The 56,287-nt window shown below is 66.8% G+C and carries 50 protein-coding genes and 1 riboswitch (1 of these 51 cut by a window edge); of the genes, 37 read left to right on the plus strand and 13 right to left on the minus strand.

Features of this window, described 5'->3' with window-relative positions:
* Positions 1-177: 177 nt before the first annotated feature.
* From M6689_RS05760 to M6689_RS05770, 3 genes are all read right to left on the minus strand, one after another.
* A complete protein-coding gene (locus M6689_RS05760) occupies positions 178-372 on the minus strand; it encodes a hypothetical protein (RefSeq protein ID WP_366949731.1) in 195 nt (64 codons plus the stop codon).
* Positions 373-376: 4 nt separating this feature from the next.
* The gene (locus tag M6689_RS16250) at positions 377-610 is read right to left on the minus strand and encodes a hypothetical protein (RefSeq protein ID WP_366949729.1); all 234 of its coding nucleotides are present in this window, start codon (positions 608-610) and stop codon (positions 377-379) included.
* Positions 611-681: 71 nt separating this feature from the next.
* Entirely contained in the window at positions 682-2,220 is a 1,539-nt protein-coding gene (locus tag M6689_RS05770; RefSeq protein WP_298268944.1) for a R3H domain-containing nucleic acid-binding protein, read from the minus strand.
* A 272-nt stretch (positions 2,221-2,492) separates the two neighbouring features.
* Between M6689_RS05770 and rpsA the strand changes: the two genes are divergently transcribed.
* The 7 genes from rpsA (at position 2,493) to M6689_RS05805 (ending at position 9,522) form a co-directional block, all read left to right on the plus strand.
* Complete coding sequence (gene rpsA / locus M6689_RS05775; protein ID WP_298268946.1) at positions 2,493-3,701, plus strand: 30S ribosomal protein S1; 1,209 nt, start codon at positions 2,493-2,495, stop codon at positions 3,699-3,701.
* Positions 3,702-4,187: a transcription elongation factor GreB gene (gene greB / locus M6689_RS05780; RefSeq protein WP_298268948.1), complete on the plus strand. Its 486-nt coding sequence runs from the start codon at positions 3,702-3,704 to the stop codon at positions 4,185-4,187.
* A gap of 204 nt (positions 4,188-4,391) precedes the next feature.
* Positions 4,392-5,465, plus strand: coding sequence for a mannose-1-phosphate guanylyltransferase (locus M6689_RS05785; RefSeq protein WP_298268950.1), 1,074 nt, complete (start codon positions 4,392-4,394; stop codon positions 5,463-5,465).
* Between the two features lie 9 nt (positions 5,466-5,474).
* On the plus strand, positions 5,475-7,490 hold the full coding sequence (locus tag M6689_RS05790) for a cation:proton antiporter (protein ID WP_298268953.1): 2,016 nt from the start codon (positions 5,475-5,477) through the stop codon (positions 7,488-7,490).
* Entirely contained in the window at positions 7,487-7,957 is a 471-nt protein-coding gene (locus M6689_RS05795) for a flavodoxin domain-containing protein (protein WP_298268955.1), read from the plus strand. The genes M6689_RS05790 and M6689_RS05795 overlap by 4 nt, the downstream gene beginning before the upstream one ends.
* 3 nt (positions 7,958-7,960) lie before the next feature.
* Entirely contained in the window at positions 7,961-8,533 is a 573-nt protein-coding gene (locus M6689_RS05800; RefSeq protein ID WP_298268957.1) for an HD domain-containing protein, read from the plus strand.
* 20 nt (positions 8,534-8,553) lie between these two features.
* Entirely contained in the window at positions 8,554-9,522 is a 969-nt protein-coding gene (locus tag M6689_RS05805) for a hypothetical protein (RefSeq protein WP_298268960.1), read from the plus strand.
* A gap of 12 nt (positions 9,523-9,534) precedes the next feature.
* Here the strand turns inward: M6689_RS05805 and M6689_RS05810 are convergent, their stop codons facing one another.
* Both M6689_RS05810 and M6689_RS05815 read right to left on the minus strand, forming a co-directional pair.
* A complete protein-coding gene (locus M6689_RS05810; protein ID WP_298268962.1) occupies positions 9,535-10,653 on the minus strand; it encodes an AAA family ATPase in 1,119 nt (372 codons plus the stop codon).
* Positions 10,654-10,682: 29 nt separating this feature from the next.
* A complete protein-coding gene (locus M6689_RS05815) occupies positions 10,683-11,780 on the minus strand; it encodes a homoserine O-acetyltransferase (protein ID WP_298268965.1) in 1,098 nt (365 codons plus the stop codon).
* Between the two features lie 87 nt (positions 11,781-11,867).
* Positions 11,868-12,086, minus strand: a riboswitch (SAM riboswitch).
* Between the two features lie 206 nt (positions 12,087-12,292).
* Here M6689_RS05815 and M6689_RS05820 point away from each other — a divergent pair.
* The 5 genes from M6689_RS05820 to M6689_RS05840 all read left to right on the plus strand — a co-directional run bounded on the left by M6689_RS05820 (position 12,293) and on the right by M6689_RS05840 (position 16,195).
* Positions 12,293-12,682, plus strand: coding sequence for a DUF948 domain-containing protein (locus M6689_RS05820; RefSeq protein ID WP_298268968.1), 390 nt, complete (start codon positions 12,293-12,295; stop codon positions 12,680-12,682).
* A gap of 4 nt (positions 12,683-12,686) precedes the next feature.
* A complete protein-coding gene (locus M6689_RS05825; protein WP_298268971.1) occupies positions 12,687-13,001 on the plus strand; it encodes a YtxH domain-containing protein in 315 nt (104 codons plus the stop codon).
* Positions 13,002-13,047: 46 nt separating this feature from the next.
* Positions 13,048-14,421 (plus strand): YhjD/YihY/BrkB family envelope integrity protein, encoded by a 1,374-nt coding sequence (locus M6689_RS05830; RefSeq protein WP_298268973.1) that lies wholly within the window; start codon positions 13,048-13,050, stop codon positions 14,419-14,421.
* A 143-nt stretch (positions 14,422-14,564) separates the two neighbouring features.
* On the plus strand, positions 14,565-15,905 hold the full coding sequence (locus M6689_RS05835) for a penicillin-binding transpeptidase domain-containing protein (RefSeq protein ID WP_298268976.1): 1,341 nt from the start codon (positions 14,565-14,567) through the stop codon (positions 15,903-15,905).
* 20 nt (positions 15,906-15,925) lie between these two features.
* The gene (locus M6689_RS05840) at positions 15,926-16,195 is read left to right on the plus strand and encodes a YkgJ family cysteine cluster protein (protein ID WP_298268978.1); all 270 of its coding nucleotides are present in this window, start codon (positions 15,926-15,928) and stop codon (positions 16,193-16,195) included.
* Here M6689_RS05840 and M6689_RS05845 read toward each other — a convergent pair.
* Positions 16,167-16,892, minus strand: a complete 726-nt coding sequence (locus M6689_RS05845; RefSeq protein WP_298268981.1) for a UDP-2,3-diacylglucosamine diphosphatase — start codon at positions 16,890-16,892, stop codon at positions 16,167-16,169. The two genes, M6689_RS05840 and M6689_RS05845, sit on opposite strands and share 29 nt — an antisense overlap.
* 66 nt (positions 16,893-16,958) lie before the next feature.
* Here M6689_RS05845 and M6689_RS05850 point away from each other — a divergent pair, with 66 nt between their 5' ends.
* From M6689_RS05850 to M6689_RS05935, 18 genes are all read left to right on the plus strand, one after another.
* A complete protein-coding gene (locus M6689_RS05850; protein ID WP_298268984.1) occupies positions 16,959-17,402 on the plus strand; it encodes a UPF0158 family protein in 444 nt (147 codons plus the stop codon).
* A gap of 280 nt (positions 17,403-17,682) precedes the next feature.
* Complete coding sequence (locus tag M6689_RS05855; protein ID WP_298268987.1) at positions 17,683-18,726, plus strand: AI-2E family transporter; 1,044 nt, start codon at positions 17,683-17,685, stop codon at positions 18,724-18,726.
* 4 nt (positions 18,727-18,730) lie between these two features.
* Positions 18,731-19,786, plus strand: coding sequence for an AI-2E family transporter (locus M6689_RS05860; RefSeq protein ID WP_298268990.1), 1,056 nt, complete (start codon positions 18,731-18,733; stop codon positions 19,784-19,786).
* Complete coding sequence (locus tag M6689_RS05865) at positions 19,779-22,175, plus strand: heavy metal translocating P-type ATPase (RefSeq protein WP_298268993.1); 2,397 nt, start codon at positions 19,779-19,781, stop codon at positions 22,173-22,175. Before M6689_RS05860 ends, M6689_RS05865 begins: the two co-directional genes overlap by 8 nt.
* A gap of 5 nt (positions 22,176-22,180) precedes the next feature.
* Positions 22,181-23,239: a hypothetical protein gene (locus tag M6689_RS05870; RefSeq protein ID WP_298268995.1), complete on the plus strand. Its 1,059-nt coding sequence runs from the start codon at positions 22,181-22,183 to the stop codon at positions 23,237-23,239.
* A 333-nt stretch (positions 23,240-23,572) separates the two neighbouring features.
* Positions 23,573-23,971, plus strand: a complete 399-nt coding sequence (gene msrB / locus M6689_RS05875; RefSeq protein ID WP_298268997.1) for a peptide-methionine (R)-S-oxide reductase MsrB — start codon at positions 23,573-23,575, stop codon at positions 23,969-23,971.
* Positions 23,972-24,016: 45 nt separating this feature from the next.
* A complete protein-coding gene (locus M6689_RS05880; RefSeq protein ID WP_298268999.1) occupies positions 24,017-26,701 on the plus strand; it encodes a 2-oxoglutarate dehydrogenase E1 component in 2,685 nt (894 codons plus the stop codon).
* Between the two features lie 97 nt (positions 26,702-26,798).
* A complete protein-coding gene (gene odhB / locus M6689_RS05885) occupies positions 26,799-27,965 on the plus strand; it encodes a 2-oxoglutarate dehydrogenase complex dihydrolipoyllysine-residue succinyltransferase (protein WP_298269002.1) in 1,167 nt (388 codons plus the stop codon).
* A gap of 15 nt (positions 27,966-27,980) precedes the next feature.
* On the plus strand, positions 27,981-28,718 hold the full coding sequence (locus tag M6689_RS05890; protein ID WP_298269238.1) for a tetratricopeptide repeat protein: 738 nt from the start codon (positions 27,981-27,983) through the stop codon (positions 28,716-28,718).
* Positions 28,719-28,867: 149 nt separating this feature from the next.
* The gene (lpdA, locus tag M6689_RS05895; RefSeq protein ID WP_298269004.1) at positions 28,868-30,277 is read left to right on the plus strand and encodes a dihydrolipoyl dehydrogenase; all 1,410 of its coding nucleotides are present in this window, start codon (positions 28,868-28,870) and stop codon (positions 30,275-30,277) included.
* A 14-nt stretch (positions 30,278-30,291) separates the two neighbouring features.
* Positions 30,292-32,229: an aconitate hydratase gene (locus tag M6689_RS05900; protein ID WP_298269008.1), complete on the plus strand. Its 1,938-nt coding sequence runs from the start codon at positions 30,292-30,294 to the stop codon at positions 32,227-32,229.
* A gap of 93 nt (positions 32,230-32,322) precedes the next feature.
* Positions 32,323-33,300 (plus strand): pyruvate dehydrogenase (acetyl-transferring) E1 component subunit alpha, encoded by a 978-nt coding sequence (gene pdhA / locus M6689_RS05905; RefSeq protein ID WP_298269010.1) that lies wholly within the window; start codon positions 32,323-32,325, stop codon positions 33,298-33,300.
* A gap of 166 nt (positions 33,301-33,466) precedes the next feature.
* Positions 33,467-34,453, plus strand: coding sequence for an alpha-ketoacid dehydrogenase subunit beta (locus tag M6689_RS05910; RefSeq protein WP_298269012.1), 987 nt, complete (start codon positions 33,467-33,469; stop codon positions 34,451-34,453).
* Positions 34,454-34,468: 15 nt separating this feature from the next.
* Positions 34,469-35,716 carry a dihydrolipoamide acetyltransferase family protein gene (locus tag M6689_RS05915; RefSeq protein ID WP_298269015.1) on the plus strand — a complete coding sequence of 416 codons (1,248 nt, stop codon included), beginning with the start codon at positions 34,469-34,471 and terminating at the stop codon, positions 35,714-35,716.
* A complete protein-coding gene (lipB, locus tag M6689_RS05920) occupies positions 35,713-36,348 on the plus strand; it encodes a lipoyl(octanoyl) transferase LipB (RefSeq protein ID WP_298269016.1) in 636 nt (211 codons plus the stop codon). Before M6689_RS05915 ends, lipB begins: the two co-directional genes overlap by 4 nt.
* On the plus strand, positions 36,338-38,797 hold the full coding sequence (locus tag M6689_RS05925) for a Lon protease family protein (RefSeq protein WP_298269018.1): 2,460 nt from the start codon (positions 36,338-36,340) through the stop codon (positions 38,795-38,797). The genes lipB and M6689_RS05925 overlap by 11 nt, the downstream gene beginning before the upstream one ends.
* Positions 38,794-39,111 carry a c-type cytochrome gene (locus M6689_RS05930; RefSeq protein WP_298269021.1) on the plus strand — a complete coding sequence of 106 codons (318 nt, stop codon included), beginning with the start codon at positions 38,794-38,796 and terminating at the stop codon, positions 39,109-39,111. Before M6689_RS05925 ends, M6689_RS05930 begins: the two co-directional genes overlap by 4 nt.
* A gap of 56 nt (positions 39,112-39,167) precedes the next feature.
* Entirely contained in the window at positions 39,168-39,764 is a 597-nt protein-coding gene (locus M6689_RS05935; RefSeq protein ID WP_298269024.1) for a transglutaminase family protein, read from the plus strand.
* 16 nt (positions 39,765-39,780) lie between these two features.
* On the opposite strand, the gene M6689_RS05940 is transcribed toward M6689_RS05935, so the two are convergent.
* Positions 39,781-40,341, minus strand: a complete 561-nt coding sequence (locus M6689_RS05940; RefSeq protein ID WP_298269026.1) for a hypothetical protein — start codon at positions 40,339-40,341, stop codon at positions 39,781-39,783.
* Between the two features lie 273 nt (positions 40,342-40,614).
* On the opposite strand from M6689_RS05940, the gene M6689_RS05945 reads away from it, so the two are divergent.
* From M6689_RS05945 to M6689_RS05955, 3 genes are all read left to right on the plus strand, one after another.
* On the plus strand, positions 40,615-41,766 hold the full coding sequence (locus M6689_RS05945; protein WP_298269028.1) for an acyl-CoA dehydrogenase family protein: 1,152 nt from the start codon (positions 40,615-40,617) through the stop codon (positions 41,764-41,766).
* A 40-nt stretch (positions 41,767-41,806) separates the two neighbouring features.
* Positions 41,807-43,099, plus strand: a complete 1,293-nt coding sequence (locus M6689_RS05950; RefSeq protein WP_298269030.1) for a thiolase domain-containing protein — start codon at positions 41,807-41,809, stop codon at positions 43,097-43,099.
* Between the two features lie 66 nt (positions 43,100-43,165).
* A complete protein-coding gene (locus M6689_RS05955) occupies positions 43,166-43,690 on the plus strand; it encodes a Zn-ribbon domain-containing OB-fold protein (protein WP_298269033.1) in 525 nt (174 codons plus the stop codon).
* Positions 43,691-43,749: 59 nt separating this feature from the next.
* On the opposite strand, the gene M6689_RS05960 is transcribed toward M6689_RS05955, so the two are convergent.
* Positions 43,750-44,094 (minus strand): hypothetical protein, encoded by a 345-nt coding sequence (locus M6689_RS05960; protein WP_298269036.1) that lies wholly within the window; start codon positions 44,092-44,094, stop codon positions 43,750-43,752.
* A gap of 184 nt (positions 44,095-44,278) precedes the next feature.
* On the opposite strand from M6689_RS05960, the gene M6689_RS05965 reads away from it, so the two are divergent.
* Together M6689_RS05965 and M6689_RS05970 are read left to right on the plus strand one after the other, a co-directional pair.
* Complete coding sequence (locus M6689_RS05965; protein ID WP_298269038.1) at positions 44,279-46,354, plus strand: radical SAM protein; 2,076 nt, start codon at positions 44,279-44,281, stop codon at positions 46,352-46,354.
* 324 nt (positions 46,355-46,678) lie between these two features.
* Positions 46,679-47,641, plus strand: coding sequence for a membrane dipeptidase (locus tag M6689_RS05970; RefSeq protein WP_298269040.1), 963 nt, complete (start codon positions 46,679-46,681; stop codon positions 47,639-47,641).
* Here the strand turns inward: M6689_RS05970 and M6689_RS05975 are convergent.
* Positions 47,631-49,583: an acetoacetate--CoA ligase gene (locus M6689_RS05975; RefSeq protein ID WP_298269042.1), complete on the minus strand. Its 1,953-nt coding sequence runs from the start codon at positions 49,581-49,583 to the stop codon at positions 47,631-47,633. The genes M6689_RS05970 and M6689_RS05975 overlap by 11 nt on opposite strands.
* A 123-nt stretch (positions 49,584-49,706) precedes the next feature.
* Here M6689_RS05975 and M6689_RS05980 point away from each other — a divergent pair, with 123 nt between their 5' ends.
* Positions 49,707-50,720, plus strand: coding sequence for an ADP-ribosylglycohydrolase family protein (locus tag M6689_RS05980; protein ID WP_298269045.1), 1,014 nt, complete (start codon positions 49,707-49,709; stop codon positions 50,718-50,720).
* A 242-nt stretch (positions 50,721-50,962) separates the two neighbouring features.
* Here the strand turns inward: M6689_RS05980 and M6689_RS05985 are convergent, their stop codons facing one another.
* On the minus strand, positions 50,963-51,427 hold the full coding sequence (locus M6689_RS05985; RefSeq protein WP_298269048.1) for a hypothetical protein: 465 nt from the start codon (positions 51,425-51,427) through the stop codon (positions 50,963-50,965).
* A 193-nt stretch (positions 51,428-51,620) separates the two neighbouring features.
* Between M6689_RS05985 and M6689_RS05990 the strand changes: the two genes are divergently transcribed.
* Complete coding sequence (locus M6689_RS05990) at positions 51,621-51,983, plus strand: hypothetical protein (RefSeq protein ID WP_298269051.1); 363 nt, start codon at positions 51,621-51,623, stop codon at positions 51,981-51,983.
* A 38-nt stretch (positions 51,984-52,021) separates the two neighbouring features.
* Here M6689_RS05990 and M6689_RS05995 read toward each other — a convergent pair whose 3' ends face one another.
* The 3 genes from M6689_RS05995 to M6689_RS06005 all read right to left on the minus strand — a co-directional run.
* The gene (locus M6689_RS05995) at positions 52,022-53,116 is read right to left on the minus strand and encodes a TIGR04283 family arsenosugar biosynthesis glycosyltransferase (RefSeq protein WP_298269053.1); all 1,095 of its coding nucleotides are present in this window, start codon (positions 53,114-53,116) and stop codon (positions 52,022-52,024) included.
* Between the two features lie 115 nt (positions 53,117-53,231).
* Positions 53,232-54,170, minus strand: a complete 939-nt coding sequence (locus M6689_RS06000; RefSeq protein WP_298269055.1) for a chemotaxis protein — start codon at positions 54,168-54,170, stop codon at positions 53,232-53,234.
* Between the two features lie 163 nt (positions 54,171-54,333).
* On the minus strand, positions 54,334-56,287 hold the 3' portion of the coding sequence (locus M6689_RS06005) for a molybdopterin oxidoreductase family protein (RefSeq protein WP_298269056.1). 68 nt of this gene lie beyond the right edge of the window; only the last 1,954 of its 2,022 coding nucleotides appear in the window; its start codon lies off the right edge, out of view — the gene reads right to left on this strand; it ends in the stop codon at positions 54,334-54,336.

Consider the following 56,287-nt stretch of genomic DNA (forward strand, 5'->3'; position numbering starts at 1 on the left):
CGACGACGAGCTGACGGCCCTCATGAACGACCTCCTCGTCTCCGGCGCTCCCCCCCTCGGGCGTACGAGGTTCAGCGACTGGCTCGCCCGTAACGCCGACCGGGTGGGCCGGGAGTACCACTCGGAGATTGGGAGGCATTACCGTCAGCAGGGATAGACGCTTTTGCGGGAGGCGATTTATCCATATTTCCCCCGCAGGGGAACGTAGAGGACCTGGCAGATCACCTCTCTCCTGATCCCCTCACCGCTCTTCTCGAAGAGGACGAGGTTCTGCACTCCCTCTTCCCGGACCGGCGCGATGAGTCGCCCCCCGTCCGCGAGCTGCTCCAGAAGCGGGGGCGGGACCTTCGGGCAGGCGGCGGTGATGCAGATGCGGTCAAAGGGGGCAAGCTCCGGATTGAAGGGGGAGGGGGACCTCCAGGTAGGCGTAGTCCCGGTAAAAGAGCGGGATGAATTCCTCCCGCGGCACCTTCAGCATCGCCTCCCTGATCCGCGGGGAGCGGAGGAGGCCGCGCCGTGCGAGCCAGCGCACCTTCTCCCTGCGCTCCCGCGCGAACTCCTCCCGGCTCTTTTCCGGCTCCTTCGGCGGCGGGACGATCCATCCCTCCATGGCCGTTTCCCCCTGTTTATTCTAAGCTGCCTTCAAGCCGACACCCCTCACCCCTGCCCCTCTCCCGTCCTCTATTCACCCTCCGGCGCCCGGATCACCAGATGCCGCTCCGGTTCCCGCCCGCTGCTCTCGGCCACCAGGCCATGGCCGGCGATGAGCCGGTGCTGCATCTTGCGCAGGGCCGGCCGCCGCGGGGCGAGGGGGACATCTACCCCCTCGTCCAGGGCCTGGCGGATCCCCGCCTCGGTCTCCCGGACCATCTGCGCCACCTCGTCCTCCTCCATCCCCTCCGCCAAGTGGAAGATCCGCTCCAGGAGACGTCTCATCTCGTTGGCAGTGTTGCGCTTGATCAAGTGGAGCGAGGCGCCGCCCCCCTCCACGATCCTTTTCAGCCGAAGGTCGTCGGAGCGGGAGCGGAGCGCGATGATCACATCGGCCTGCTCGGGGCCGCCAACGGTGCGGGCGTCGAGCCGCAGAGAGCGGATTACCCGCTCCAGGAGGTCGCGGGAGAGGGCGTAGGGGTAAACCCGGGCCGGTCCCCGGCGCTCGGCAAGCTCCGCGGCCGCCGGCGGGGGGGTGGCGGCGAGGAGTGGCTCTTCGTCCCGGACGTGAATCTGGCCGTCGGCCCCTTGCTCCCGCCGCTCGCCGCGGGGGGCGAAGCCGCGCAGGATGGCGTCCACCGCGTCGGCGGTATCCCGGTGGACGATCACCTCGTCCCGGTCCACCATCTCCACCACGATCTCGAAGGTGGGTGGCGCGCGGCGCTCGCTCACCGTCTTGGTGGTGCGCCGTCGGCGGGCCTCTTCGTCGGAGAGGGTCACCACCTGCACCCCGCCGACGAGATCGGAGAGGGTCGGGTTCTTGATCAGGTTCTCCAGGGTGGTGCCGTGGGCCGTGCCGATCAGCTGCACCCCCCGCTCGGCGATGGTGCGGGCCGCGGCGGCCTCGGCCTCGGTGCCGATCTCGTCGACGATGATCACCTCGGGCATGTGGTTTTCCACCGCCTCGATCATCACCGCGTGTTGGCGGTCGACCCGCGGCACCTGCATCCGGCGGGCGCCCCCGATCCCCCGGTGGGGGATGTCGCCGTCGCCGGCGATCTCGTTGGAGGTGTCGATGACGATCACCCGCTTGAGAAAATCGTCGGCCAGGACCCGGGCCATCTCCCGCAGTTTGGTTGTCTTCCCGACTCCCGGCCGGCCGAGGATGAGGATGCTCTGGCCGCTCTCCACCAGGTCGCGCAGGATCTCGATCCCGCCGAAGACCGCCCGCCCCACCCGCAGCGTCAGCCCCACGATCTGCCCCTTGCGGTTCCGGATGGCCGAGATCCGGTGGAGCGTCCGCTCGATCCCGGCCCGGTTGTCGTCGCCGAACTCCCCCGTGAGGGCCGTCACGTGAGTCAGCTCCTCGTGGGTGACCGGGCGTTCGGCGAGGCGCACGACCCGCTCCGGCAAGCGGGCCTCCGGTGGCCGGCCGAGATCCATCACCACCTCCAGCAGCTCTTCGAGGGGTAGCCGGTGCAGCGCCGCCTGGAGCTCGGCCGGGAGGATGGCGACGAGGAGAAGGGTGTCGTTCGTTTCTTCGGAGATTTTTTTTCGGCTGTTCTTCATTGCGACTCCTTCCGCTTGCCGATACAGTATAACGTAAACCACGGAGGCTCTTGCAAAACTATTGCGGGGCCGGTCTGCTGCATCCCGCCCTCCTCATGACGTTTTGCAAAAGCCCCCACGGTTTCATCATCTTCGCGTCGCGTGCCTGCGGTGTTGGGAGGCGGAGCGGGATGGCGGAATGGCTTCACGCACTTGACTAAACGAAGGATTTCGACTAACTTGAAAATTTGCGACTTTGACGAAGTCGGAATCAACCGCGGGAGACAAATTTGATGACCATCGACGACAAGGATTTCAACGAAACAACCGAAGAGGAGAGCTTTGCCGAGCTCTTCGAAAAGAGCAGCAGTGCTTCCGCCCGCCTCAAACCGGGGAGCAAGGTGGAGGCAACTATCCTCAAGATTGGCGCCGACTGGGTCTTTCTCGATATTGGCAAGAAGGGTGAAGGGGTCCTGGAGCGCAAGGAGCTCCTCGATGGCGAGGGGAACCTGACCGCCGCCGAGGGAGACACCATTACCGCCTGGTTCACGGGGACCGTGCGCAACGAGCTTCGCTTCACCACCAAGCTCGGCGCCGGGGCGGCGGCCCAGTCCCAGCTCGAGGATGCCTGGCGCGCCGGCATCCCGGTGGAAGGGTACGTGGCCAAGGAGATCAAGGGGGGCTTCGAGGTGAAGGTCGGCGGCAACCTCCGGGCCTTCTGCCCCTTCTCGCAGATCTCGCTCCGCCGGGCCGAGAACCCGGCCGAGTTCGTCGGCAAACACCTCCTATTCAAGATCACCGAGTACGGCGAGCGGGGGCGCAACATCATCGTCTCCCACCGCCAGGTGCTGGAGGAGGAGCAGAAGGTAAAGCGCGAGGCCCTCAAGGAGACCCTCCAGGAAGGGATGACCGTTACCGGCACCGTGACCCGCCTGGCCGACTTCGGTGCCTTCGTCGACCTCGGCGGCATCGACGGGCTGATTCCGGTCTCCGAGGTGGCGTGGACCCGCGTGAAGCACGTCCGCGACGTCCTTTCCGTCGGCGATCAGGTGAGCGTCGTTATCAAGCGGATCGACTGGGAGTCGGGGAAGATCTCCCTGAGCCTCAAGGACACCCAGCCCGATCCCTGGGAGGCGGTGGCCGAGCAGTTCCCCGAGGGGTCCTACCACACCGGCACCGTGGCCCGTCTGGCGGCCTTCGGCGCCTTCGTCTCCCTCGCCCCGGGGATCGACGGCCTGATCCACATCTCCAAACTCGGCAAGGGGAAGCGGATCACCCATCCGCGCGAGGCGCTGACCGAGGGGGAGACCATCGAGGTGAAGGTCGACGGCGTCGACCGCGAAAACCGCAAGCTCTCCCTCTCCCTGGCGGAGGTGAGCCGGGCCGCCGAGGAGGAGCAGAAGAGCGTCGCCTCCTTCCGTCAGCAGGCAGCCACGCCGTCCAAGGAGTCCATGGGGTCCCTGGGCGACCTTCTCAAGGCGAAGCTAGACGAGAAGCAGTAAGTGGCAAAGCAGTCGAACTACATCACCCCCGACGGCGCCCGAAAGCTCAGGGACGAGCTGACCTGGCTCTGGAAGGAAGAGCGTCCCCGCGTCACCCAGGGGGTGTCGGACGCCGCCGCCGAGGGTGACCGTTCGGAGAACGCCGAGTATATTTACGGGAAGAAGCGGCTGCGGGAGATCGATCGCCGCATCCGCTTCCTTACCCAGCGGCTCGATATCCTTACCGTGGTCGATGCGCCGCCCCCCGCCACCGACAAGGTCTTTTTCGGCGCCTGGGTCAGGCTCGGGAGCGAGGAGGCGGACGAGGTGGTCTACCGCGTCGTCGGCCCCGACGAGACCGATGCCGCCAGGGGACACATCAGCCTCGACTCCCCCATGGGTAAGGCGCTTCTCGGCCGTCGCGAAGGGGACGAGGTCCATGTCCGCCGTCCGGCGGGGGAGGCGCTCTTCACGGTGCTCGAAGTCGTCTACCAACCGCTTGTGTGATTCCATTTACTTCACCACGGAGGCACGGAGACACGGAGACAAACGGGAGAGTTCATTTTGTCCCGTGATAACTTCCTGATTTATTTTCGTACGTACCAGATGCCCCGATAATCAACGAAGTAGTCTCCATACTCAGAGCAGCTTTCTCTCCTCGCCTCCGTGTCTCCGTGGTGGATTGTTTCCGCAGACTCAGGAGGTTCCCCCATGTACGTCGTCATCCTCGCCGGCGGCTCCGGCACCCGCTTCTGGCCCCTCTCCCGCAAGGCACATCCGAAACAGCTCATGTCGGTCTTCGGCGGCAGGTCGATGCTCCAGCGGACCGTCGAGCGTGTCGTACCCCTCAATCCCAAGCGTATCCTCGTCGTCACCAACCGGCTCCAGGCCGATGAAACCCGGCGCCAGCTCGAATACCTGCGCGGGGTGAGGATCGAGGTGATCGAGGAGCCCATGGGGCGAAACACCGCCCCCGCCATCTGTCTCGCCGCCACCCTCATCGCACGCCATGACCCCGAGGCCGTGATGGCGGTCCTTCCCGCCGACCACTTCATCCGCGACGAGGATGAATTCTGTGCCACGATCCTCCGGGCGCGGGATGCGGCGAAAAACGGCTACCTCGTCACCCTCGGCATCACCCCCGACCGTCCCGAGACCGGCTACGGCTACATCGAGGCCGATACTGCGCTGCGGGGAGAGGGGCCGTACCCGGTGAAGCGCTTCGTGGAGAAGCCCGACCGGGAGCGGGCGCTGGAATTCCTCGCCGCCGGCGGCTTTTACTGGAACAGTGGCATGTTCCTCTGGCGCACCGACGTGATCATCGACCGGATCGCCCAGCACATGCCTTCCCTCACCCAGGCCTTTGCCGGCATCACCTTCTCTCCCGACATCTGGGAACCGGCCGACCTGGCCCCCCAGATCGAGGCGGTCTACGCCATGGTGGAGGGGGAGTCGATCGATTACGGCGTCATGGAGAAGGCGGAGAACGTGGTGGTGATTCCCGCCTCCTTCGGCTGGAGTGACGTCGGGAGCTGGAGCGCGCTTCCCGAGGTGCTCGACGCCGACCCCGCCAGCAACGTGGTGATCGACGCGGCCACCGTCGCCCTCGATGCCGAGGGGTGCGTCGTACGCGCGGGGGGGAAGATCGTGGCCCTCATCGGTGTGCGCGACCTGGTGGTGGTCGACACCCCGGACGCGCTCCTCGTCTGCACCAAAGACCGGGCCCAGGAGGTGAAGAAGGTGACCGAGGAGCTGGAGCGCCGGGGGCAGAAGCGCTACCTGTAAGGGGGCGCCGTGGAACACTCCTTCCTCATAGACCTGGAGATCCTTCTCGGGCTGGCGGTGGTGACCGTCGTCATCCTCCGCCGGCTCCGGTTTCCATCCATCATCGGGTTTCTCGCCACCGGGATCATGGCCGGACCCTACGGCCTCGGCCTCATCGGCAACGCCCGCCAGGTGGAGCAGATGGCCGAGATCGGCGTGGTGCTCCTCCTCTTCACCATCGGCATCGAGTTCTCCCTCAAGGAGCTGATGCGGATCCGGCACTTGGTCTTCTGGGGAGGGGGGCTCCAGGTCGCCCTGACCATCGGGATCGTGACGCTGCTTGGCGTGGCCGTTGGTTTCCCCTCCCCACAGGCTGTCTTCTTCGGCTTTCTAGTCGCACTCTCCAGTACCGCCATCCTGATGAAGCTCCTGATGGATGCCGGCGAGCTCGACGCCCCCCACGGCAAGGCGGCCCTCGGGATTCTCATCTTCCAGGACCTCTGCGTCGTTCCGCTGATGCTCTTCACCCCCTTTCTCGCCGGAGCGGGAGACGGGGTGCGCGGGATTGTCGCCGTGGCGCTGAAGGCGGCGGCGGTGGTCCTCATGGCCCACTTCGGCGCCCGTTTCGCCGTACCGTGGCTCTTCACCCAGGTGGTCAAAAGCCGCAGCCGCGAACTCTTCATCCTCGCCATCATCTTCGTCGGCTTCGGCACCGCGTGGGTCACGGCCCAGGTGGGGCTGTCGCTGGCGCTCGGCGCCTTCATCGCCGGACTTGCCATCTCCGGGTCGGAGTACAGCCACCAGGCGCTGGGGGATATCATCCCCTTCCGCGACGCCTTCATGAGCCTCTTTTTCATCTCCGTCGGGATGCTGCTCGACCCGGCGACGCTCATCGAACGGCCGCTCCTGGTAGGCTCCCTCGTCCTGGTGATCCTTCTCGTGAAGGGAGTTGTCACGGCCGGCACCGGCCTTGCCGTCGGCCTGCCGGCCCGCATTGCCGTCGTCGCCTCCCTGGCCCTGGCCCAGATCGGCGAGTTTTCCTTCGTCCTCTGCCAGACTGGCCTGCAGCACGGCCTCCTGACCCCGGCGTTCTACCAGGTCTTTCTCGCCGCCTCGGTGGTTACCATGGCGCTCACCCCCGCCTGCCTCGCGGTGGCGCCGTCCGTTGCCGGGACACTTGCCGCGCTGGTTCCCGCTCCCCTTGCCCGGGGGCGCGGCGCACTCCTCGGGGAGGAGGAGCGGGTGGCGCTTGCGGGGCATGTCGTCATCGTCGGCTTCGGGGTGAACGGCCGGAACCTGTCACGGGTGCTGGCGCACCAGGCGATCCCCCACGTGGTGATCGAGACCAACGCCCTCACCGTCAACGCCGAGCGGAAGAAGGGGGTGCCGATCATGTTCGGCGACGCCTCCCGCCCCGAGGTTCTTGCCCATGCCGGTATCGAGCGGGCGCGGATCGCCGTCGTCGCCATCTCCGATGCCGCCGCCACCCGCCGGATCGTGGCCCAGGCGCGGCAGATGGGGCCGACCCTCCAGATCATCGTCCGGACCCGCTACGTGGCCGAGATGGAGCCCCTCTACAAGCTGGGGGCCAACGAGGTGATCCCGGAGGAGTTCGAGACCTCCATCGAGATCTTCACCCGGGTACTCCGCACCTATCTCGTCCCCTACGACCGGATCGAGCAGTGCACGGCCGAGATTCGGCGCGGCTCCTACGAGATCTTCCGCGCCATGAGCCGCCGTCACAGCCACGCCGTCGGGATCGCCGGTTTCCTTTCCGGGGCCGAGATCGGCACCTTCCGGGTAAAGCGCGGTGCCCCCATCGAAGGGGAGAGCCTCAGCCGGGGGACCCTGCGGAGCCGCTCCGGCGCCACCCTCCTCGTCATCAAGCGGGGAGAGGAAGTGGTCCCCAATCCCGACCCCGTCTGGGAGCTGCGGGAGGGAGACGTCGTACTCCTCCTCGGCACCCCCGACCAGCTTGCCGCCGCCGCGTCGCTCTTCGAGGCGCGCAGGCGCAATCCACACCATCCCGAAGGAGCTCACCCATGAAGAAAGTGCTGGTTACCTACTATTCCCGTAGCGGCAACACCGAGAAGATGGCGCGGATGATCGCCGACGCCCTCGTGACGAAGGATGTCGCCGTCGACCTGAAGAAGGTGGAGGAGGTCGACATCGACACGCTCCCCTCCTACGACGGTTTCATCGTCGGCTCCCCCAACTACTTCGGCACCATGGCCTGGCCGGTGAAGAAGTTCATCGACGAGAGCGTCAAGTACTTCAAGAAGCTCGACGGCAAGGCGGCCGCCGCCTTCACCTCCGAGGGGATGATCGGAGGCGGGGGGGATACCGTGGTCCTCGATATCCTCAAGGCGTTCCTGATCCACGGCTGCGTCGTCCAGGGACTCACCTCCGCCGGCCATTACGGCCCGGTGGCGGTCGGCGCCCCCGACGGGCGGATTGCCAAAGAAGTCGGCGTGCTGGTGGAGAAATTCGCCGCCCTCGTGGAGCGTACGTAACGGATGCCGGCCGCCGCCACCACCGCCCGCCGCTGCCGGGAGCTGATCGAGGAGTGGCTTGCCGACGGGAGCTTCGGGGAGAGGCTCCCCGAGGTGGCCCGCCTGCGCGGCGTCCCCCAGCCCGAGCAGTACCACGCCGAGGGTGACGCCTGGACCCATACCCTCCTCGCCGTCGACGCGGTCCCCGGCGACGCCGACCCGCGGGTCTTCTGGGGGGTGCTCCTCCACGACATCGGCAAGGCGGATACCACCGCCTTCGTCAGGGGGAGGTGGCGCTCCTGGGGGCACGCCGAGGCGGGGGCGGAGCTCGTCCCGGCAGCGATGGAGCGTCTCGGCTTGGGGAAGATCGCCGCCGACATCGCCTGGCTCGTGAAGCACCACACCTTTCACTTCTCGTGGAACCTGACCCCCGGTGTGCCGCTTTCGCGGCACCAGAGGCGGTTCATGGAGCTCCCGCTCTTCCCGCTGCTGCTTCAGGTCTGCGCCGCCGACGCCGCCGGTTCCCGCGGCGGGAGCGACAAGGGGATGAAGATAGCCCTTCTCGCCGACATGCTCCTGGACGAGGCGGAACGGTAAGATAGACTGCAGGGGGTCGTATGCCGTGGATTGTGTGTGTCGTGCTCGTGCTTGCGGCTTCCCCTGCCCTGGCGCAGGAATTCTTCGGCCTCGGAGGTCTTGTACAGGGGAGTTCTCTCCACGACTCTTCCTACGCATGGCAGCTGGAATACCTGGAGGAGATGGGAGAGTATGGCGCCGTCAGCCTCTCCTATCTGAACGAGGGGCACCTCCCGGACCACCACCGCGACGGCACCGCCCTTACCCTCTGGGGACGCACCACCCTGCTGGAGAAGCGGCTCTCCCTTGCCGCCGGCGGCGGGGCGTACCTGTACTACGACACCACCGCCCCGCCGGGCGGCGGGGGATCGTACGTCGACCATGGCGCGGGGGGGATGCTGAGCCTTGCGGCGACCTGGCATACGGAGAGCCGCTGGCTGTTTCGGCTCCGCACCAACTGGGTCAAGACCGGCACCAGCATCGACACCTTTACCACCCTCCTCGGGATCGGGTACCAGCTCGATCTTCCTTCATCATCCGGAGCGCGCCCTCCGGCTCTTTCTCGGCGCGAAAAACAGACGAACAATGAAATAACGCTTTTCTTCGGCGAGTCGATCCTGAACAGGTTCGATTCCGAGCACGGGAGCGCCCTGGGGATCGAATACCGCCGGGGGCTCTGGCGCTACCTGGAGTGGAGCGCCGCGTGGCTCTACGAAGGGGAGCGCAGTCTGTACCGGCGCAACAGCCTCGCCACCCAGCTCTGGGGGGCGAGGACCTTCTTCGACGACCGCCTGGACCTGGGCTTTGGCGCCGGGCCCTTCGTCACCGTAGATCACCACCGTCTCCCGCCGCAGGAAAGCGACGGGAGGCCCCTGTCGGCGATCGTCACCATGACGGGGAGCTGGCGGTTCGATCCCCACTGGTGTCTGCGCGCCTCCTGGAGCCGTATCGTCACGAGCTACAACCAGGATGCCGACCTCATCTTCGGAGGGGTCGGCTACCGGTTTTGACGCCCGAAAATATCAGATAACCACTGTGTCGCGGGGCTCGAAAAGGGAGTCGAGAAGGTCGAAGTCGAGGCGCTTTTCGGCCAGCGTCCGGATGAGGGAGAGCTTTTCGGTGTCTTCGGGGGTGATCTTGGAGACGTCCTCGGTGATGATGCGGTACAGTTCGGCGGTGGTGTGGGTGCGGTTTCGCAGGTAGGGGATGTTGCTCCGTTCGAGGATCTGCTGGGTGATGGTACTGATCGGGATGATCCCGGGGATGACCAGTCCGACGATCTTGGAGCGGTAGTCGGGCATATGGTAGAGGTTGGAGAGGGTGACGAGGAGCTCGTCGCGGCTGCTGGTGACGATGAGCAGCGTCGACTCCCGCAGCAGCTCCGCCACCCGCTGGGTCGATGCCGCGGCGATCTGCACGTTGTGGATGATCCGTCCCATCTCCCGCCGGCTGCCGTGAAGCGGCAGGTCCAGGAGCCTGGAGACCCGGCGCAGGGTCGGGTTGGCGAGGATCGGCTGAAAGTCGAACCCCCCGATCACGGAGAACGGCTCGCCGGCGAAGGCGCGCCGCAGGTAGTCCAGGATCCGCTCACGCTTGTCGGGGATCAGCTTGTTGGCGAGGATCGCCCGGACGTCGACCCGCTCCTTCTCGAAGAGCGCCAGGTTCATGTAGACCGAGTCGACGACGTTGCCGACGCCGCCGCCGGTCACCATCAGCACCGGGGCGTCCAGCAGCCGGGCGATGCGGGCGTTGGAGAGCTTCAGGACGGAGCCGACCCCGGGGTGCCCCGAGCCTTCGATGATGATGAAGTCGCACGTCTTTTCGAGCTCCTCGTAGGCCCTGAGGATCTGCTCTTCGAGCCGACGGGGGCAGATCTCGCCGTCGATCGCCCGGCGGGTGGTGTCGGGATAGACCACCACCGGCGACATGGCGCGGAGATCTTTTCGCAGGCCGAAGACCTGGGCCATGAGGGCGGCGTCCTTGTCCATGGGGATGCCGCGCAGGGTGGTCGGCTTGGGGCCGAGGGGCTTGATGAAGCCGACGTTTTGGTATTTCTTCCGGGCGAGATGGAGCAGCGAGATGCTGGTGGTGGTCTTGCCGCAGTTCTGGCCGGTGGCGGCGATGAAGATCTTTCGTGCCATCTGCTCCTCCCGGGATGGTGGCGGGACTTCTAGACTTTGTCGAGGAACTCCCGCACCAGCGGCGCGAAGGTCTCGTGCTCCAGAAGGAACGCATCGTGGCCGTAGGCGGACTCGATGAGGTGGTATTCCACCGGTTTGCCGAGCTTTTTCAGGGTGTTCGCCATCTCCTCGGTCTGGTAGGGGGGGTAGAGCCAGTCGGAGGTGAAGGCGAAAAACTGCAGCGGCGCCCGGACCCGGGCAAAGGCGTCCTCCAGCGACTCGTACCCCCAGCCGACGTCGTAGAGGTCGAGGGCCTTGGCGAGGTAGAGAAACGAGTTGGCGTCGAAGCGGTCGACGAAGTTGTAGCCGTTGTAGTTGAGGTACCGCTCGACCTCGAACTGGCCGAAGAAGTCGAAGAGTCCGTCGCGGGCGGAATAGCGGCGGTCGAACTTCTGCCACATCGATTCGTCGGAGAGGAAGGTGATGTGACCGATGCCGCGGGCAAGCGCCAGCCCGTCCTTCGGGTTCTTCTTGTACTCCCCCTTTTTCCAGGTCGGGTCGTTGAAGATGGCCCAGCGGGCCACGGCGTTGAGGGAGATCGCCTGGGGGGAGGGGCGGCTGGTGGTGGCCAGGGCGATGGCGGAGCGGATCCGGTCGGGAAACTGGGTCGCCCACTCCAGCGCCTGCATCCCTCCCATGCTCCCGCCGAGGACGGTGAGGAGACGGTCGATGCCGAGGTAGTCGACGAGCAGCGCCTGGGCCCGCACCATGTCGCGGATGGTGATGACCGGGAACGACAGGTTGTAGCGCCTGCCGGTGCGGGGGTTGACGGAGGCGGGACCGGTGGAGCCGTAGCAGGAGCCGATGACGTTGGAGCAGATGACGAAGTAGCGGTCGGTGTTCAAGAGGCGCCCCGGACCGACTATGGCGTCCCACCATCCCAACTTGGTGTCCTCTTCCCGGTATTTTCCCGCCAGGTGGGCGTTCCCGGTCCAGGCGTGGGCCACCAGGATGGCGTTGGAGCGGTCGGCGTTGAGGGTGCCGTAGGTCTCGTAGGCGAGGGTGAGGGGGCCGAGGATCCGGCCGCTCTCCAGGCGGAGCTCCGTGTCGAAGGTTACGGATTGTTCTTCAACGATGCCGACGGACATTTGCGTTCCACTTTCTCCATGAACGAAACAGCCCCTTCCCGCGGTGGCGAGAAGGGGCTTTGTGACGTCGGACTATCGTCGAGCATCTTCTCATCTTTGCCTATCCGGCAGGATTTAGCACCTGGCGCCTTCCGCTTCTCCTTCGGGCTGATACCTGCGTTGCCATCGTCGTTGGCTCCTCAGCGTACTCTCTGTACGCCTCCGGGGCCGCCTCCTCGGCGCCTTGGTCTAAGCTCGAACGCGAACCGGAAAAGACCGGTTGCTGTGGTTTCGCAGGGCCTTTCCCTCCACCACTCTTGATAAGAAAGCGTTTCTATTCGGTTTTCATGAGAGGATACGGAACCGCCGGGGGTTTGTCAATCGAAAATTTCCCGCCGGGGTGAGGCGGAGAACCGCGTCAATACTGAGCATTTCGTTTGCAAATGCGCGAAGGGATGGGGTATAGTCGCCTTGCAATATCGTGCTCCTGATTTATACTTTCAATAATTCCGCGCCCGGGAGGATTCGACTGCATGACTGTTACTGCTGTTGCCGTTGTGGTATTGGCGCTGGCGCTGGTGGTGCTGGTGGCGTTCATGATCCCGACGTTGATAGAGATTCGCAGGGCCGCCACCGACCTCCGGAGCTTCGTGAACCGGGCCGGCGGCGAACTGAAGCCGGTGCTGCAGGAACTGGAGAAAACCCTGACCGAGCTGCGGACCGTGACCGAAGGGATCGCCGCGAAACGCGAGGAGGTCCAGACCTTCATGGAGGCGGTGGGGGATACGGGACGCAACATCCGGACGATCAACGCGGTGATCGGCACCGTTGCCCACGCGGCCGCCACCTCGTCGGTCTGGGCCACTGGCGCCCGGGCGGCGGGGAAGCTTCTCATTGAGCGATTCATCAAAAAAAGGAGGTAATGCCATGGCTGACGATGAAAAGGGGATAAGCGCGGGAACGGTATTTCTGTCGTTTCTGGCCGGTGCCGCGGTCGGGGCGGGGCTCGGGCTGCTGCTGGCGCCCAAGACCGGCCGGGAGATGCGCGAGAACATCGTGGACCTGACCGAAGAGGCGATCGACAAGATCAAGGGGTTAACCAAGGAGGCCCAATCCAAGATCAAGGACACCTTCGAAGAGACGAAGGACGTCTTTTCCGAGAAGAAGGCGATCATCACCTCCGCCATCGAGGCGGGCAAGGAAGCCATGGAGCGGGAAAAGGAGAAATACCGGGAGATGTAGGGGGATCCCGCGCCGCACGAAAGCCCACCGCCGTGTGGGCTTTTTCATGCGCGGACGCCGGACGGGGCATGGTGAGGCGATGGCGAACAACGGCGGCAACCTTGAGAGGATAGGCCACTTCCTGACCCATACCCTCGGGGAGATGGAGCCGGAGACCTTTGGCCCGCTCAAGAGGCGCCTCTTCAAGTACCTCCAGATCGCCGTGATCGTCTGCCGGGGCTTTTTCGACGACCAGTGCCTGCTCCGGGCCTCGGCCCTCACGTTCTCCACCCTCCTTTCCATCGTTCCGCTTTTCGCTCTGGCGTTTGCGGTGCTTAAAGGGCTCGGGGTGCAGAACACCCTCGAACCGTTCATCCTGAGCCAGGTGGCGGCCGGCTCCCACGAGATCGTCGACCGGATTGTCACCTACATCAACAACACCAAGGTCGGTTCCCTCGGCGCCGTCGGCCTCGTGGCGCTCCTGGTCACCGTCGTGACGCTCCTCGGCAATATCGAGGAGGCGTTCAACGCCATCTGGGGGGTCCGGGAGACCCGCTCCCTCTACCGCAAGTTCAGCGATTATCTGAGCGTCCTGATCAGCGGCCCGCTCCTTCTCTTCGCCGCCCTGAGCATCACCACCACCCTCCAGAGCCAGTGGTTCGTCCAGTGGCTGATCCATTCGAGCTATCTCGGCGAGCTCCTCGTCCCGCTTTTCCACATTGTCCGCTATCTGAGCATCTGGCTTGCGTTGATCTTTCTCTACATGTTCATCCCCAACACCAAGGTCCGCTTCCGTTCGGCACTCGTTGGAGGGGTGATCGCCGGGACCCTCTGGCAAGTGGTCCAGTGGGGATACATTCATTTCCAGGTGGGGGTGGCGAAGTACAACGCCATCTACGGCACCCTGGCGGTGCTGCCGGTCTTCATGGTCTGGCTCTACACGAGCTGGCTCATCGTCCTGTTCGGTGTCGAGGTGGTCTATGCCCACCAGCACCTGCGGACCCTGCGGCGCGAGGTCCGGGTGCCGTCGGTGAGCATCGCCATGCGGGAGCGGCTCGCCCTGGCGCTGATGCTGGAGATCGCCCGCGCCTTCTTCCGCGGCCTCCCTCCCTGGAGCCTGGAACGGCTCGCCGGGCGCCTCGAAGTCCCCGAAAGGATCGTGCGGGAGATTCTCGACGGGCTTGTCGAAGGGGGATGGGTGGCGGCCGACGGGGCCGAGCCCCCCCGCTATCTCCCGGCCCGGGAGCTGGAGCATATCCGGTTGGTGGAGTTTCTCGCCTCGCTCCGGGGGCAGGGGGGGGATGCGGAGCTGGGTCTGGGCGCGGTGGAGGACCGGGTGCTGGATGAACTCTGGCAGCGGATCGAGGGAGGGGTTGCGGATGCCGTTGCCGGGGTGACCATCCGCGACCTGGTGACAACGGATGGCCCGGGGAATCCGTGACCGCATGAGCCATCTTTAACCAGAGCCGGCGTTGACAAAGAAGGGAGTTTGCCTATATAGTGGCCGCAGTCTAACCACACTAAATTTCAGCATCCGCGCCCTGTCCGGTCTCCTTTGGCGAGGATGCCTGACGAAGCGATAGCATGCAAGATCTCAAGCATCTCACCAGAAAGAAGCGTTTCTCTCTCTCGGATTCCGTTTCCCGACGGAAAAACTCACCTCTCAACACCTACAAACGGCTCATCGAACCCAAGGCCGAAAAGAAGCGGCTCCGGTTCATCCTCCCCGCCATCGCCCTCATGATCGCGGCATATCCGGTCCTTTCCTTCATCTCCGGCAAGCCGGCGGCATCGAGCGTTCGCAAGGAGCAGAAACCGGAGGTGAGGCAGGATCGCCCCCTCGACGTTTTCAGCTCGTTCCGGCTGGCTGCCGACGCCTATCCGTCCGCCCGCTTCGATGGTGGAAGGCTTTTCGCGCAGCTTCCCGGAGGCGGAAAGGTGGTCTACGCCATCAACGAGGAGGTGCAGCGACGGGTCATGGAGGTGATGGAGAAGTTCCAGGTGCCCTTCGGGGTCTTCGTCGCCATCGAACCGAAAACCGGGCGGGTCCTCGCCATGGCCTCCCATTCGGAAATCGCCCCCGACTGGGCCGAGCATGCCTGCTACGGTATCTATCCCATGGCCTCGCTCTTCAAGATCGTCACCGCCACGGCCGCCCTGGAGCAGAAGAAGGTGACCCCCGATACGGTGATACCGTTCCGCGGCGGACTTTATTCCGAAAGCGCTCGCAACTGGAGCAACCTCCCGAAGCGGGGAGCCCAGCAGATGGACCTGACCACCGCCATGGGGAAATCGGTGAACCCGGTCTTCGGCCGGCTCGCCTGCGACGTGGCCGGGAGGGAACCGGTGCTGCGCTGTGCCGAGCGGTACGGTTTCAACGGTCTGCTGCTGCCGGGGACACCGGTCCATCCGAGCAAGGCGGAGCATCCGAAGACCGACGACGAGCTGCGCCTCATGGGTGCCGGGCTGGGGCGCGAAGTGAAGATTTCGCCGCTCCATGCGGCGGTGCTGATGGCCTCCATCGCCAACGGCGGCACCATGTACGCTCCGTCGTTGGCGGACGAGATCACAAATGCCAGGGGGGAGGTGGCTTACGCCCACCGTCCGACGCCGCTGAGGACCGTCGTGGCCCCGGAGGTGGCGGCCCAGCTCACCAGGATGCTCTCCGCCACGGTGAACAAAGGCACTTCGCGGCGCGCGTTCCACGACCGCAGGGGGAGGCCGAAGTTCGCCGACATCCATATCGCCGCCAAGACCGGATCCATCAACGGCACCGATCCCGAAGGGCACTATAACTGGTTTGCCGCCTATGCCCCGGTGGAGGATCCGCAAATCGCCCTGGCTGCCCTCGTCATCAACCGGGACAAGTGGAAGATCAAGGCGTCCTACTTGGGGGAGCAGGCACTGGAGGCGTTTTTCAAGTAGGTGCCGGGAGTGGCGTAGGGATGGACTGCCTGAAATGCTCCACGTGCTGCACAGCCCCCGACATTGCCACCCTCGGCAAGGGGCTCGGGGAACGATGCCGGCACCTGGACGACAGTGGCCTCTGCGGCATCTACGGGGAGCGGCCGGCGGTCTGCCGGGGATACCGCCCCGATGAACTGTGCCGCCTCGTGGCCGCACCGACCCTGGAGGAGCGGGTGAGGAACTATCTGCGCCTCTTCGGGGTGGAGGACGAGATTGGGGCTATGCCCCGGAGCCCCGGTAGGTCTTGAGGGAGAAGACGCCCTCCTCCCATTCCCCGTACGTGAAGTGAGTGAGCCAGTCCCCCAGGGAGACGAGGGTCTTGCCGCCGCCGGTTTCGATAAACGGCAGATGAAAGTGGCCGGAGACCACCACGTCGGACCCCTCCCGGAACCGCTCGGCGGCAAAATCGCGGAGCAGGGCGGCGTAGTCCCACCGCTGCCGCCGTTCGCCGTGCTGTTTTCTGCTCTCCCTCGCCATCCGGTCGGCGATCCATGAGGCGACGGCCGGCGGCACGAGCGGTACCACTGCTTTGGTGAGGCGATTGTGGAGGATGAAGCGCAGGAGGCGGTAGGGGTAATCGTGCCGGTTCACCTCGTCGCCGTGGCAGAGGTAGACCCGCTTCCCGCCGATCTCCACTTCGGCCGGACCCGGATGGACCGTTGCCCCGAGGGTTTCGGTGAAAAACGGTCCCAGGTGGAAATCGTGGTTTCCTTCCAGGTAGACGATCCTGACCCCGCTTGCCGCAAGCTCTTGCAGCAGCCCCAGAAGCGGCAGGTAGTGGGTGAAGGGTATCCGGTCGTAGCCGATCCAGAATTCGAAGAGATCGCCGAGGATGTAGAGGGTGTCCGCCGTCCCCCGCAACCCTGCCAGGAATTCCATGAGGAGCCGGTAGTTCCGGTCGTTCTCGTGCCGCAGGTGGGCGTCGGCGATGAAGATCGTGCGCATGGCGGCACTATAAAACAAAAGGCGGGCAAAGGTAAAGGCAATGAAGCGGGGGGGCCGGGGACTTACATGGGTACCATGCGGGATGTGGAGATAGTCTGGGAGGATCTCCTGGAGGCGTTCGACAATCCGGACAGCGACGTCGTCTATTTTCTCGACCGGGAGACGGGGGAGATCTTCTCGGTTCCCTCCGACTATGAGGACGAGGATTTCTGGGCGGAGATCGACGCCAACGACGAGCGCTACCTCCGGATTCCGGGGTTCGACTACGAGGACGAACGGCTGCTGCTCTACGAGTTTATCCGCGGGCTCGACGACGAGGGGCTCAAGGGGATCCTGGAGCGGGCCTTCGAGGGGAAGAAACCGTACGGCCGGATCGACGAGATCCTCTCCTTTTACCCGGACGAGTTCGAGCAGTTCATGGTGATCAAGGAAGGACTCATCGCCGACCGGGCGCGGCGCTGGCTCGAGGAGCACGACCTGTTCGGGGCCGTGGCGGAAGACGATTTCTAGAGCCTGTCGGACTTAGGAACGAATCTACTGCGAGAACGGCAAATCGGTTCGTATTTCCGGGAATTCTTGACGAATAGAACCACTATTCGCCTTCAAATTCCCGAAAATCTGTCCTCGATCTGCCATTCTCTCGCTACGATCCCCTAAGTCCGACAGGCTCCTGAGCCAAGTAACACTTATATTTTCTGCTCAACGATCCCCCCTCCCGACCTCCCCCCGCTTGGGGGAGGAGGGATGGGGAGGGGGAAGATGTACGTGGTACTATAGCCAAGGAGACGAGATGGGAGATCGGGTGCCGGTGGTCAACAGGGTGGTCGGCGTGCTGCTCGTGGCGGTGGCCATCATCGCAACGGGGTATGCCCTGCGCCACACTGTCTCCTGCTTTCTCCTCTCGTTCGTCATCGCCTACCTCCTCGACCCCTTCGTGGTGATGATGGAGCGCCGGGGGGTGCGCCGTACCTGGGGGATCATCCTCCTCTACGTCGGGCTGGGGCTCTTCTCGGTCTTCTTCGTCACGTTTCTGATGCCGTTTCTGAGCATACGCTGGGAGGGGTTCATCACGGGGCTCCCCGCCTATCTCCAGAAGGCGAAGACCCTCGCCCTCGCCTGGAAGATGCGGATCCTCCCCCCCTATGCCGCCGACGAATGGAGGTGGCTCTTCGACTCGGCCGCGGGGCAGCTCGACAAGCTGCTGGCAAAGCTGGGCAGCGGCGTCTACGAGACCGCCGCGGGCCTGGCCTTCAACCTCTTCACCCTGGTCCTCGCCCCGATCCTCGTGTTTTTCATGCTCTGGTACAAGAACGAGGCAAAGGCGGGAGTCGTTGCCTGGCTTCCCCCGGTGCGCCGCGAGGTGCTCATCACCCTCGGCCGGGAAGTCAACCGGAGCATCGGCGGGTATCTGTGGGGGCAGTTCATCGTCTCCGCCATCGTGGCGCTCTTCTCCACCGTCGCCCTGTTCGTCCTCGGCATCGATTACCCGATCTTCAACGGCATCTTCGCCGGCCTCGCCTCCATCCTCCCCTTCATCGGGGTGATCCTGGCGACCCTGCCGCCGCTCTTCTTCGCCTACGTCCAGTACCAGAGCGGCGTGATGATCCTCAAGGTGATCGGAGTCTTCGCTATCATCTACTTCCTGGAAGGGTACCTGGTCAAACCGATCGTCTTCAAGGAGTCGATGAACCTCAATCCGCTCGTCACGATCATCGTGGTGATGGCGTTCGGCGAGCTGATGGGGTTCTGGGGGATCATCCTCGCCATCCCGATCGCCGCCGCCGCCCGGATCGTCATCGACCATGTCCGGCGGGGCGACTTTTCCCGGGGGTAGGGCGGTGCGCCCCCGCGAAGCGGCCCATGTGGCCTGGTTCCTCGCCGGGATCTTCGGGGTGATCCTCCTGGCGGGGCACTTTGCCCGCCACAGCCTCTCGGCCCTCCTGACCGCCCTGGTCATCGCCTACCTCCTCAATCCGGCCATGAAGTTCCTGGAGCGCAAGGGGCTCGGCCGGCTCCCGGCCATCGCCGTTCTCTACCTCTGCCTGGGGGTGCTCCTCCTCTTTTCGCTCTTCGCCCTGATCCCCTATCTCGGTCACCAGCTCGAAGCCTTCCCCCGGGCGGTCCCCCGGTATCTGCAGAACCTGCAGGGGGTCCTGGACGCCTGGAAGGGGCGGCTCGCCCCGTATTACGGCAGCGAGGAGGGGAGCTGGCTCATTGCCCGCGCCGGGGAATCGCTCAGGAAGCTCGCCCAGGACGTCTCCGGTCAGGGATACCAGCAGCTCAAACGGGCGCTGTTCGGCCTCTTCAACCTGATCCTGGCGCCGATCCTCGTCTTCTTCATGCTCTGCTACAAGGAATTCGTGAAGGACCTGATCCTCCGCTTCATCCCCCACCGGGAGCGCCCCTCCTTCCGCCAGGTCGGGGGGCGGGTGAAGGGGGCCCTGGAGCGGTTCGTGGTGGCTCAGTTCATCGACTGCCTCCTGGTCGGCGCCCTCTCCGCCGCGGCACTCTCCGTTCTCGGGGTGGAGTTCGCGCTCCTGAACGGTCTCGTGGCCGGTTTCGCCTCGGTGGTCCCCTTCGTGGGGGTCATCGTGGCGGTCATCCCCCCCACCCTCATCGGCTACGCCGAAACCGGCGACCTCCTCATCATCCCCAAGGTCTGTGCCGCCTACTTCGTCATCTATGTCATCATCGAGGGAAACCTGATCAAGCCGCTCCTGATGCGGGGGACCCTGCGGCTCAACCCCCTGGCGGTGATCTTCGCCCTCATGGCGATGGGGGAGCTGCTCGGCTTCTGGGGGGTGGTGCTGGCGGTGCCGGTGGCGGCGGTGGTGAAGATCTGCGCCGGCGAGTTGCGGGGATATCTGGACGAAAGGAACGCAAACGATGCGTAAGGCAATGTTCGGGATAACCGGGATGCACTGTGCCGGCTGCGCGGCCCGGATCGAGAAGGAGATCGGCCGGATGGCCGGGGTGGCGACGGCGGTGGTGAACTTCGCCACCGAGGAACTGGCGGTGGAGTACGACGAGGCGACGCTTGCCGAAGAGGCCATCGTGGCGCGGGTGAAGGAGCTCGGCTACGGGGCGCGGCGAGCCGCGGGCGCCGGCGAACTCCGCTTCGGCGTCCGGGGGCTCCACTGCGCCTCCTGCGTGGCGAACCTGGAAAAGAAGCTCCTTGCCGACCCCGCCGTCAGCGCCGCCGTGGTGAACCTGGCCCAGGAGGAGGCGCTGGTCCGCTTCGACCCGGCGCACCTCACCCGGGCCGACATCTTCGCCCTCGTCGCCGCGGCGGGGTACACGCCGGTGGATATGGAGCAGGGGGGGGCGGAGGCCGCGTCGGAGCTGAAGGGCCAGCGGAACTGGTTCGTCATGAGCGCCCTCCTCTCCCTCCCCATCATGCTCACCATGACCATGCACGAGAACCGGGCCGTGGGGTGGATGGATCTCGCGCTTTCCACTATCGTCCAGTTCTCGGCCGGGCTCACGTTCTACAAGGGGAGCTGGTTCGCCCTCAAAAACAGGAGCGCCAACATGGATGTCCTGGTGGCGCTGGGGACCTCGGCCGCCTACTTCTACTCCCTCTTCGCCTTCTTCGGGGCCTTCGGCGAGCACGGCGGCCACGTCTTCTTCGAGACCTCGGCCATGCTCATCGCCTTCATCCGCCTCGGCAAGTACCTGGAGGCCCGGGCCCGGGGGAAGGCGGGGGAGGCGCTGAAGAAGCTCCTGCGGCTCCAGGCCGACAAGGCGCGGCTCATGACCCCGGAGGGGGAGCGGGAGGTGCCGGCCTCTGCCGTCCGGGTGGGGGACCTGGTGCGGGTCTTCTCCGGCGAGGCGCTTCCCGTCGACGGCGAGGTGGTGGAGGGGAGCTCCACCGTGGACGAGTCGATGGTCACCGGTGAGTCGCTCCCGGTGGCGAAGAAGCCTGGGGACCCGGTCACCGGTGCCACGGTGAACCGCGGCGGGGTCCTCACGGTCCGGGCAACCCGCATCGGCGAGGAGACGCTCCTGGCCCAGATCGTCCGGATGGTGCGGGAAGCCCAGGCCGACAAGGCGCCGATCCAGCGCTTCGCCGACCGGGTCTCCGGCGTCTTCGTCCCGGTGGTGATCGCCCTGGCGCTTCTCACCTTCCTCCTCTGGTTCCAGGTGCTCCACCAGGAGTTCCTCTTCGCCTTCAAGCTTGCCATCGCCGTGGTGGTCATCGCCTGCCCCTGCGCCATGGGGCTCGCCACCCCCACCGCCATCATGGTGGGGAGCGGGGTGGGACTCGGCCGGGGAATCCTCGTGAAGCGCGGGTCGGTGCTGGAGAACATCTCCCGGGTCCGGGCGATCCTCCTCGACAAGACCGGCACCCTCACCCGGGGGGAGCCGGTTCTGACCGACCTCGTCCCGGCGCCGGGGGAAACGGAGGTGCGGCTTCTGACGCTTCTTGCCGCCGCCGAGTCCCGCTCCACCCACCCCCTGGCCCAGGCCGCCGTGGTCGGCGCCGCGGAGCGCGGGGTGGCCCCCGCGGAGGTGGCGGAGTGCCGGGAGACCGAGGGGGGAGGCATCGCCTGTACTCTGGACGGAGAGCCGGTCATCGTGGGGAGCGCCCGCTTCCTGGAGGAGGCGGGAGTGGCGACGGCGCCCCTGGCCGACGCGGCGGCGCGGCTGGCGGCGACGGGGAAATCCCTCGTCTTCGTGGCGGGGAGAGGGCGTCTCGTCGGGGTCGCGGCCCTGGCCGACAGGCTGAAGGATGGTTCGGCCGCGGCCGTGGCGGCCATGAAGGGGATGGGGATCGCCACTTTCATGATCACCGGCGATCACCGCGCCGTGGCCGCCGCCGTGGCCCGAGAGGCGGGGGTGGACGGCTTCGAGGCCGAGGTCCTCCCGGGCCGCAAGCAGGAGGTGGTGAAGGAGTACCAGGCGAAGGGGTACTTCACCGCCATGGTGGGGGACGGGATCAACGACGCCCCGGCCCTGGCCCGGGCCGACGTCGGCATCGCCATCGGCGGCGGCACCGACGTGGCCAAGGAGACCGGCGACGTGATCCTCGTCCGTGACGACCTGATGGACGTCGTGCGGGCCATTCGCCTCGGGCGCGCCACCCTCGCCAAGGTGAAGCAGAACCTCTTCTGGGCCCTCTTCTACAATATCTTGGGGATCCCGGTGGCCGCCGGCGCCCTCTACCTTCCCCTCGGCATTACCCTGAAGCCCGAGTACGCCGGGCTCGCCATGGCCTTTTCGTCGGTGTCGGTGGTGACCAACTCGATCCTGCTGCGGCGGGTCGGGAGAAAGCTCGGGTGAGGCGGATGATTCGAAACCTTGTGCGCGTGGCGGTTCTGGTCTCGATGGTCACGGCGATGCCGGCGCCGGTCCCGGCGGCCGTTCCTGCAAACGCCGCGGCACCCCGGGGAAGCGACGACGCGCCGTGGCGAAGGGAGCGGGAAGAGCGGACGGTGCAGCGGCTGCGGGAAGACCTGCGGACCCTGATCGCAGCGGCCGACCAGGAAATCGCCGACCTGGACCGCCGGATCGATGCCGTCCTTCCCCTGGAGTCCCCCCGGCGCGAGCGTGGGCTCCGAGACCTGCGGGAGCGGTACCGTGACTACCGCGAGCGGCTTGCCCTCATCGACACCGAGGTCGAGTCCGATCTCGCCGCACCGCCCGATCCGCACCACCCCGCCTCACTGGCCGACGAGAGATATGGCGAGGCGTTGCGCGTCGTACGGGAATTCAGCAAGGCCCTTGGCGCGGCGGTTAAAAGCCTGAACCGGGACCTCCAGAGCCTTGTCCGCCTCCTCGACCGGAAACAGTTCCTGGCGGACCAGCTCGACTCGCTGCAGGAGCGGCTCGACCGGATCGAGGAGCGACTCCAGGGAGGCGGCAAGGGAGACGATTTCCGGAAGCGGGACGAGCTGAGGGTAAAGGTCCGGCACCTCCAGGATGAGCTCCGCTCCCTCGCCGACGTGGACGAGGACCTTCCCAAGCATTTCGCGCTTCTCATCGAGGAGGGGAAGCTGGAGATGGAGTGGCTCGCCGTCGCGGCCGAGCGGTTCGAGGAGTTGCGGAAAAACGGATTTCCCGTTGCCGCGGGGGAAGCCCCCGCCGCCGTGGCGGCCCGCTATCGCGACGAGATCCGTTTCTGCGAGGCGGAGAGCCGGCGTCTCGAACGGCTCCGCGACGACCTCGGAAATCGGCGGGAGCGGTTATCGGCCGCAGGGACCCTCCGGGATCTGGACCGTTCCCGTGATTTCGACGACCTGTACGACCGGTTTGCCGACCGATACGAGCGGGAGGCGGCGCGGTTGCGGCTTCGTGCCGGCGATTACGAGGCAGAACAGACCGGCTTTTCCTCCCGCGGCAGGTGACGTTCCATGAATTGGTGGCCTTCGGCATCGGACCGGATGACCCTTGACCCGGCGGCCGCTGCTTGAACCCTCGCCGAATCCGGGTACACTGTAGCTGATGTCAACAATCGGCAATTGGACGGGGTCTGCTCCGCTCAGAACGCCCTCTTTCTGCTGCTCTAAGCTCATTGCGCGGCAGTCGATCAACTCACCCTGCGGGTTCGAACAAGATCGGCTGCTATCGCTCCATGTCGCCAAGAGCAGCAACGAAAGAGCGCGTATTCGCTCCGTCAGACCCCGTCCAACTGCCGAATTCAGGATGAACGGCACAGGCACCGGCTATCGGAGGGGACCATGGACGGACGGAAGATTGTCAGGACGGACGCCGAGTGGCGGGCGCAGCTCTCTCCCGAGCAGTATGAGATCACCCGGAGGAAGGGAACCGAACGGGCCTTTACCGGCGAGTACTGGAACTGCCACGACGAAGGGACCTACCGCTGCATCTGCTGCGGGGCGGAGCTGTTTCGTTCCGCCGACAAGTTCGACTCCGGGACCGGCTGGCCGAGTTTTTCCGCTCCGATGCGGACGGAAGGGGTGGAGAGCGAGGAGGACCGGAGCTTTTTCATGCGCCGCAACGAGGTCCATTGCGCCTCCTGCGGCGCCCACCTCGGGCACGTGTTCGACGACGGCCCCGAACCCACCGGCAAGCGGTACTGCATCAACTCCGCTGCGTTGAAGCTGGACAGGAAATAGCAGGAGCGCCCCGCCCCCGTTTCTGCCAGCTCCCAGGATATGCCCATGGATCTTCTCGCCGGAGCCTCCCCCGAGTACCTCGAATACCTCTACCGGCGCTGGTGCGACAGCCCGGAGAGCGTCACCCCCGCATGGCATGCCTTCTTCCGCGGTTTCGAGGCCGGGGGCGCCCTGCCGGAGGGGGAGGGGGTCCCCGCCGGGATGGTGGCCAAACAGTCGGCCGTCGACTCGCTCATCTACCGCTACCGCGACCTGGGGCATCTCCTCGCCTGCACCGATCCCCTCGCTTCCTGCAAGCCCGACCATCCGCTCCTGGCCCTGGAACGCTACGACCTGGACGCCGGCGACCTCGATCGGCCCTTCCGTCCCCGCCGCTACCTCCTCAAGCCGGAGGCGACCCTGCGGGAGATTCTCGAAACCCTGCAGCAGACCTACTGCCGCTCCATCGGGGTCGAGTTCATGCACATCCAGGACCCCCGCGAGCGGACGTGGCTCATCGAGCGGATGGAGCCGGTCCGCAACCGCCCCTCCCTCTCGGTGGAGGAGAAGCTCCGCATCCTGGAGACCCTGCAGCAGGCCGCCCTCTTCGAGGGGTTTCTCCACCGCCGGTTCATGGGCCAGAAGCGGTTTTCCCTCGAAGGGGGGGAGACCCTGATCCCCGTTCTCGACGCGGCGGTGGTGCGGGGGGCGGAGCACGGCGTCTCCGACCTCATCCTCGGCATGGCCCACCGGGGACGGCTCAACGTCCTGGCGAACATAGTCGGCAAGCCGCTGGAAAACATCTTCGCCGAGTTTGCCGACAACCTTCCCCTCGGTTTCGTCGGTGACGGCGACGTGAAGTACCACAAGGGATTTTCCTCCGAGCGGGAGCTTCCCGGCGGCCGGCGCATCCACCTCACCCTGGCGTTCAACCCGAGCCACCTGGAGGCGATCGACCCGGTGGTGGAGGGGAAGTGCCGGGCCCGCCAGGATGCCGCCGGTACCGATGGGGCGAAGCGGGTCCTTCCGCTCCTGATCCACGGTGACGCCGCCTTCGCCGGCCAGGGGGTGGTGGCGGAGACCCTGAACCTCTCCCAACTGGAAGGGTACCGGACCGGCGGTACGCTCCACATCGTGATCAACAACCAGATCGGCTTCACCACGCTGCCGGCGGACGCCCGCTCGTCCCTCTACGCCACCGACGTGGCCAAGATGGTGGCGGTGCCGATCTTCCACGTCCACGGCGAGAACCCGGAGGCGGCGGTCCATGCCGTGCGCCTCGCCCTCGATTACCGGCAGACCTTCGGCAAGGACGTGGTGGTGGAGATCATCTGCTACCGCCGCCACGGCCACAACGAGGGGGACGAGCCGTACTTCACCCAGCCGGTGATGTACGACCGGATCAGGGAGCGTCCACCGGTCCACGAGCTCTACGCCGCGCAGCTCGTGGCGGAAGGGGTGGCGCAGGAGGAGATCGACGGCCGGGCGGCGGCATACGCGAAGCTGCTCGAAGAAGCGGTCGCCGCCCCGCCGCGTCCCCTCCCGGCCGGTTTCGACGGGAAGTGGGAGCGGTACCGCCGCGACTATTCGCCGGACCCGGTGGAGACCGCCGTCGACGTCGCGACGCTGCGAAGCCTCGCCGCCCGGCTGGCCGTCATCCCCGAAGGTTTCACCCCCCACCCGAAGGTCGCCGCCCTCCTTGCCCGGCGCCGGGAGGCGGTGGAGAAGGGGGAGGGGATCGACTGGGGAAACGGCGAGACCCTCGCCTGCGCCTCGCTCCTGGCCGAAGGGGTCTCCATCCGGCTCTCGGGGGAGGATTCCCGGCGCGGCACCTTCGGCCACCGTCACTCGACCATCTACGACATGAAGACGGAGACCCCCCACGTTCCCCTTGCCGCCGTGGCGGCATCGGGGGGATCCTTCAACGCCTGGGACAGCATGCTCTCGGAGTTCGCGGTCCTCGGCTTCGAATACGGCTACTCGGTGGAGGCGCCGGAAGGGCTCGTCATCTGGGAGGCCCAGTTCGGCGACTTCGCCAACGGCGCCCAGGTCGTCATCGACCAGTTCGTCGCCGGGGGAGAGTCGAAATGGGACCGGGCGAGCGGCCTCGTCCTCTTTCTCCCCCACGGCTTCGAGGGGCAGGGGGCCGAGCACTCCAGCGCCAGGATCGAGCGCTATCTCCAGCTCTGCGCCGACCACAACATGCAGGTGGCCTACCCCTCCACTCCGGCCCAGCTCTTTCACCTCCTGCGGCGGCAGGTGAAACAGCCGTTTCGCAAGCCCCTCGTTGTCTTCACCCCCAAGAGCCTCCTGCGGCACCCGCGCTGCGTCTCGCGGCCGGAGGAGCTCGCCACCGGACGGTTCCGGGAGGTCATCGTCTCCGGCGCCGCGCCCGGGCAGGGCAGCCGGCTCATCTTCTGCACCGGGAAGGTCTATTACGAGCTCCTGGAGCGGATGGAGGGGGACGGCCGGGACGATCTCGCCGTCATCCGGGTGGAGCAGCTCTACCCCCTGCGGGCCGACCTCCTGAGGGAGGCGCTGGCCCCGTACCGCGGCGTCGCCGATGCCGTCTGGCTCCAGGAGGAGCCGCGCAACATGGGGGGATGGGGCTTTGTCCGGCCGCACCTGGCGGAGCTCCTCGGCGCGGAGCCCCGCTACGTGGGGCGCCCGGAGAACGATGTCCCGGCGGTGGGGTCCCACCGGCTGCACCAGGAGGAGCAGGAGCGGATCATCGGCGAGGCCTGTGCATGAGTTTCCCCCCCCACCCTTACCCTCCCCCGCCAGGGGGGGAGGGAAATGTTTGTAACGATGGCAAGAACCTCAAATTTGTCCCAAACGGAGACCCCCCATGGAAATAAAAGTCCCGTCCGTAGGCGAATCGGTATTCGAGGCCCTGGTGGCCAAGTGGCTCAGGAAGAGCGGCGAAGCGGTCAGAAAGGACGAGCCGGTCTGCGAGATCGAGACCGACAAGATCACCATGGAGCTCAACGCCGAGGCGGACGGCATCCTCACCGTTACGGTGCCGGAGGGGACCACGGTGAAGATCGGTACCGTCATCGGCGAGATTGCCGAAAAGACCGGGGACCGGGGACCTGGGACCGGCAAAGGCGAGGAGACGCCGAAGGAGGCGCCCCCCCTGTCGCCGGCGGTCCGCAAGATCGCCCAGGAGAAGGGAATCCCTCCCGAGGCGGTGGAGGGAACCGGCCGTGGGGGGCGGGTGACCGTGGAGGATATCTTGAAGGCCGGGGCTCGGGACTTGGGACTCGGGGCTGGAAAAACCGTTGAGGTGAGCCCCCAGCCCCCAGCCCCGGCCGCAGGCCCCGTCACGCGCTCGCCCATGACCCCGATCCGCAAGCGGATCGCCGAGCGGCTCCTGGCGGCGCGGCAGCAGACCGCCATGCTCACCACCTTCAACGAGGCGGACATGGGGCGCGTCATGGAGCTGCGGAAGAAGTACCGGGAGCAGTTCCAGAAACGTCACGGCGTCTCCCTCGGCTTCATGTCGTTCTTCGTCAAGGCGTGCGCGGAGGCTCTAAAGGAATACCCCGCCGTGAACGCTTTCATCGACGGCAGCGACATTGTCTACCACCACTACTGCAACATCGGCATCGCCATCGGGGGGGAGAAGGGGCTCGTGGTGCCGGTGCTGCGCGATGCCGAACGGCTCCACTTCGCCGAGATCGAAGGGGCCATCGCCGGGTTCGTGGAAAAGGTCAGGACAAACCGGCTGGAGCTCTCCGACCTGGAGGGGGGGACCTTCACCATCTCCAACGGCGGTGTCTACGGCTCGCTTCTCTCTACGCCGATCCTCAATCCGCCCCAGAGCGGCGTCCTCGGGATGCACGCCGTCCAGGAGCGCCCCGTGGTCCGCGATGGCCAGATCGAGATCCGCCCCATGATGTACCTGGCCCTCTCCTACGATCACCGGATCATCGACGGCCGCGAGGCGGTCGGCTTCCTGAAGAAGGTGAAGGAGTACGTGGAGGAGCCCGAAGAGCTCTTTCTGGAGGGGTAGGGGAGCGTGGCGGGAATGGGTCGCGGGATGACGATGGTGGTGCTCCTGGCGTTAGCTGGGCCGGCCGCCGGCCAGTGGGGGACGGGGAACGGCTATGCCGCCATGCGGGCTGCGGCGCGACGGGGGGATTCCCGGGCCGCCTTCATGCTGGCCCTGATATACCTGGACGGCGCCGGTGTCTCTCGCGACCCGGTGGCGGCGGCCCGGCACATGAAAACGGCGGCGAAGGGGGGGCTCGTGCGGGCCCAGTACTACCTCGGCACGTTTTACCACGAGGGGACCGGGGTCGGGGAGGACCGCAGGGCTGCCGCCCGGTGGATCGGCAAGGCGGCGTCCGCCGGTGACGCCGAGGCCCAGTACGCCTACGGGCTGCTCCTCCTCTCCGGGGACGGGGTGCCGGCCGACAAGGTGCAGGCGATAGAGTGGCTCGGCAGGGCGTCCCGCCAGGGAAACGAGGGGGCCCGCGACGTCCTCCAGGAACTCGTCTCCTTCCGGGGACGCCCCACCGAGGTCCGGGCTCTCCATCCGACCATTTCGGCGTCCAGTTCCTCTCCGCGCCGCGAAGGGAACGACGGCGGCCCGCGCCTGGCGGAGAAGGGGGTCATCCTCGACGAGGGGGAATTCAGCCTCAAGTTCTCCCTTCCGGGTCTCACCGGCGCCAGGTCCCCCTATCCCACCGCCGTGGACGAGAACCTCTGGAACCGTCTCCAGGGGGGGACCTTCGAGATCATCTACCGGCCGGGGACGAAGTAGGCCTCTCCCTCACCCGGCCTGCGGCCACCCTCTCCCTCCGGGAGAGGGATGTTGATCCCTTCTCCCTTGGGGAGAAGGTGCCCCGAAGGGGCGGATGAGGGGATATTGGCATTAATATGAATTTCACAGTCACAGAACTGGAGGCTTCCATGTCGGAACAGATTTACGACCTCATTGTCATCGGCGCCGGTCCCGGCGGCTATGTGGCCGCCATCCGCGCGGTCCAGCTCGGGATGACCGTGGCGGTGGTGGAACAGCGGGAGAGCCTCGGCGGGGTCTGCCTCAACGAGGGGTGCATCCCGAGCAAGGCGCTTCTCGACTCCTCCGAGCTCTTCGCCCTGGCGCGGGACAGCTTCGCCGGCCACGGCATCGGCATCGACCCGCCCCGGCTCGACCTCCCCCTGATGATGGCCCGCAAGGACGACGTGGTGAAGAAGCTGACCGACGGCGTCGCCTTTCTCTTCACGAAGAACAAAATCGCCTCGGTCAGGGGGACGGCGCGCCTTACCGGCGAGCGGGACGGCGTTCACGGTGTAGAGGTGGCGGCCCCGGAGGGGACGCGGCAGCTTCGGGGTAGACGGGTGCTTCTCGCCACCGGGAGCGAGGCGGCGGCGATCCCCTTCATGCCGTTCGACGGGGAAACGGTGGCAAGCGCCCGGGAGGCCCTCTCCTTCGACCGGGTGCCGGAGCATCTCCTGGTGGTCGGGGCCGGTTACATCGGCCTGGAGCTCGGCTCGGTCTGGCGGCGGCTCGGCGCCCGGGTGACGATGGTGGAGATGCTCCCGAAGATGCTACCCAACACCGACGGCCAGGTGGCCGACACCCTGATGCGCTCCCTGAAGAAACAGGGGATCGCCTTCCGGATGGAGACGAAGGTGACCGGTTTCGAGAAGCGGGAGGGGAAGGCGCTGGTGACTGTGGAAAGCGGCGGCGCCACCGAGGAGATCGCCTGCGACCGGGTGCTGGTGGCGGTGGGGCGGCGCCCCCTGACGGCGGGGCTCGGGGTGGAGGAGCTGGGGGTCCGGCTGGAGGAGGGGCGGATCGCCGTGGACGACGATTACCGGACCTCGGTGCCGGGGATCTACGCCATCGGCGACCTGATCCACGGCCCCATGCTCGCCCACAAGGCGATGGCCGAGGGGGAGGTCTTCGCCGAGCGGCTCGCGGGGCAGGCGTCGGTGGTGGACTACGCGTTCATCCCTGGTATCGTTTATACATGGCCCGAGGCGGCCGGCGTCGGCCGGACAGAGGAAGAGCTGAAGGGGGAGGGGGTAGAGTACCGCGTCGGCAAATTCCCCTTCATGGCCAACGGCCGCGCCAGGTGCATGGACGAGACCGAGGGGTTCGTGAAGATCCTCGCCAAACCGGACAGTGGCCGGGTCCTCGGCATCCACGTCATCGGCCCCCGGGCCTCGGACCTCATCGCCGAGGCGGTGACGGTGATGACCTACGGCGGCAGCGCCGCCGACATCGCCATGACCTTCCACGCCCACCCGACCCTCTCGGAGGTGATGAAGGAGGCGGCCCTGGATGTGGAGAAGCGGGCGATACATGCGTAAGGAAGGAGATTCCCATGGGCAAGAACCTCGCAACGAAGATCCTCGAAGCGCATCTCGTGAAGGGTGAACTGAAACCGGGGACTGAGATTGCGCTGAAGATCGACCACGCCCTCCTGCAGGACGCCACCGGCACCATGGCGATGCTGGAGTTCATCGCCATGGGGGTGGACCGGGTGAAGGTGGAGCTGGCGGCCCAGTACATCGACCACAACCTCCTCCAGACCGACAACCGCAACGCCGACGACCACATCTTCCTCATGACCGCGGCTCAAAGGTTCGGCATCCATCTCTCCAAACCGGGAAACGGGGTCTCCCATCAGGTGCACCTGGAGCGTTTCGGCGTGCCGGGGCGGACCATGCTCGGCGCCGACTCCCACACCACCTCCGCCGCGGGGCTCGCCATGATCGCCATCGGCGCCGGGGGGCTCGATGTTTCCCTCGCCATGGCGGGGCACCCGTTCCATCTCCCGTGCCCGAAGATCTGGGGGGTGAAGCTCACCGGAGAGCTCCAGCCCTGGGTCTCGGCCAAGGACGTGGTCCTGGAGATGCTCCGCCGCCACACGGTGAAGGGAGGAGTGGGGAAGATCATCGAGTACTACGGCCCCGGCGTGGCGACCCTCTCCGCCACCGACCGGGCCATCATCGGCAACATGGGAACGGAGCTGGGGGCCACCACCTCCGTCTTTCCCTCGGACCACCGGACCCGGGAGTTTCTGGAGGCCCAGGGGCGGGGCGAGGTCTGGCAGGAGCTTGCCGCCGACCCCGACGCCACCTACGACGAGTACGAGGAGATCGACCTCGCCGCGGTGGAGCCCCTCATCGCCTGCCCCTCCTCGCCGGACAAAGTGGTGCGGGTGGCCGACATCGAGGGGCTGAAGGTGGATCAGGTGATCGTCGGGAGTTCCGCCAACTCCGCCTTCCGGGACCTCATGACCGTCTGCCGCATCCTCGACGGCCGGCGCGTCGCCTCCCACCTCTCCTTCAACGTGAACCCCGGGAGCCGGCAGGTGCTGGAAAACGTGGCGGACGCCGGGGGGGTGATGATGCTCCTGCTGGCCGGCGCCCAGATCCACCAGCCGGGGTGCCTCGGGTGCATCGGGATGGGGCAGGCGCCGGGGACCGACCAGGTGAGCCTGCGCACCTTCCCCCGCAACTTCCCGGGGCGCAGCGGCACCAAGAACGACCGGGTCTACCTCTGCTCCCCCGAGACGGCGGCCGCCGCCGGTCTCTTCGGCGTCGTCACCGACCCCCGCAAGCTGGGGGACCTCATGCCGTGGCCCAACGTGCAGAACCCGGCGAAGTACGTCCTGGACGACTCCAGCATCATCTTCCCCCTCCCGCCGCAAGAGGCGAAGGAGGTGGAGATCGTCACCGGTCCCAACATCGTCCCGTTCCCCGACTTCGACGAGCTCCCCGAGGCCCTGGAGGCGGAGGTCATCATCAAGGTCGGGGACAACATCTCCACCGACACCATCATGCCGGCGGGGAACAAGGTGCTCCCGTACCGGAGCAACATCCCGGCCATCAGCCGATTCGTCTTCGACCAGATCGATCCCGAGTTCCCGAACCGGGCGAAGGAGAAGGGGAACGGCGTCGTCATCGGCGGCGAGAATTACGGCCAGGGGTCGAGCCGGGAGCACGCGGCGCTCGCCCCGCGCTACCTCGGCATCCGGGCCAAGATCGTCAAGAGCTTCGCCCGGATCCACAAGGCGAACCTGGTGAACTTTGGCATCCTCCCGCTCACCTTCAGGAACCCGGCAGACTTCGATCTGCTGAAGGCGGGGGATAGGGTGACCTTCTCGAACCTGCGGGGGCTCGTCGCTTCCGGGGCCAGCGAGATTCGGGTGAAGGTCGACGGCCGGGAGATCGTCACCGTCCTGGAGGTTTCCGACCGGCAGCGGCAGGAACTCCTGGCGGGGGGGACGCTGAATTATGTGAAAAGTACCACGTAGGGGCAAACCTTGTGTTTGCCCCTACACGGGTGAACACTCACCAGAGGGGATCACAAGGATCGCCCCTACATTCTGTGGATATTCGAGGCACCCATGGAATCCAAACTGCGCGCCATTCTGCCCGACGCCGAGCTGCTGAAGATGTACGAGCAGATGGTCCTTGCCCGCGAGTTCGAGGAGTCGTGCGCCGAGCAGTACACCAAGGGGCACATCACCGGTTTCCTCCACCTCTACAGCGGCCAGGAGGCGGTGGCCGTCGGCGCCACGGCGGCGCTCCACAGGGACGACTACATCCTCTCCGCCTACCGCGAGCACGCCCAGGCCATCGTCCGGGGGGCGGAGCCGCGGCGGGTCATGGCCGAGCTCTTCGGGAAGGCCACCGGCCTCTGCAAGGGGAAGGGGGGCTCCATGCACCTCTTCTCCCCGGAGCTCTCCTTCATGGGGGGGTACGCCATCGTCGGCGGCCAGTTCCCCATTGCCGTGGGGCTCGCCTTCGCCGCCACCTACCGGAAGGAGGACCGGATTGCCGCCTGCTTCTTCGGCGACGGCGCCGTGAACCAGGGGACGTTCCACGAATCCCTCAACTGGGCGCGGCTCTGGGAGCTGCCGGTCCTCTTCGTCTGCGAGAACAACTTCTACGGCATCGGTACCTCCGTGGCACGGGCCTCGGCCCTCTCCGACATCCACAGGCGGACCTGCGGCTACGACATCCCCTCCGTGCGGGTCGACGGCATGGACGTAGTCGCCGTCCACGAGGCGGTCAAAAGGGGTGCAGAGTGGGTGCGGGAGCAGAGCCGCCCCTACCTCATCGAGGCCATGACCTACCGCTTCCGCGGGCACTCCATGGCCGATCCGGGCAAGTACCGCAGCCTCGCCGAGGTGGAACTCTGGAAGGCCCGGGACCCGATCCCGAACTTCGCGAAGAGGCTCGTGGAGGAGGGGATCGCCACCGAGGCCCAGCTGTCGGGGATTCGCCAGCAGGCCCTTGTGACGGTGGCCGATGCGGTGGCGTTTGCCGAGGAATCGCCGTGGCCGGAGGATGACGAGGTGTACCGGGACATCTATGTCTGACGTGAGTTAAGGCGGTCACGGAAAGAGGAGATCGAGATATATGAAGGCTAAGGAGTTTTACCGGAAATTTGACGAGGGTGAGGACATTCCGATCGCAACATCGGTCGCGCCGCCGATATACTCCGTTGGGCCGTGCCGTATTTATTGATAGAAACGGAGATTTTCCATGCCTGAAATGACCTATCGCGACGCCCTGAACCTGGCCCTGAAGGAGGAGATGCGCCGGGACCCCTCCGTCGTCATCTGGGGGGAGGACGTGGCCCTGTACGAAGGTTCCTTCAAGGTGACCCGGGGGCTGCTGGCGGAGTTCGGCGAGGAGCGGGTGAAAGATACCCCCATCTCGGAGAACACCATCGTCGGCGTGGCGGCAGGGGCGGCCATGGGGGGCCTGAGGCCGGTGGCGGAGCTTATGACGGTGAACTTTGCGCTGCTCGCCATGGACCAGATCATCAACCACGTCACCAAGATCCGGTACATGTTCGGCGGCCAGGTGACCCTTCCCCTGGTCATCCGGGCCCCCGGCGGCGGGGGGAGCCAGCTTGCCGCCCAGCACTCCCAATCACTGGAGACCTACTTCATGCACGCCCCGGGGATGTACGTGGCGGTGCCGGCCACTGCGGCCGATGCCAAGGGGCTTCTGAAGAGCGCCATCCGCGACGACAACCCGGTGATGTTCCTGGAGCACGAGCTTCTCTACAACAGCAAGGGGGAGGTCCCCGACGACCCGGAGTTCGTCATCCCCCTCGGCAGGGCCGACGTGAAGCGCGCGGGGAAGGACGTGACTATCGTCGCCTACTCGCGGATGACCATCCTGGCGCTCCAGGCGGCGGAGGAGCTGGAGAAGGAGGGGATCTCCTGCGAGGTGGTGGATCTGCGCACCCTCACCCCCCTCGATGAGGAGACCTTCGTCGAGTCGGCGAAGAGGACCGGCCGGGCGGTGGTGGTGGAGGAGTGCTGGCGCAGCGCCGGGCTGGGGGGGCATCTCGCCGCCATCATCGCCGAGGAGTGCTTCGACCGGCTCCTGGCGCCGGTGCGGCGGGTCTCGGGGCTCGATGTGCCGATGCCGTATTCGCGGAAGCTGGAGAGGCTCTGCATCCCGCAGGTGGAGGGAATCGCCGCGGCGGTGCGGGAGACGTTGAGCGGGAAGTACTGAAAAGTTGAGGTTGTTATGGCCACCGACATCACCATGCCGAAGCTTTCCGACACCATGACCGAGGGGCGGCTCATTGCCTGGAAGAAGAGTGTGGGGGACAAGGTCGAGCGGGGAGAGATCATCGCGGAGGTGGAGACCGACAAGGCGACCATGGAGCTGGAGGCGTTCGCCTCGGGCGTGCTGGCCGAGCAGCGGGTAAAGCCGGGGGAGATGGCGGCGGTCGGCGCGGTCATCGGTGTTATCGGCGAGGCGGGCGAGGCTCCTTCACCCGCCGTGGAGAAGCCGACTCCTCCTCCCGAGACGGCACGGGAGCCTTCGGCGGAGCCGGCAGCGGCGGAACCGACGGCGGGCGAACTCCCCGAGCGGGTGATGGAGCGTCCCGGGGGCGAGCCGGTTCCCCCGGTCTCCGCCGGGCCTCCCGAAGAGACGAAGGCGGCGCCGGTGGTGCGACGGCTGGCGCGGGAGAAGGGGGTCGACCTCCGGCAGGTGCCCGGCAGCGGTCCCGAGGGGCGGATCCTCCTGGAAGACCTGGAGCGGTATCTGGCGAAACGGGAAGAGGGGGAGGCGGCCGCCCCCGCGGCGCCCCTCCGGGGAGGAGAGGAGCCCCTCTCGCGGATGCGAAGCGCCATCGCGAAGGTGACGGCGGAGTCGTGGCGGACGATCCCCCACTTCTACGAGACGGTGGAGATCGACATGAAGGAGGGGGGGGAGATCGTCCGCGAGCTGAAGGGGAGCGGCCACGCCGTCACCTTCAACGACCTGGTGATCAAGGGGTCGGCCCTGGCCCTTGCCGCGTTCCCCCGGCTCAACGCCTCCTTTGCCGGTGACCGGATCGCGCTCCATGAAGAGATCAACATCGGTTTCGCCGTGGCGATGGAAGAGGGGCTCCAGGTGCCGGTGGTGAAGGGGTGCCAGGGGCTTGCCCTCAAGGAGATCGCCCGGCATACGGTGCGCCTGGCCGAGCGGGCCCGCAGCGGCGCCATCACCCAGGAGGAGATCTCCGGCGGCACCTTCAGCGTCTCGAATCTCGGGATGTACGGGATCGAGGAGTTCGCCGCCGTGATCCTCCCCCCCCAGGCGGCGATTCTCGCCGTTGGGGCGGTGGCCGACCGGCCGGCGGTGTGCGGGGGGGAGCTGGTGGTGGCCAGGACCATGCGGGTGACTCTCTCCTGCGACCACCGGGTCGTGGACGGCGCCTACGGGGCGCGGTTCCTGGAGGAGCTGAAACGGGTGCTGGAAAACCCGGTGCTGATGCTGGTATGAGAGTAGAGGAAGCCGGTATCGTCGATTACCACGCCGCCTACGCCATCCAGGAGCGGCTCGCGGCGGGGGTGGCCGCCGGCGGCGCCCCGGAGACGCTGCTCCTTCTGGAGCACCCGCCGGTCTACACCATCGGCCGGGGCGGATCTGGCACAAACATCCTCGATTCCGCCATCGGCGCGGTGGCGACAAACCGGGGGGGGGACGTGACCTACCACGGCCCGGGACAGCTCGTCGGCTACCCGATCATCGACCTGGGGCGCCGGGGCCGCGACCTCCACCGCTACCTCCGCTTCCTGGAGGAAGTGCTGATCCGGGTGGCGGCCAGCTTCGGCGTCGAGGCGTGGCGGGTGCCGGGGCGCACGGGCATCTGGACGGAGGGAGGGAAGCTCGCCTCCATCGGCGTCGGCGTCCGCCGCTGGGTCACCATGCACGGCTTCGCCCTCAACGTTGCCAACGACCTTGCCCCCTTTTCCCGGATCAACCCCTGCGGCATGGCGGGGTGTCCGGTTACGTCGCTGGAAATCCTCTGCGAACGGGCCGTTTCGCTTGAAGAGACGAAGCGGCTGGTTGCAGGGGAGTTTTGCGATTTGCTCGATCAACTTCTGATCAAGGAGGCTTCCCGTGTCCACTGACGAACTGAAACTCCCCCTCGAAAAGCTTCGGTGGGTCTGCGATCCCGAGCAGTTCGACTTCGCCACCACCGCCGATCTCCCGGAACTGGAAGGGACCCTTGGCCAGATCCGGGCCCTGGCCTCCATCGACTTCGGCCTCGGCATCCGCGAGAGCGGCTTCAACCTCTACCTGGCGGGGGAGCCGGGGACCGGCCGCACCTCCACCATCAAGAACATCCTCAAGAAGCGGGCGAAGGGGGAGGCGACCCCCTCGGACTGGGTCTACGTCAACAACTTCAGGAGTCCCGACCTTCCCATCGCCCTGGCGCTGCCGGCCGGCAAGGGAGTCGAGCTGGAAAAGGAGATGGAGGAGCTCATCTCCAACGTGCGGACCATCATCCCCAAGGCCCTCGACAGCAAGGAGTACGAGAACAACAAGGCCGCCATCATCGAGGAGTACCAGGGAAAGAACAACGAACTCTTCGGCGGGCTGGAGGCCGAGGCCCAGTCGAAGGGGTTCGCGCTGCAGCGGACCGTTTCGGGGCTCGTCATGGTCCCCCAGAAGGAGGAGCGCAACTATACCCAGGAGGAGTATGACGCCCTCCCCCCCGAGGAGCGGGAGAAGCTGGACGCCATCGGCCAGGAGCTGACCGACAAGCTGAACGACGTGCTCCGCCAGGTGCGGGAGAACGAGAAACAGACCAAGGATGCCCTGGCCCAACTCGACCGGGACCTGGGGGTCGCCGCCGTGGGGCACCATATCGACCCGCTGCGCGAGAAGTACGGCGACAACCGGAAGGTGACGGAGTACCTCGACGCGGTACAGGAGGACATCATCGCCAACCTGGAGGACTTCAAGCCCCAGCAGCCGGTCCAGTCGCCGATCCCGGGGCTCAAGTTCCCCCGGCAGGAACCTTCCTTCGAGCGCTACCAGGTGAACGTCTTCGTCGACAACCACGGCTGCGAGGGGGTGCCGGTGGTCTTCGAGCCGAACCCGACCTACAACAACCTCTTCGGCAGGCTCGAACACGTCATGCAGATGGGGGGAGTCGCCACCACCAACTTCACCCTCATCAAGCCGGGGGCGCTCCACAAGGCCAACGGAGGCTACCTGATCATCGACGCCCGGGAGGTCCTCATCAACCCCTTCTCCTGGGACGCCCTCAAACGCTGCATCCGCAACGCCGAGATCAAGATCGAGGATCCGCTGGAGCAGTACCGCTTCATCACCATCGCCTCCATGAAGCCGGAGCCGATCCCCCTTGCCGCCAAGATCATCATGATCGGCTCCCCCTGGATCTACTATCTCCTCTTCCACCTGGAACCCGACTACCGCAAGTTCTTCAAGGTGAAGGCCGACTTCGACAGTCGCATCGCCCGAACGCCCGAGGTGCTGAGGGACTACGCCCTCTTCGTCGCCACCCATTGCAAGAACGAGAAGCTCCTCCCCTTCGACCGCAGCGGGGTCGCCGCCCTCGTGGAGTACTCGGCGCGGCTCGTGGAGGACCAGGGGAAACTCTCCTCCCAGTTCATGGAGATCTCGGACCTGATCCGCGAGGCGAGCTACTGGGCCGGGAAGGAGGGGGAAGGAGCCGCCACCCGCGCCCACGTGACCCGGGCCATCGAGCAGAAGACCTACCGGAGCAACCGGATCGAGGAGCGGATGCAGGAGCTCTTCGACGAGGGGATCATCCTCGTGGATACCGCCGGCGAGATGGCGGGCCAGATCAACGGCCTGTCGGTCATCACCCTGGGGGACTATACCTTCGGCCGCCCCTCCCGGGTCACGGCCCGGGTCTGGCTCGGGCGGGCCGGGATGGTCAACATCGAGCGGGAGGTGAAGCTCTCGGGGCCGATCCACGACAAGGGGGTCCTGATCCTCACCGGCTACCTCGGCGGAAAGTTCGCCCACGATAAGCCGCTCTCCTTCTCCGCCTCCATCTGCTTCGAGCAAAACTACGAGGGAGTCGAGGGGGACAGCGCCTCCTCCACCGAGCTCTACTGCCTCCTCTCCGCCTTCTCCGGCGTCCCGATCCGCCAGGGGATCGCGGTCACCGGCAGCGTCAACCAGCACGGGATGATCCAGCCCATCGGCGGGGTGAACTTCAAGATCGAGGGATTCTACGAAGTCTGCAAGGCGAAGGGGCTCACCGGGGATCAGGGGGTGATCGTCCCGAAGAGCAACGAGCGGCACCTGATGCTGAAGGACGAGGTGGTGCAGGCGGTGCGCGAGGGGCGGTTCCACATCTGGAGCATCGAGACCATCGACGAGGGGATCGAGATCCTGACCGGGGTCCCGGCGGGGCGCCTCCGGGACGACGGCACCTACCCCGAGGGGACCATCAACCACCGGGTGGACCGGCGGCTGCGGGAGATGCTCGAAAGCATGAAGAAGTTCGGGGTGGGGGGGGAGAAAGACGAGCGGAAGGAGCTTCCCTCCCCCGCACCGAACGGAGGAGGACCGTCATGAACCGTCATCATCTGGCCTTTGTCGCGATCGGCGCGGCCATCGCCGCGGCGGGATGCAGCCGCGATTCCGGCGCCTCCGGCGCGGCCCTTTTCGCCATCCACTGCGCCGGCTGTCACCCCGACGGTGGGAACACCGTGAACCCGAAGAAGACGCTTCGTGCCGCCGACCGGCAGGCAAACGGCATCCGGACGGCCGGCGACGTCGCCGCCCTCATCCGCAATCCCGGCCCGGGGATGCCCGTGTTTACCCCCGGGGTCATCCCCGCCGGAGAGGCGAAGCGGATCGGAACCTATGTGGTAACCACATTCCGGTGAGGGGGACCGGGCCTGACAACGGCAGCGCTGTCTTGCGACCTTCCGGGGGTACGACCATGGCAGAAGAACTCTCCCCGTTCCTCGAAAATTCCGCTCTCATCGACTGGCAGACCCCATCGGTACGGGATATCGCCCGGCGTCTCTCGGCGGGGACCGACACGGAGACGGCGGCAGCCTGTTTTGCCTTCGTCCGCGACGAGATCCGCCACAGTAACGACATCGAGACCCAGGCGATGCCGCTTGTCGCCTCCGAGGTGCTGGCGGCCCGCACCGGCCTCTGCTTCGCCAAGAGCCACCTGCTGGCGGCGTTTCTGCGGGGAAACGGCATCCCCGCCGGCTTCGGCTACGTCCGGCTCGCTTCCCGGGAATCGGTCTCCGGCTTTTGTCTCCACGGGTTCAACACGGTACGCCTCAAGGAGTTCGGCTGGATCAGGGTCGACGCGCGGGGGAACAACGCCCGCGTGAACACGATTTTCGCCCCTCCCGGCGAAAGCCTCGCCTACCTTCCCCGGCGGGAGGGGGAATACTTCCTGTCGGAAAACTACCCCCGGCCGCTCCCCGTGGTCGTCGAGGCCTACGCCCGGGCCCGGGATCTGGAGAGCCTCCGGGCGGGGCTCCCCGACGACCGCCGGGCCCGGTTCGGGCCGATGTGATACGGGGAAAGGTGACTCACAGAAGGCGGAACAGCATGTCGTTGGCCCCCTGGAACGGTCCGAGGGGGTTGCGCTGGTCGCGAAATTCCTCGATATGGGGGGCGCCGCTCCAGAGCTTGTACGTCACCTGGCCGTCTACGAGGACGAGAAGGGCCTTGAAGCGCCAGCCGGTCTCGTAAGACATGCGCCTAAAATTGAAGAAATCTAGCCAGAAGTTGCCGATCCGCTTGGTATGGAGCCGCTTCGGCTCGAAGACATAGGCGCGGCAGTTGGTGCGGGCCCGGAGGCACTGCCGGAGCCCTTCGTCCAGCTCTTCGGGAGGGATGGCCAGGAGCGTGGCGGCGACGTCGAGGTAGGTGAGTATCTGCAGGTTGGGGGACGCGACGGGGTCGAACCCGAGCCCCTTTAGGTCCGCCATCGTGGTGATCCCGGGGAGGATCTTCTCGTAGGCCGCCTTTGCCTCGTCAAAACTCTTCCACGGCGACTCGACGGTCTCCTTCGAACTCGGCAGCAGCGTGCTGCATCCCGCCATGGCCAGCAGGGCTCCGGCCAGTGCCAGCCGTCCAATCCTCCGCATCAGCATCGCATCCTCTCCGGTTTCGTCAGTCAAGGCATATCAGCAGTGCTCCGGGCGCGGTCGCGGAATGAAGTCCGGCGGGCGCCGCAGGCCGGATACGGAAGGTGCGTCTCTCTCCGGCCAGTTGTCCGGAAAAACCGCGTCCCCGTAAGACTTTAGTATAATCGTCAGCTATCGGAATGCAACCTGGAGCGGGGGCCGAGGTGCCTTGACAACCGGCCCGGAGCTGATAACAGATACCGTGAGGGGACGGAAAGGAGCGGAGGTACGTTCATGGGCCTGGATCTTACCGAAGAGCAGCGCGCCCTGCGGCAGAGCGTCGGGGCATTCGCCCTGAAGGAGCTGCGGCCGGGGGCCGCCCGGCGTGACGAAACCGGGGAGTTCCCGGCGGAGGCCTTCCGGCGGATGGCCGAACAGGGGCTCACCGGCCTCCTCTTTCCCCCGGAGTACGGCGGGAAAGGGGAGGGGACCCTGGCCTACGCCCTGGCAGTGGAGGAGCTGGCGCGGGTCGATGCCTCGGTGGCCATCACCCTCATGGCCCACAACCTCTGTGCCACCCACATCTTCAGTGCCGGCACCGAAGAGCAGAAGCGCGCCTTCCTCGTCCCCCTGGCCCGGGGCGAGCGGCTCGGCGCCTGGGCGCTCACCGAGCCCGGAGCCGGAAGCGACGCCGGCGCCATCGGGACCACGGCGCTTCCCGAGGGCAACGGCTGGCGCCTTGCGGGAAACAAGATCTTCATCACCAACGGCTCCCGGGCCGATATCCTCGTCGTCATGGCCTCCACCGCTCCCGCCCGGGGGCCGAAGGGGATCTCGGCCTTCATCGTGCCGGGAGATGCCCCGGGCCTGCGGAAGGGGAAGAACCTCGACAAGCTCGGCTTCCGGTCGAGCGACACCGTGGCCCTCACCCTGGAGGATGTGCGGGTGCCGGCGGAGAACCTCCTGGGCGAGCTCAACGGAGGGTACCGGGGGGCCATGGAGGTCCTGACCGGCGGGCGGATCGGCATGGGGGCCATGGCCGTCGGCATCGCCCGGGGATGCCTGGAGGAGAGCCTCGCCTACGCCAGGCGCCGCCGGGCCTTCGATCACCCCATCGCCGACTTCCAGGCGATCAGGTGCATGCTAGCCGACATGGCTACCGAGATCGACGCGGCGCGGCTTCTCGTCCACCGGGCCGCGCGGCTGCGGGACGCTGGCAGGCGCTACGTGCGCGAAGCCGCCATGGCCAAGCTCTACGCCTCCGAGACGGCGGTGCGGGCGTCGCTCAAGGCGGTGCAGATCCACGGCGGTTACGGCTACACCCGGGCCTTTCCGGTGGAGCGCTACCTGCGGGAGGCAAAGCTCTGCGAGATCGGCGAGGGAACCTCGGAGATCCAGCGGCTGGTCATCGCGCGCGAGTTGCTGAAAGAGGAGATGAATCCGTGAGGCCGGGCTCCCCGGCCCCACGGATTCAGGGAGGAGCGAGATGCGCCCCGTCTACATGATCACCGGCGGCATCACCAAATTCGCCAAGGCCCACCCGGAGAAGGACTTCCGGCTCATGGTGCGGGAGGCCTTCGACTACGCCCTGGCCGACCTCCCGGGCCTCACCCGCGCGGAGATCGACGGGAGCGTCTGCTCCTACTTCTCCGACCACTTCACCCGCCAGCTCAAGGCCGGGGCCATGGTGCAGGATTATCTGGGCTTGTGCCCCAAGCCCTCCCGGCGGATCGAGGGAGGGGGCGCCACCGGGGGGTTGTGCTTCCAGGCGGCGTGGGAGGCGGTGGCCTCCGGGCGGATGGAGGTCTGCCTCGCCATGGGGTTCGAGACCATGAGCCGGGTCAACACCTGGAAGGGGAACGAGTTCATCGCCCTGGCCTCCGACACCAACTTCGACTATCCGGTGGGGGGCTTCTACGCCGGCTACTACGCCATGATGGTGCAGCGCCACATGCACGAATTCGGCACCACCACCGACCAGATGGCCATGGTGGCCGTCAAGAACCACGCCAACGCCCTGCACAACCCCTACGCCCAGAAGCCGGCGCGGCTCACCATCGACGACGTCCGCGCCGCCCCCATGGTCGCCACCCCCCTCACTATTCTCGACTGCTGCCAGATGTCCGACGGCGCTGCCGTGGCACTCCTCGCCTCCGAGGAGGCGGCACAGAGGCTCTGCAGCAATCCGGTGCGGATCACCGGCGTCGGCAGCGGCACCGACGCCATGCGGATGGCCGACCGCCCCCACGGCGACGTCATCCTCCTCCCCCACGAGAGCGCGGAGGAGTACCGGGAGCTGCGCTATCCGGGGGTCCACTCCTTCCGGGCGGGGCGGATGGCGGCGAAGCTCGCCTACGGGATGGCCGGGATCGGCAACCCGGCGGAGGAGCTCGACTTCGTGGAGCTCCACGACGCCTACACCTCGTCCGAGATCCAGACCTGCGAAGACCTGGGGCTCTGCCGCTACGGCGAGGGGGGGCGCTTCGTGGCGTCGGGGGCGCCGTTTCTCCCCGCCATCGACTACGGCCTTGGCTTCTCCGGCGAGGAGCGCTGGTCCCGGATCCCGGTGAACCCCTCCGGCGGGCTCCTCGCCTGCGGTCACCCCGTCGGCGCCACCGGCCTCATGCAGGCGGTCTTCGCCTTCTGGCAGCTCCAGGGGACCGTCGCGAAGCATCTGGGGGACGCCACCCTCCAGATCCCCGACGCCCGCCGGGGGCTCATCCACAGCCACGCCGGGACCGGCACCTACATCACGGTGAGTATCTTGGAGAGCGTGTAGGGGCGAATCTTGTATTAGCCCATAACAAGGGCGATCACAAGGATCGCCCCTACGGCAGGTGAGACCATGAACAAAGACGCCAAACTCCCCGAAACCCAGGAGGGGACGGTCCTCTTCAACGTCGACCCGATCATCATCAGGTACCACTACGAGATCGACTACCTCCACTCCTACGCCCAGGATTCCCCCTTCTTCGCCGCCCTGGCGAAGGGAAAGCTCATGGGCTCCCGCTGCACCGGATGCGGCTGCGTCTACGCCACCCCCCGGGGCCACTGCATGGAGTGCGGCGCCCGGACCGAATGGCACCAACTGCCGCACGAGGGGCGCATCCATACCTTCACCACCTGCCACTTCGGCGGCGAGGCATTCCTGAAGGAGACCCCCTTCACCCTCGTCCTGGTGGAGTTCGACGGGGCGAACACCCTCTTTCTCTCCCGCCTGGTCGGCGCCGAGCCCGACGAGGTGCGGATCGGGATGGCGGTCCGGGCGCGCTTCCGGCGCAACTGCCAGTTCCGGCCGACCGACGTCTACTTCGTCCCCGTTGCCGCTCTCCCCTCACCCCCATCTCCTCTCCCTGAGGGCGAGGGGTGACTCATACCCTCTGCCCCGCGCCGTTTCAAATTTTCTCAGGTTGATCTCCGGAGAGGCATTCACGACGGGGCCTTACCCGTCATGGATGCCCCTGTTTTTGCGTTGGCCGCCAGTTTCCGGCGGGCCCGCCTCCCCCGCAGGTAGAGGAGCCAGCCGGAGACCGCCATCCAGAGGATGCCGGCGCCGAGCAGGAGATGGTAAGCGTCGCCGATCAGCCCCGGCCCGAAGTGGAGTCTGACGAGGAGCGCGTCGACCCCCGAAACTGCCCTGCCGAGCATCGGTTCTTCGCCCCGGCGGAAGAGTCCGAAATCCAGGAAGAGCCCGCTCAGCGCCTGGACGACCAGCAGCGGCGCGGTGACGATCCCGGCGTAACGGTGAAGGGTGTTGAGGGTGATCGGTTTCATGGGAGTCCCTGTCGATTTGGGCGATTCCCCGAAATTATACCCTCCAGCGCTCTCCTCCACAATCGGCATGGCGCGCTCGCCGGGCTTTCCCCAAACGGTGCGGGCTTCCTTGCAGGGGGCGTTTTGTGTGCTAGACTTTTGGGACTGTCGGCGCAACGTCACATTTGTCCGGGGCGGAGTAGCCATGAACGTTTCTCTCGTATTTCCTCCCTTCCATCTCCAGACCCTCTACAACCTCCCCCCTCTCGGGCTCATCGGCCTCGCCACGGTGCTGAGGCAGGGGGGGCACCGGGCGGTCATCTGCGACCAGGTGCTGGCCCTGCGCCGGGGGAGCCTCGGCATGGGGCGCGACCTTTACGACGAGGCGGCCCGGGAGATCCTTGCGGGAGAGCCGGAGCTGGTCTGCTTCTCGGTCCAGTGCACCACCTTCCCTCCCACCGTCGGCATCGCCCGGCGGCTGAAGGAGCTGAGGCCCCACCTGCGGATCGTTGCCGGGGGGCATCACGTCTCCTTCGTCGACCGGGAGACCCTTGCGCGCTTTCCGTGGATCGACGCGGTGGTTCGCGGGGAGGGGGAGGAGACCCTCCGGGCGCTCGTGGACCGCTACGCCGCCGGCGGCGAGCCGGCGGAGATCGACGGGGTGACCTGGCGCCGGGGGGAGACGGTCGTCCGAAATCCCGACCGGGAGCTGATCGCCGACCTCGACACCCTGCCCCTTCCCGACTACGCCCTGGTTCCGCCGCTGGAGGAATACCGGCGGGCCTGCGGTATCTCCCGCCGCACGGCCATCCTCGAGGTGGGGCGCGGCTGCCCCCACAGCTGCGTCTACTGTTCCGAGTCGGTCATGTGGCGGCGGCGGACCCGGACCTACTCGGTCGGCCGGCTCGTGCGGGAGATGGGGGAACTATCCCGGCGGTCCGGGGCCGAGTCCCTGCTCCTCGCCTACGACCAGTTCACGGTGAACCGGCGCTTCGTCGAGGAGTTCTGCCGCGAGGTGATCGCTGCCGGGCTGAACGGCCTTCCATGGTACTGCATCTCCCGGCTCGATTCGGTCGACGCGCCGCTTCTGGCCCTCATGCGGGAGGCTGGGTGCGAGACCATGTGCTACGGGATCGACTCCGGCTCCAGGAGGACCCTTGCCTTCATCGGCAAGGAGATCGACGAAGGGATCCTCCACCGGCGGGTGCGGGAGACGACCGAGGCGGGGATCGTCCCGACTCTGAGCTTCGTCGTCGGCTTCCCCGAGGAGGAGCGGGAGGACATCGACCAGACCCTCGTTCTCGCGCTCCGGGCCGGGATCCAGGGAAACTGCAACCCCCTCCTGCAGCTTCCCACCGTCCTGGCCGGCGCCGGGCTGCACCGGCGCTACACCGGGAGCCTGGTCCGGGAGGTGGACACCTACTTCTCGCTCGGCCTCGAATTCGACGGCGGCCGGCGCCTGGCGGAGGACGAGCGGCTCATCGACGCCGACCCGCATCTCTTCAGCTCCTTCCACAACATCCCCTGTGCAGGGATGTCGCTCGCCGAGCTCGACCGGATCACCCGCTGGTTTCCCCTCGTCCTCTCCGGCTATCCGAAGTCGTTCCTTCTCCTCTCCCGAACTCTCTCCAGATCGCCGAGCGGGCTATTCACCGACTTCCTCGCCATGCTTGCGGGTGAGGGGTGGCGGACCGACATCCCGTCTGCCGAAGCCGATCTCCTGGCGCGCTTCCCCGCCTTCGCCGAGGTGCTCCTGGCCGGGCGCGGCGCCTCCTGCTCCCATCTCGCCGAGGTCGTCACCTACGAGACCCTGGCGCTGAGGGTGGCATCCCGCCGCTCTGCGGCGAGGGAATCGCTCGGTCGCGATCCGCGGAACTGGCGGCCGGTACTCGCGGAGGGGGTGGCCGTCGCCTGCTTTGCCCGGAACATCCCGCAGATCGTCGCCGACATGAAGGAGGGGATCTTCCGGACGAGCTATCCGCCCGAGCCGTCGGTTCTCATCTTCCATCACTTGGGGGAGCGGGTGGAGGTGACGGAGGTGAACGGCTTCGGAGAGGATTTTCTCGCCCTCTGCGACGGCTCGCGCACCTGTGGCGATATCGCCGCGAGGCTCTACGGGCGGTACGGTGCCGGCATGGATGCGGACCGGTTCCGGGAAGAGTGCCTCAATGCCCTTGCCGTATTCGCGGAGATGGGGATTCTCCGCGACGGCATGGCCCCTTCTTCCGTCGAGGCACATCAGGACGGCTGCCGGTGTGGAGCCGCCGTGGTTGCCGCGTGACGGAGGACCCATCCCACGGAAAGGAGGTGATCGCGATGCTTAAGATGAAGCAGGTCGAGTCGAAGAGCGTGCCGGCCGTCTGTAATGGTCCGGCATACGAGGCACCGGCTGGCTACGCGCCGGCATGACATGGCCCGGCGAGCCGTGCGCCCGCCCCCCATGCGCCGGCCTGACACGGTCCGGCGAGCCGTGTGCCCGCCTGACGTGTGTTGGCTTGCGAAGTAACGTTTGCGGTCAGGTGAGCGGGTTTGACCTTGGGTCAGCCCGCTCCTTTTTGTTTCTGATGGGACTGCATACACTGCTGAGAAAAAGGAAAAGCGTGAGATGAGAGAGGAAAGGGTGTTCCCGGTCATCGACGGGCACGTGGACCTGGTCTACGACCTGATGCGCCGCCATCCGGAGAGTTCCTTCCCGGAGCTCGCCGAGGGGGCGGTGACCCCGCGAAGCCTGGCGGCCGGAAGGGTGCGGGTAGTGGTTTCGGCCCTCTACTGCGCCGACGCCTTCAACGGGGCGGGGCGGGCGCTTCCCCACCTGCGTGACCTTGGCGCCTTCGCCCGGGAGAAGCTCGGCGGATTCGTGCCGCTGCGCACCCCGGAGGGGCTCGACGCGTGCCTTGCCGGCGCCGGCCCCCCCGGCATCCTCACCCTCCTGGAGAATGCCGATCCCCTGGTCGACCTTGCCCCGGAGGAGCTCCCCTCCCTCGGCCTCGTGGCGGTGGGGCTCACCCATGCCGGCCGCAACCGCCTGGGGGACGGAAACGCCGTCGCCGCGCCCGGCGGGCTCACTCCGGCCGGCCGGAAGCTTCTGGGGCGCCTCGACCGGCTCGGGATCGCCCTCGACGTGGCCCATCTCGCCGAGCCCTCCTTCCGGGAGGCGCTTGAGCTCTTCACCGGTCCGGTCATGTCGTCACACACGGGACTGCGGGCCTTCTGCGACCGGCCGCGTAACCTCTCGGACGGGCAGGTGGCGGCCATCTGCGCCCGGGGAGGGATTGTGGGGATGACGCTCGCCCCGGAGATGCTGGTGGACAAGGGAGCATGCACCATCGACGACGTGGTCCGGCAGATCGACTGGCTGGTGCAGCGGCATGGGCCGGAGGCGGTCGCCATCGGCTCCGACTTCGGCGGGTTCGACGATCTGTGCGTCGGGATCGAGGACCACGGCGGGCTTTCCGCCCTGGCGGAGCGTCTACGGGCTAAGGGCTATCCGGATGCGGCCGTGGGGTTGATCATGGGGGGGAACTGGCGGCGGTGGTACGGAGGTATTCTCTCCCGGTTCACGTCATGAGCTCCGGCAGCTCGCGGTAAAGCTCCAGCGCCTCGGGATTGGCCAGGGCGTCGCGGTTTTTCACCGGTTCGCCGTGGATGACGTTGCGCACCGCCAGCTCCACCTTCTTCATGTTGATGGTGTAGGGGATGTCGGCCACGGCGATGATCCGCGCCGGGACGTGGCGCGGCGAGACGTTCTCCCGGATGGCGCGCCGGAGCCGCTCCCGCAGCTCCTCGGTCAGCTCGCAGCCTGCGGCCATCCGCACGAAGAGGATCACCCGCTCGTCTCCCTCCCACCGCTGCCCCACGCAGATGCTGTCGGCGATCTCGGGAAGCGCCTCCGCCTGGCGGTAGATCTCGGCCGTGCCGATCCTCACCCCGCCGGGGTTGAGGGTGGCGTCGGAGCGGCCGTGGATGATCATGCCGTCGGTTTCGGTCAGCTCGGCGAAGTCGCCGTGGGCCCAGACCCCGGGGAAACGCTCGAAGTAGGCCCGGCGGTACTTCATCCCGTCCGGGTCGTTCCAGAAGTGAAGCGGCATGGAGGGGAAGGGGGCGGTGCAGACGAGCTCTCCCTTTCGCCCCACGACCGGCCGTCCCCCCTCGTCGAAGACCTCCACCCCCATCCCGAGCCCCCGGCACTGGAGCTCCCCCTCGTATACCGGCCCCAGCGGATTGCCAAGGGCGAAACAGCCGTTGAGGTCGGTCCCCCCCGAGATGGAGGCGAGCTGCAGGTCGCTCTTCACCTCCCGGTAAACGTAGCGGAAGCTGTCGACGGAAAGGGGGGAGCCGGTGGAGAGGATGGCGCGCAGCGGCGCCAGGTCGCAGTCGCGTCCCGGCCGCACCCCCGCCTTCTCCATGGCGGCCAGGTAGCGGGCGCTGGTGCCGAAGACGGTGAGCCGCTCCTCCTCGGCGAGCCGCCAGAGGGCGCCGGGGTCGGGGTGGAAGGGGGCGCCGTCGTAGAGGACCACCGTGGCGCCGACGGCCAGGGCGCTTACGAGCCAGTTCCACATCATCCAGCCGCAGGTGGTCAGGTAGAGGATGGTGTCGCCGCGCCCGAGGTCGGTGTGGAGGACGAGCTCCTTCAGGTGGTTGACCAGGATCCCCGCCGCCCCCTGGACCATGCACTTGGGGGGGCCGGTGGTGCCGGAGGAGTACATGATGTAGAGCGGATGCTCCGCCGGCAGCTGCTCGAAGGGGAGGGGGAGCCCCTCTTCCCGGGCGGCGAACGCGCCGTAGAGGATGGCGCGGGGTATGGCGGCCAGGTCGGGGCGCTCGTCGAGGAAGGGGACGACCACGAGCCGCTCCACCGTGGGGAGTTCGTCCATGATGCCGCGCAGCCGCTCCCGCAAATCAAAGCGTCGGCCGTTGTAGATGTAGCCGTCGGCGGCGAAGAGGAGCTTCGGCCGGATCTGGCCGAAGCGGTCCACCGCCCCCCGGATGCCGAAATCGGGGGAGCAGGAGGACCAGACGGCGCCGATGCTAGTGGCGGCGAGCATGGCGATCACCGTCTCCGGCATGTTCGGCATGAACCCCGCCACCCGGTCCCCGGCCCCGACCCCCGCCTCCCGCAGGGCCTGCGCCAGCCGCGCCGTCCGCTCGAAGAGCCCGGCATAGGTGATCCTGACCGTCTCCCTCCCCTCGCCCCTGAAGACGAGGGCCACGCGGTCGTCCCGGAAGCGGAGGAGGTTCTCGGCAAAATTGAGCCGCGCCCCCTCGAACCAGCGGGCACCGGGCATCCGGCCGGGGTCGTCCACCACCCGGTCGAAGCCGCGGGAGGCGATCACCCCGCAGAACTCCCAGACCGCGGCCCAGAAGGCGGGGATCTCCGCCACCGACCAGCGGTAGAGCTCGTCGTAGGTCCGGAAGCCGCTCCCGTGCCGGCTGTTGACGAACTCCATGAAGCGGGTCAGGTTCGCGTGGGCGACCCGCTCCGCCGATGGCCTCCAGAGGGGTTCTTTCATGGCGTCTCCCATCCCGCGGTTTCGCTCGTAAGTCTTTTATAGCACCGGCGCCGCCAATTACAATCGACTTCCCCCCGGCTGGGAATGCGGTACACTTGGGGTATCTCAGGCAGGAGGCGCGTTATGGACGGGAGAACCGACAGGGGGACGGCGGAAAGCGCCGGGACGGTACGGCTGGCCGACCGGTTTCGGGGGGCGGCCTGGGGGCAGTTCGTGGGGGACGCGGTCTGTCTCGGGAGCCACTGGATCTATGAGCTGGAGGAGCTGGAGCGGCGGTTTCAGGGAGGGGTGCTCGGGTTCGAGACCCCCGCCGACGGTCACTACCACGCCGGCAAACGCTCGGGGGAACTGACCCACTACGGCGACGGGGCCCTGGTGGTGCTGCGGTCGGTGGCGGAAACGGGGCGCTTCGACCCGCAGGATTTCGGCCGCCGCTTCGTGGAGCTCTTCGGCTCCGATGCCTACCGGGGGTACCTCGACCACGCCACCCGGGAGACCCTCGACCACTGGCGGGCTTTCACCGCGGCCCACCCGGGGGAGCCCTACGGTTTCCAGGACGGGGCCGACGACGACCAGCCGGCCACCGCCACCCGTCTCGTCCCGGTGGTGATCGCCCATTGGCGCGACGACTCCCTCCCCCGGGTGGTGGAGGCGGCCACGCGGGTCTGTCAGAACAACGACCGCGCCGTGGCCTACATGCGATGCCATGCCCTGATCCTGCGGGAGCTCTTCGCCGGAACGGACCTGCACGAGGCGTTTCACCGGGCGGCCACGGCCATGGGTCGTGAAGCCGGCCCCGGCAGGGAGGTGGCCGAAGCCATCAGGAAGGCGTGCGCGTCCCTTACCATGACCGTGCGGGACGCGACTCTCGCCTTCGGCCAGTCCTGCCCCCTGGGGTCCAGCTTCCCGGCGGCGGTGCACTGCGCGCTGCGGCATTCGGTAGATTTCGCCGGCGCCGCCCTCGACACCGCCAACGCCGGGGGGGACAGTGCGGCCCGGGCGGCACTGATCGGGGCGTGGCTCGGGGCGTTCCACGGCATCGCGGGAATACCGGCGGCATGGCGTGAACGGCTTGCCGACCGGGACGAGATCGAGCGGGACGTGGAGGAACTGCTGCGAACCCTCCCCTTCAGTTAAAGGAGGGGAGGAAAATTGTTCCCCCTCTTAACGGTTAAGAAGGGGCTGAATTCGGCAGTTGCCCGCATGCTTCATTCGCTGAAACGCACTCCTTCTGCCGTTCTAGGCTCATTTCGCTGCAGCCGATTAAACTCACCCTGCGGGTTCGGACAAAATCGGCTGCTTATCGCTCCATTTCGCCAAGAACGGCGACGAATGAGCGCATTACGCATGCGGGCAACTGCCGGATGTCCAGAGGGATGCTACTGATTCTGCGGCGGCGCCGTCATCCGCGACTTCCTGCGCTCCCAGCGCTCCCGGGCCTTTTCCCTCATCTCGTCCACCTTCTTCTGCTGTTCGGGGGTGAGCACCTCCTTGATCCGGTCATGGCAGCGGTCGCGAATTTCGCGCATCTTGTCCCGCTTCTGGATGCGGGTGAGGGTGGTGTTGTCCCGCAGCGCTTTGAGCTCCTTCGCCTCATCCTCCAGGATCGGGAGGATCTTCGCCTTCTGGTCCTCGGAGAGGCCGAGGCGCGTCGTCATCCGCTGAAGCCGCTGCGCCGGGTCCATCATCTGCATCTTCCCCTGGCGTCCCGCCTTCCCCGGTCCCATTCCCGGCCCCATCCCCGGACCGCCTCCCGGTGCCGTCTGGGCCCACGCTCCTTGCTGCATTCCCGCCAGGGCCGCCAGGGCCGCCCCCGTCGCAATCGCCAGTTTCACCTTTCTCATGGGTACTCTCCTTTCGTCTCAGTTGCCAACTGTTCCTGAAAACGTCCGGTTCCGGTGTGCCGTTGACAGCCCGCGGGAAAAATCTGCCATGGCGCCTGCGGTATGGGCGCCTTTTTCTCAAGAATCGGGCATTGGCGCCGATATGGAGTAGAAATGGAGCAACCAACGGAAAACGGGAGAGGAGGATGGGGGAATGAAAAGGATCGTCATTGCGCTTGCGGTGGCCCTCTGCCTCGGCATTGCCGGGGTCGTCCCGGCTGGCGCCGGAGCGTTCAGGGTGGGTGAGGCGATCTACGTCTGCGGCTGCGGCGCGAAGTGCCCCTGCGACGAGGTCGCCCTGAAAGGGGGGAAATGCACCTGCGGCAAGGACCTGGTAAAGGCGAAGGTGACCGGCGTCGGGAAGGGGAAGGTCGTCGTCATGGTCGAGGGGAAGGAGCGGACGTTCAAGACGGTCGGGAAGTATGCCTGCGCCTGCGAAGGATGCAATTGCAAGACGGTTTCCCAGGCCGCCGGCAAGTGCGTCTGCGGCAAAGAGATGAAGGAGGCGAAGCGGTAAGGCGGAGCCGGATTCGGCGCACTCATGGGCGGGGGAGCTTACCCCGTCCGTTTTTTTTTGTGCGCCTCCTCCCGTAGCAGGGTCAGCCGGAACCAGAGCCAGGTGAGGAGCGCCGCCGCGAGCCTCCCCGGCGGGTGGTCGGTGAGCCGGTCGAAGAACCGGTCGTGGAGGTCGAGGAGGCGCGTCTCCCCGCTTCCCACCGGGTCTGCGGCCCGGAAATGACGCCGGGCGTCGAGGCCGAAGGGGAGCTGCCAGGCGTTGCCCCGCACGAATCCTCCCGTGGCGTACCAGAGCCGGCGCCGCTCGGCGGGGGGGAGCCGCCGCAGGAGCGCGTCGATCCGGCGCAGGATCGGGGCGAGGCGAAGGCGCTCCGTCCGTTCCCGGCACCGGTACCCCGCCACCAGCTCCGCCACCCCCTCCTGCCAGCCGATGTGGGCGAAGTTCATCAGCAGGGCGTTGACGGTCTGGCGCTCCCGCAGCCCCTCCACCTCGAAGCGCCGGGCCGAGGTGACGATCTCCGCCGGCAGCAGGAGCCACTCCCCGGCCGCGGCGATGCGGGCCGCCACCCCCGCGTCCTCCAGGATCGGGAGCGATTCGTCGAAGGGGCCGGTCTCCCCGAAGAACGGGCGCCGGACCAGGAGCCCCTGATCGCCGTGGGTGCAGCCGGGGCGGTGGAGCCGCGCCTTCCACTCATAGAAGTACCAGGGAAGGGACGGTGCCCCGTCGCTTCGGGCGAAGCGGAGCCGGAAATGTCCGGCGACCCGCCCGTCGCTCCGGCGGGCGATGGCGGCCTCCAGGCTCTCCAGCGCCGTGCGCAGCGCCAGCGGCTCGGGGAAGGTGCAGTCGGCATGGAGGAAGAGGAGGGTGCCGCCCCGGGCGGCGCGGTACCCCGCGTTCATCTGCCGCCCCCGCCCCCGGCCGGCCGTCACCACGGTGACGGGAAAGGGGGCCTCGGGCGCCAGGGCGCGGAGCGCAGCGACGGTGCCGTCGTCGGAGCCGCCGTCGGCGATCACCACTTCCAGCGCCACCCCCCGCTGGGCGGCGAGGGTGGCGAGCAGGGGGGCGATAGCCGGCGCCTCATTGAGGACCGGGACGATGACGGAGAGTTGTGGCGGTTCGGATTGCTTGGGCATGGAGTCATCCTACCCGAGCGAAGTGGCGGGAGAAAAGCATTTTCTGGCTGGCGTCAGATGCAAAAAAACGCCCGGTTTCCCGGGCGTTGTGGTGCGGCGAATCATGACGGGAATTTCAGTTCATGACGCTGTCGGCAATCTTCACCAGGTTCGGCAGGTCGGGCTTGGTGACGATGTCGAGGGCGCCGAGGTCTTTCCATTTGCGCCGGTTGTCGTCGGTGGCGAGGGAGGAGAAGATCAGGATCGGGAGTTCCTTCAGGGTGTCGTCCTTCTTGACCAGGGTGGTGAGGTGGAGGCCGTCCATCTTCGGCATCTCCACGTCGGTGATGAGGAGGTCGAGCTCGTGCCGGAGCCCCGTCCCCGCGGCGCGGCAGCGGTCGAGTTTCGCGGTGAGCATCTGCCATGCCTCCTCGCCGTTCTCCGCCTCCTCCACAACGTAGCCGGCTCCCCGGAGGGTCGAGCAGATGCTTCCCCGGATGAAGGCCGAGTCGTCGGCCACCAGGATCCGGTGCCGGCTCCGGTCCAGGGCCGGCGCCTCCAGGAGCTGGCGCTCGTCCAGGGCGTGGAGGATGTTATCCGAGCAGATCTCGCCGATGATCTTCTCGAAGTCGAGGATCAGGATGATCCGGTCCTCCATCTTTACGACGCCGGTGACGTAGGCCGACTCGATGGCCCGGACCGGCGGCTCCACCTGCTCCCAGGAGATGCGGTAGATCCGGGAGACATCGTTCACCAGGATTCCCACCACCATCCGGTTGAACTCCAGGACCACGACCCGTTCGGCCGGCAGCGTCTCCATGCTCTTGCCGAGGACGGTGGCCAGGTCCACCACCGTGATCACCTTGTCCCGCAGTTTCATCATCCCGGCGACGGCCGGGTGGGTGTTGGGGACCTTCCACATCTGGGGCTTGCGGATGATCTCCCGCACCTTGGCGACGTTGACGCCGAAGTGGGACGGGATCGTCTCCCCCCGCCCGTTCTGCTCGTTGAGCATGAACTCCACGATCTCCAGCTCGTTGGTGCCGCTCTCCAGCAGTATTCTGTTGTCAGCCATGTGCCGATACCTCGCCGGTTGATGGCCCTCGAAACGAAGGCATGGTTAGCGTATCGGCGTGGTACGGAAGAACTTTAGGAAAAGACGGGGTTCGGGGCTCGGGACTCGGAAAAGACCGTAAGAAAGCGTCACCTTAATCCGCCAATTTACTAGCCCCGAGTCCCTAGTCCCGAGTCCCGGCCTTTATATCGATCCGCGTGTCGTAAAACGTGCTTCCGTTCCCCCGGTCGGTGAGGCGCTGGGAGGTGAGGGCGTTCACCGTCCGGTCGCCGGGGGCATAGGCGCGCCACCAGACCCCCTCGGCCACCGCCACCCCGGTCGGGACCCGGCCGGTCGTCCGCAAGACGAACTCCACCTCCCCCCGTTCGTTCCACGCCACGATCCGCCCGCCGTCGGCCAGACCCCGCGCTTCGGCCTCGGCCGGGTTCACCATGAGGGTCATCCCCCCCTGCTTCGCCCGCAGTTCCTCCTGCTCGTAGAACGAGGCGTTCAGGGCGAAGGGGGTCGGGGCGGTCATCAGCATCAGGGGCAATGCCCCCTTATCCTCGTGGGGCGGGAGGTGGCGGGGGAGCGGCTCCGGCTCCCGGGGGTTCAGGATCTCCACCTTCCCCGACGGCGTGCGGAAGGTGCGGGGGGCGTCGGGTGGGAGCGGCAGCTCCACCGCCTTCCCCTCGGCGAAGCGGGCCGGGTCGATCCCCTCCCGCATGGCCGTCGGGATCGACAGGAGCCGGTCGATCATCTCCTCGGCGCTCTGGCGGAAGAACGGCTCGTCGAACCCCATCGCTTCGGCCAGCAGGGCGAAGGTATCCCAGTTGGACCTGCTCTCCCCCACCGGCGGGACCGCCGGCCGGGTCCGCTGGATGCAGTAGGTGCCGTAGGCGCGGTAGACGTCGCTCGTCTCCAGGGACGAGGTGGCGGGGAGGACCACGTCGGCCCAGCGGGCGGTGTCGGTCATAAACCGTTCGTGGACCACGGTGAAGAGGTCGTTGCGGCCGAGCCCCCGGAGGATCGCGTTCTGGTCCGGGGTGACGGCGGCGGGATTCGAGTGGTAGACGTAGAGCGACATCACCGGCGGGTCCGTCAGCTCCGTCAGGGCGTGGCCCAGGCGGTTCATGTTCACGATCCGGGTGGGGCGCGCCATGAAATCCTCCCGCAGCACCTCCTTCATGGCGAAGGCCGCTCCGGTGGAGGTGGAGGCGAAAAGCCCGCCGCCGCGCCTGCCGTAGGCCCCCGTCAGGGCCGGGAGGGCGCAGATGGTCCGGACCGTCATGGCGCCGTTGCCGTAGCGGGAGAGCCCGCTCCCGAGGCGGATGAACGGCGCCCGGGCGCGGCCGTAAAGCCGGGCCAGCTCCTCGATGGTCGCCGCCGGGATGCCGGTGAGCCCCACCACTCGCTCCGGGGGGTAGTCGGGGAGGATAGCTTCCGCTAGCTCCGCGAACCCCTGGACCCGCTCCGCCACGAACGCCCGGTCCACCAGCCCCTCCCGGACGATGACGTGCATCATCCCCAGGGCCAGGGCCCCGTCGCTTCCCGGCCGGGGGAGGATGACGCGGTCCGCGACGGCGGCCGTCGGGGTCTCGTAGGTGTCGATGAGCCAGACCGCGGCCCCCCGCTTCTTCGCCTCCCGTACCCCGTGGAGGAAGTGGATGTTCGTCGCCGCCGCGTTGATCCCCCAGAGGATGACGAGGTCGCTCTCCGCCACCTCGTCCGGGTGGGGGGCCGGGGTCTCACCCATCACCGCGTGCCATCCCGCCTCCTTGGCCGGCGAGCAGATGGTCCGCTCCAGCCGGGACGCCCCGAGCCGGTGGAAGAAGGGGTGGCCGGCGTTTCGCTGCACGAGCCCCATGGTCCCGGCGTAGGAGTAGGGGAGGATCGCCTCGGCGCCGTGGGTTGCGATGATCTCCTTCCAGCGGTCGGCGATGGTGCCGATCGCCTCCTCCCATGTGGCGGGGCGGAACTCCCCCGCTCCCTTGGCCCCGGTGCGGATGAGGGGGGTGGTGAGCCGCAGCGGCGAGTGGACCGTACGCTCGTAGTGGAGCATCTTCGGGCAGAGGGTGCCGCGGGTGAAGGGGTGCTCCGGATCGCCGGTTACCCGGACGGCCCGGCCGTTTTCCACC

The sequence above is a fragment of the Geobacter sp. genome (assembly GCF_027327745.1).
In the GTDB taxonomy this organism is placed as follows: domain Bacteria; phylum Desulfobacterota; class Desulfuromonadia; order Geobacterales; family Geobacteraceae; genus Geobacter.

Excerpts from the sequence above, each read along its gene's own strand:
- M6689_RS05915 (WP_298269015.1), top strand. The coding sequence starts at position 34,469 with ATGGCCACCGACATCACCATGCCGAAGCTTTCCGACACCATGACCGAG.
- M6689_RS16250 (WP_366949729.1), bottom strand. The coding sequence starts at position 610 with ATGGAGGGATGGATCGTCCCGCCGCCGAAGGAGCCGGAAAAGAGCCGG.
- M6689_RS05835 (WP_298268976.1), top strand. The coding sequence starts at position 14,565 with ATGCAAGATCTCAAGCATCTCACCAGAAAGAAGCGTTTCTCTCTCTCG.
- pdhA (WP_298269010.1), top strand. The coding sequence starts at position 32,323 with ATGGAATCCAAACTGCGCGCCATTCTGCCCGACGCCGAGCTGCTGAAG.
- M6689_RS05950 (WP_298269030.1), top strand. The coding sequence starts at position 41,807 with ATGCGCCCCGTCTACATGATCACCGGCGGCATCACCAAATTCGCCAAG.
- M6689_RS05855 (WP_298268987.1), top strand. The coding sequence starts at position 17,683 with ATGGGAGATCGGGTGCCGGTGGTCAACAGGGTGGTCGGCGTGCTGCTC.
- M6689_RS05815 (WP_298268965.1), bottom strand. The coding sequence starts at position 11,780 with ATGTCCGTCGGCATCGTTGAAGAACAATCCGTAACCTTCGACACGGAG.
- M6689_RS05810 (WP_298268962.1), bottom strand. The coding sequence starts at position 10,653 with ATGGCACGAAAGATCTTCATCGCCGCCACCGGCCAGAACTGCGGCAAG.
- M6689_RS05940 (WP_298269026.1), bottom strand. The coding sequence starts at position 40,341 with ATGCGGAGGATTGGACGGCTGGCACTGGCCGGAGCCCTGCTGGCCATG.
- msrB (WP_298268997.1), top strand. The coding sequence starts at position 23,573 with ATGGACGGACGGAAGATTGTCAGGACGGACGCCGAGTGGCGGGCGCAG.
- M6689_RS05980 (WP_298269045.1), top strand. The coding sequence starts at position 49,707 with ATGGACGGGAGAACCGACAGGGGGACGGCGGAAAGCGCCGGGACGGTA.
- M6689_RS05965 (WP_298269038.1), top strand. The coding sequence starts at position 44,279 with ATGAACGTTTCTCTCGTATTTCCTCCCTTCCATCTCCAGACCCTCTAC.
- M6689_RS06000 (WP_298269055.1), bottom strand. The coding sequence starts at position 54,170 with ATGGCTGACAACAGAATACTGCTGGAGAGCGGCACCAACGAGCTGGAG.
- M6689_RS05880 (WP_298268999.1), top strand. The coding sequence starts at position 24,017 with ATGGATCTTCTCGCCGGAGCCTCCCCCGAGTACCTCGAATACCTCTAC.
- M6689_RS05865 (WP_298268993.1), top strand. The coding sequence starts at position 19,779 with ATGCGTAAGGCAATGTTCGGGATAACCGGGATGCACTGTGCCGGCTGC.
- M6689_RS05870 (WP_298268995.1), top strand. The coding sequence starts at position 22,181 with ATGATTCGAAACCTTGTGCGCGTGGCGGTTCTGGTCTCGATGGTCACG.
- M6689_RS05890 (WP_298269238.1), top strand. The coding sequence starts at position 27,981 with ATGGGTCGCGGGATGACGATGGTGGTGCTCCTGGCGTTAGCTGGGCCG.
- M6689_RS05800 (WP_298268957.1), top strand. The coding sequence starts at position 7,961 with ATGCCGGCCGCCGCCACCACCGCCCGCCGCTGCCGGGAGCTGATCGAG.
- M6689_RS05805 (WP_298268960.1), top strand. The coding sequence starts at position 8,554 with ATGCCGTGGATTGTGTGTGTCGTGCTCGTGCTTGCGGCTTCCCCTGCC.
- M6689_RS05900 (WP_298269008.1), top strand. The coding sequence starts at position 30,292 with ATGGGCAAGAACCTCGCAACGAAGATCCTCGAAGCGCATCTCGTGAAG.
- M6689_RS05955 (WP_298269033.1), top strand. The coding sequence starts at position 43,166 with ATGAACAAAGACGCCAAACTCCCCGAAACCCAGGAGGGGACGGTCCTC.
- M6689_RS05785 (WP_298268950.1), top strand. The coding sequence starts at position 4,392 with ATGTACGTCGTCATCCTCGCCGGCGGCTCCGGCACCCGCTTCTGGCCC.
- M6689_RS05820 (WP_298268968.1), top strand. The coding sequence starts at position 12,293 with ATGACTGTTACTGCTGTTGCCGTTGTGGTATTGGCGCTGGCGCTGGTG.
- M6689_RS05935 (WP_298269024.1), top strand. The coding sequence starts at position 39,168 with ATGGCAGAAGAACTCTCCCCGTTCCTCGAAAATTCCGCTCTCATCGAC.
- M6689_RS05850 (WP_298268984.1), top strand. The coding sequence starts at position 16,959 with ATGGGTACCATGCGGGATGTGGAGATAGTCTGGGAGGATCTCCTGGAG.
- M6689_RS05985 (WP_298269048.1), bottom strand. The coding sequence starts at position 51,427 with ATGAGAAAGGTGAAACTGGCGATTGCGACGGGGGCGGCCCTGGCGGCC.
- M6689_RS05910 (WP_298269012.1), top strand. The coding sequence starts at position 33,467 with ATGCCTGAAATGACCTATCGCGACGCCCTGAACCTGGCCCTGAAGGAG.
- M6689_RS05930 (WP_298269021.1), top strand. The coding sequence starts at position 38,794 with ATGAACCGTCATCATCTGGCCTTTGTCGCGATCGGCGCGGCCATCGCC.
- odhB (WP_298269002.1), top strand. The coding sequence starts at position 26,799 with ATGGAAATAAAAGTCCCGTCCGTAGGCGAATCGGTATTCGAGGCCCTG.
- M6689_RS05825 (WP_298268971.1), top strand. The coding sequence starts at position 12,687 with ATGGCTGACGATGAAAAGGGGATAAGCGCGGGAACGGTATTTCTGTCG.
- M6689_RS05830 (WP_298268973.1), top strand. The coding sequence starts at position 13,048 with ATGCGCGGACGCCGGACGGGGCATGGTGAGGCGATGGCGAACAACGGC.
- M6689_RS05960 (WP_298269036.1), bottom strand. The coding sequence starts at position 44,094 with ATGAAACCGATCACCCTCAACACCCTTCACCGTTACGCCGGGATCGTC.
- M6689_RS05845 (WP_298268981.1), bottom strand. The coding sequence starts at position 16,892 with ATGCGCACGATCTTCATCGCCGACGCCCACCTGCGGCACGAGAACGAC.
- M6689_RS05945 (WP_298269028.1), top strand. The coding sequence starts at position 40,615 with ATGGGCCTGGATCTTACCGAAGAGCAGCGCGCCCTGCGGCAGAGCGTC.
- M6689_RS05975 (WP_298269042.1), bottom strand. The coding sequence starts at position 49,583 with ATGAAAGAACCCCTCTGGAGGCCATCGGCGGAGCGGGTCGCCCACGCG.
- M6689_RS05795 (WP_298268955.1), top strand. The coding sequence starts at position 7,487 with ATGAAGAAAGTGCTGGTTACCTACTATTCCCGTAGCGGCAACACCGAG.
- lpdA (WP_298269004.1), top strand. The coding sequence starts at position 28,868 with ATGTCGGAACAGATTTACGACCTCATTGTCATCGGCGCCGGTCCCGGC.
- lipB (WP_298269016.1), top strand. The coding sequence starts at position 35,713 with ATGAGAGTAGAGGAAGCCGGTATCGTCGATTACCACGCCGCCTACGCC.
- M6689_RS05970 (WP_298269040.1), top strand. The coding sequence starts at position 46,679 with ATGAGAGAGGAAAGGGTGTTCCCGGTCATCGACGGGCACGTGGACCTG.
- M6689_RS05840 (WP_298268978.1), top strand. The coding sequence starts at position 15,926 with ATGGACTGCCTGAAATGCTCCACGTGCTGCACAGCCCCCGACATTGCC.
- M6689_RS05995 (WP_298269053.1), bottom strand. The coding sequence starts at position 53,116 with ATGCCCAAGCAATCCGAACCGCCACAACTCTCCGTCATCGTCCCGGTC.
- M6689_RS05990 (WP_298269051.1), top strand. The coding sequence starts at position 51,621 with ATGAAAAGGATCGTCATTGCGCTTGCGGTGGCCCTCTGCCTCGGCATT.
- rpsA (WP_298268946.1), top strand. The coding sequence starts at position 2,493 with ATGACCATCGACGACAAGGATTTCAACGAAACAACCGAAGAGGAGAGC.
- M6689_RS05770 (WP_298268944.1), bottom strand. The coding sequence starts at position 2,220 with ATGAAGAACAGCCGAAAAAAAATCTCCGAAGAAACGAACGACACCCTT.